Below are 54,866 nucleotides of genomic sequence, written 5' to 3' on the forward strand. Positions count from 1 at the left end.
CTCGGTGGTAATCCCAAGGCGATGCTGGCGGCGCGCGACCGGGCCGAGCAGCGGGCGCTCTACGACAGGCATCTCGCGCCGGTCTTCGAGCGCAGGTTGATCCGCTGGCTGGTGCGCCAGCCGGCCTCGCTCTACGGGCTGGGCATCCCGCCGGCGCAGTACAAGGCGCTGTCCGCCGATGGCGAGGACGGCATTCTCGGTGCGCTGAAGCTCCGGCTGGAACGGCTGGCCTGTGATTTCGACCTCAAGGACAACTATTTCGCCCAGCAGGCTTTTGGCCGGCGCTATGGCGAGGGGCCGGATGCAGCCTTCCCGCCTTATCTCCAGTCGGAACATTTCGCGGCGGTGAAGGCGCGTGCCTCGGACGTGTCCTATCGCCAGAGCGCGGTCACGGGCTTCCTGGAGGGCGAGCCGGCCGAGAGCTGCGACGCCTATGTGCTGCTCGATGCGCAGGACTGGATGAACGACGCCGATCTGACAGCGTTGTGGTCGCAGATCACGCGCACGGCCCGGCCGGGCGCGCGGGTGATCTTCCGCACGGCGGCCGACGAGAGATTGCTGCCCGGCCGCGTGCCCGCGGCGATCCTCGACCAGTGGCATTACGAGGAGGAGACGAGCCGCGAGCTCTGCCGGCAGGACCGCTCGGCGATCTATGGCGGCTTCCACCTCTATGTCCTGAAGGGCCAGGGCCGGTGAGCGCGACGGAGACACCGGCCGGCCCGGCCGCCGGGCTGATGGATCGGATCTACCGGCACCAGCGCCATATCTACGATGCCAGCCGGAAATTCTATCTGCTCGGCCGCGACCAGCTCATCGACGGGTTGCAGCCCCCGGCCGGCGCGACCGTGCTGGAGATCGGCTGCGGCACCGGACGCAACCTGATCCGGATCGCCCGGCACTATCCGGATTGCGCCTGCTACGGGCTCGACGTTTCCAGCGCGATGCTGGCGACGGCGAAGATATCGGTCGCAAAGGCGGGTCTCGATGACCGGATCCGGCTTGCCCAGGCCGATGCCACCGCTTTGGATCCTCAAGTGCTGTTCGGCCTTGCCGGCTTCGATCGGATCGTCATCTCCTATGCGCTGTCGATGATCCCGCCCTGGCAGGGGGTCGTCGCCGAGGCGCTGCGCCGGCTCGATGCCGGCGGCTCGCTGCATATCGTCGATTTCGGCGATCAGGCCGGATTGCCGGGGCCGTTCAAGGCCGTGCTGCTGCGCTGGCTCGCGCTGTTCCATGTCACGCCGCGGGAGAACCTGCCGCAGGCCGTGCGGGCCATTGCCGAAGCGGCCGGGGCCGATTGCCGGCTTGACGCGCCCTATCGCGGTTATGCGGTGCATGCCGTCGTCACGCACTGCTGGGCGGCGTAGCGGCACGCCGCGTGAATGCCTATGCTGCCGGCGATGGATTCAGCCGACCCCTCCGACGAAAGCCGCTTCGAGGTTCTCCGCGACCGGCTGCGCCAGCTCTATCACGGCCGCTCGCCCGCCGCGTTGCGCTTCCAGGCGGTGACGACGGTCGTCGATCTCCTGATCATCGCCTTCTTCATCCTGACGCCATTGCTCAGGGAGAACGCGGCCTTCCTCTGGATCGACTATTCCGTCGCGGTGATCATGGTCGCCGAGATCGCGGCGCGCCTGCTGGCCTCGACCAACATGCTCAGGCTGCTGCGCCAGCCGACGATGCTGCTCGACCTCTTCATCCTCCTGACGCTGCTCATGCCGCAATGGCTGGAGAATTTCGGCTTCCTGCGCATCCTCAGGCTGTGGTCGCTGTCGCATAAGGGCATCGTCTGGGCCCAGTTCCGCGAAACCCGTTTCCGCGAATGGGAGAATGTGGTCCGCGCGCTCGGCAATATCGCGACCTTCCTCTTCGTGGTGACCGGCTTCGTCTACACCTTCTTCTTCCGGCAGGAGGGCGGGCTGGAGAGCTACGTCCAGGCGCTCTACTTCACGGTCGCGACGGTGACCACGACAGGGTTCGGTGACGTGGTCCTGCCGGGCATCGCCGGCAAGCTGACCTCGATCCTGGTGATGATCGTCGGGATCACGCTGTTCGTGCGCCTGGCGCAGGCGCTGTTCCGCCCGAACAAGGTGCTGTTTCCCTGCCCGGAATGCGCGCTCCAGCGCCACGAGCCCGACGCGGTGTATTGCAAGGCCTGCGGGCACAAGCTCAAGATTCCCGACGACGACCCCTGACGCGGCGATCGTTCAATGCCGGGTTTCGGTCTCGGTCTCGCGCTCTTCAGCCGTGTCCTCGACCCGGATCGCTGATTTCCGGGGCATGCCGATGATGCGGCCGATCGTGACCGGCAGCGGCATCATGCTGTGCGCGGCCTTCATCAGGGCGATGTTGGCGAGGATATCGGCCGGGAAGGGCGTGACCTTGCGGCTGATCATGTCGACATGCAGCGACAGGTTCTCGCTGGTCGCCGCAAGCCAGCCCTCGTTGGCATGCCGCATCTCGAGATAGTAATGCAGGCGCTTGTCGTCGAAGGCGATGAGCTGCGCGGTGATGCGGACGAGATCGCCCTCGGTCAACTCGCGCTTGTAGAGGATGTGGCACTCCGCCGCGAAGGTGGAGGCGTGGCGCGTCTCGACATAGTCGCGGGTGAGGCCCACCAGCGAGAAGACCTCGTCGACCGCGCGGTCGAACAGCACATGGTAATAGGCCATGTTGAGATGGCCGTTATAGTCGATCCATTGCGGCTCGACCCGCATCGCCGAGGAGACGAAGGGAGCGAAGAACAGCGCCGGGGCGCGCGTATCGTGTTTCATGATCGCCTCCCTGACAGGCGCCTCGTTCAAGGGCCGGCGGCATTATTGCCGCTGCCCATTTCATCGTCGCATGATCTAGTATGCATCGCTCGCAAGCGGCGTCAGCATCTTGGACCGGCCAGTATGGCAGGACCATGTCGAAGCGTAACCAATTGCGAAACCGATCTGTTCCAAGTCTAAGCGCCCAACCTGGATGTTGACAATGAGCCTGCCCAGCGCCGCCCCTCATGCCAGCCCTGCCTCCGCCGCAGTGCTGCCGCCCTCGCCGGAGGCGATCGCAGCGGTGACGCAGGCGCTGGCCGCGAGCTTCGGCAACCGGCTGGTCACCAGCCTGGCGGTGCGCCAGCAGCACGGCCATACGCTGACCTGGATCCCGAACCAGCCACCGGATGCGGTGGTGTTCCCGCAGAGCACGGACGAAGTCTCCGAGATCGTGAAGCTCTGTGCCGCCCATGGCGTGCCCGTCATCGCCTTCGGCACCGGCACTTCGCTGGAGGGCCATGTCAACGCCGTCTTTGGCGGCGTCTGCATCGACATGTCGCAGATGAAGCGGATCATCGCGGTTCATGCCGAGGATCTCGACGTCGTCGTCGAGGCCGGCGTCACCCGCAAGGAGCTCAACGAGCATCTGCGCGACCAGGGCCTGATGTTCCCGATCGATCCCGGCGCCGACGCCTCGATCGGCGGCATGGCGGCGACGCGCGCCTCCGGCACCAATGCGGTCCGCTACGGCACGATGAAAGACAATGTCCTGGCGCTGACCGCGGTGATGGCCGATGGCTCGGTCGTCAAGACCTCGACGCGGGCCCGCAAGACCTCGGCCGGCTACGACCTCACCCGCCTGCTGGTCGGCTCGGAAGGCACGCTCGGCATCATCACCGAGGTGACGCTGAAGCTGCACGGCATCCCGGAGGCGGTCTCTGCCGGCGTCTGTCCGTTCCCTTCGGTGAAGGCGGCCTGCGACGCGACGATCCTGACGATCCAGACCGGCCTGCCGGTGGCGCGCATCGAACTGCTCGACGACGTGATGATCCGCGGCGTCAATCTGCACGCCAAGCTTGGCCTGGCCGAGACGACGATGCTGTTCGTGGAGTTCCACGGGACCGAAGCGGGCGTGAAGGAGCAGTCCGAGCGCTTCGGCGAGATCGCGGCGGAATTCGGTGGCGGCCCGTTCGAATGGGCGACCAAGGCGGAAGACCGCTCCAAGCTCTGGCAGGCGCGCCATGACGCCTATTGGGCGGCGAAGGCCCTGCGCCCCGGCTTCGATTCGGTCGCGACCGATGTCTGCGTGCCGATCTCCCGCCTGGCCGAATGCGTCGAGGAGACCAAGCGCGACATCGAATCCACGGGCCTGATCGCGCCGATCGCCGGGCATGTCGGCGACGGCAATTTCCACACGCAGCCGCTGGTCGATCTCGCTGATGCCGCCGAGGTCGAGCGGGCGCAGGGCTTCATCGACCGGCTGGTGAAGCGGGCGCTCGCGATGGGCGGCACCTGCACCGGCGAGCATGGCGTCGGTCAGAAGAAGATGAAGTATCTCGAGCTGGAGCACGGGGTCGAGGCGCTCGCGGTGATGCGGGTGCTGAAGCGGTCGCTCGACCCGCGCAATATCCTCAATCCCGGAAAAATCGTCGCCCTGTGATGTCGTTACGGCTTGCGCCCTTGGTTTCCTTCGCCGAAATGTCGTGATCTCGCCGCGACTTGCGGGCAGGATGGGATATTCCGGCGCAGACCGTCCTTGCGACGAAACGGACCCGCCATTCCGGGGCAACTGCGGAATGGCGGCGTGGTTCGGTCGCAAGGTCGGGGCAGGCTGAAAAACGGCGCCGCTCCACGAGCGACAGGGGTAGACAGCGGAATTTGCGTGAGAGTCTCACAGTTCTGGCCGGCCTGCTGGTGCTGACGCTGCTGGTGGCCCTGATCGGCCCCGGTTTCGTCGACTGGCAGGCCTATCGGCCGCAGATCGAGGCGCGGCTGAGCGAGGCGCTCGGCGTCGAGACGCAGATCGGTGGCGGGATCGGCCTGCGGCTGCTGCCATCGCCACGCATTGCGCTCGAGGATGTGCGGATCGGGCCGGGCGACGGCTCGGCAAGTTCAGCGACGGCCGAACATGTGACCGTGGAATTGGCGCTGGCGGCGCTCGCCCGCGGCGATTTTCGTTTCTCCGAAGCGCGGCTCGACGGTGCGGCGGTTTCTCTCTTGCTGGACGAGGCGGGCTTCATTCGCCTGCCCAAGCGAAGCGGCAAGGGCATTCCGGCAGGGGCGAGCCTCGACCGTCTGACGATCAGCCGTTCGACCCTGATCTGGCGCGAGGCCAGGAAACCAGCCGTCACGCTCTCGCCGATCGCGGCCGAAATGTCGGCGGTGAGCCTTGCCGGCCCGTGGCGCTTCGAGGGCGAGGTCGCGGGGGCGTCGCTGCGTGTCACGACCGGAGAGATGGAGGCCGACGGGCGGCTGCGGACCAAGGCCTATCTCACCGGCGAGGACCTGCAGCTCGGCTTCGACGGCGCGCTGCTCTTCCCGAAAGGGGCGGAAGGCTTCGGGACGGAACTGGACGGCGCCTTCAATCTCTCGCCGGGCGGGGCAGTCGCGCTGACCGGGCGCGTCAAGGGCGGCAGTAGGCAGCTCGATCTCGCCGGGCTCACGCTCGATGTCGCGGGCGGGGCGGCGCGTCTGGAAGGCGAGGGGCAGTATCTGCCCGGAACGGGCAAGGGCTCGCTGGCCCTGCGCGCGCGGCGGCTTGATGCCGATGCGCTGATGACGGCGCTTGCCGAGCGGCAGGGCTTCGAACGCGCCTTGCAGGGCCTGCCCGGCGCTTTCGATGTCAGCCTCGATCTCGACCAGTTGATCTGGCGCGGCGAGGATTTCTCGACGCTTGCCTTGCGCGGGCGCCTGCATGACGGCGGCCTGAGCGATGCATCCGCTTCGGTGCGCGTGGCCGGCGCGTTGCTGGGCGCGAGCGGCAGCCTGAGTTCGGAAGGGGCCTCGGGTCGGTTCAACCTCAAGGCCGACGATGCGCGGCGCGTCGGGCTGGTGCTGGCGCGGGCGGGCCTCGATCCTGCACTGGCCGATTTCATGGCGCGCCTCGGTCGGATCGATGCCGATGCCGTCGGCGCCTGGACGGGCCAGGGCGGCCGGTTCCAGCGCCTGCTGGTCGCGGGCTCGTCGGGTTTGCGGCTCGAGGCTTCCGGCGAGATCGCACCGAACCGGATCGCGGCGAAGGCCTCCGTGAATGGGCTTTCGCTCGATACCCTGCCGCCCGGCACCAGTCTCTCCGGCCTGTTGCGGCAGCGCGATGTGGCGCTGGAGCTCGTGCTCACCAATCTGCGCTTCCGCAACGCGCCGCCGGGCTCGGCCAATCTCGATCTCCGTCGCGAGGGGGATATCTGGCGGCTGAGCCGGCTTTCGGTCGAAGGCTTCGGCGGTGTGGCGGTCACCGGCGCCGGCGCGCTGCTGGCAGAGGGCGGCGAGATTTCCGGTCGGGTACGGGCGCCGCGCTTCGAGACATTGACGGCGCTGGCCGGGCCGCTGCTGCCGGAAACCGCGGTGCAGGCGCTCCAGCGCGTCGGCGAGGGATTGGCGCGGCTCGATACCGGTTTCCGCCTGACGCGCGCGGCTTCGGGCGAGACCAGCCTGTCCGCCGAAGGCACGGCCGCAGCCGGCAAGCTCAAGCTCGACGGACGGATCGACCGGGCAGGCAACTGGAGCCGGGCGGCTTTGGGCTTCGAGCTCAACGACCGGCGGCAGGCCTTTGCGGCTCTCGGCCTGCCGCTGCCGCAGCAGGGCGGTGCGGGGCAGTTCAACCTCGAACTGGACCGGGGCAAGGCAACCGGCTCGCTGGCGGGGCAGGGGCTGTCGGTTGTCGTCGAGGATAGCGGACAGGGGCCTCAACTGAGCATGCAGGCGGATGGGCCGGGACAGATCCTTGCCGAGGGGCCAGCGCGATTGCTGCCGGACGGCGTCATCGATGCGCATGCGCGGCTCACCATTGCCGAGGAGGCGATCCGGCTCGACGAGATCACCGCCCATCTCGGCGGGATGGCGGTAAGCGGCTCGCTGCTGCTGCCGCGTGAGGGGCGCTCGTCAGGTCGTATCGCGGTCCCGACCGTCGATCTGCGTCCGCTGATGAATGCGGCGCTCGGGCAAGTCGCCGTTGCTCCCGGTGCGATCTGGTCGACCGGGCGCTTCGGACGCATTGCTGGGTTCCCCGATTTCGACATCGCAGTCGAGACCGGCGCGCTGCTCGCCTTCGAGGACGGCACCATCCGCAATGCCGCTTTCACCCTGCGGACGGACCAGGACGGCCTCAGGATCGACGATATGCGCGGCAGCTATGGCGGCGGGCAGGTCGCCGGGCGACTCGGCCTGCGGCGCGATGGCGGGCTCGCCCAAATCAATGGCCGGCTCAGCGCGATGGCGATCGATCTCGGCGAATTGACCAGGGGCGCCGTCGGCGGCAAGACCTCGGGGCAGATCGAGTTCGGCGGTTCGGGCGAGACGCCGGCGCGGCTGGTCGCGGGCCTGAGCGGTGCCGGCAGCCTGGCGCTCAACGGCACGCGCCTCGCCCGCTTCGACCCCAACGCCTATGCGAGGATCATCGCAGGGACCGGCGAGGATGCGTCCGAGAGCGACGCGTCGCGCTTGCGGGACCGTCTCAGCGAGGCGCTCGACAAGGATGCCTGGGCGCTCGGCGACATTACATTGCCGTTCACCTTGGCCGGCGGGTTGATCCGGCTCCAGCCCTTCGCCTTCGAGCGCAGCGGGTTGCGTGCCGAGGCGAGCGGCGTTCTCGACCTGCGCGCGCTGACCGCCGATCTCAGGCTCGGCCTGAAGCCGCTGGGTGCCCTGCCCAAGGGCTGGCCGGGCGATGCGCCGCAGATCGGCATCGCCTGGCGAGGACCGCTGTCGAACCTCCGACGCGAGAGCGATGTCAGCGCCTTGTCGAACACCGTTGCGGCGCGGGCGCTGGCCCGCGAGATCGAGCGGGTCGAGGCTTTCGAGGCCGATGCGCGCGAGCGTTCGCTGCATGCGCGCCGGCTCCGGGCCGAGCGCGAGATGCGTGAGAACGAGCGCAAGCTGGGCGAGTTCTTGAAGGCGCAGGAGGAGGCTCGCCTCGCCGAGGAGAAACGCCAGGAAGAGGCGCGGCGCATCGAGGAGGAACGGCGTCTGGCCGAAGAGAAGCGCGCCGAGGAGATCAGGCGCGCCGAGCAGGCCCGCGCCGAGCTGGAAGTGCGCCGCCGGGCGGAAGCCGAAGAGCGCGCCCGGGCCGCAGCCGAGCGGGCAGCTGCGCAATCGGCGGCGCCGCAAGCTCAGCCACAACCGCAGCCCGGCCCGCTCGTGCTACCGGGCGCGCCGCGCAGCAGCTCGCCGGAAGGAGCGGTCCAGCCGCCGACCGGTGGCGTCGCGCCATTGCCGCCGCCGATGCAGATTCAGCCTGTGCCGCAGCCGCGCAGCGCGCCGGCGCGTTGAGAGCTCGATTCAACGGCTTCGCGATTTGATTCCGGATCTTTCGATAAGCGCCTGACCAAGCACGGTATTCTGATTGGCGATGCCGGCTTGTCGATGGCCGGCAATCGACCGCGCCGTCTCAGGCGCTGCCCGCCAACCGCCGATAATGCGCCAGAGCATGCAGCCGCAGAGCGGAGGAGAGGTTCAGCTCGCCTCGCCCGGAATCGACCTCGGCGACAAGCGCCGCGATCGGGCGATCTTCGCTCGCCGCGATCTCCTTCAGCGCCTCCCAGAAGGGGGATTCCAGCGAGATGCTGGTGCGATGGCCGGCGATGCTGAGCGAGCGCTTGCGCTCCGGCTTCATGCCGGCTCCGGCTCGTCGTCGCCGCGGTCGAGCCTGTGCCCGTCGATGTGGCGGGCGGCCTTGTCGCGTTCGGCCTCGGTCAGCTTGCGCTCGGCCTTGGTACGGCCGAAGGAGATGCGGTTCTGCTCGGCCGTCTTCTCAGCCTCCGCACGTGCCTTCTGCTTGCGGGCGCGACGGAGATTGACGATCTCGGCCATGAGGGATGCTCCTCAGGCCGGGCCGAGCATCAGCTCGGGCTTGACCGTGCTGTCGAAGAGCTCGGCATCGACGCCGGCCTTCAGCGCTTCCTCGCGCAGCGTCGTGCCGTTGTGATGGGCGGCCTTGGCGATGCTGGCGGCCTTGTCGTAGCCGATCGCCGGCGCCAGCGCCGTCACCAGCATCAGCGAGCGCGAGAGCAGCTCCTTGAGCTGCGCCTCGTTGGCCTCGATGCCCTCGACGCAGTTGACGCGGAAGCTCTCGGCCGCGTCGGCGAGCAGCCGGACCGATTGCAGGAAGGCGGCTGCGATCACCGGCTTGAAGACGTTGAGCTCGAAATGGCCCTGGGAGGCGGCGAAGCCGATCGTCGCCTGGTTGCCGTGGACCTGGGTCGCGACCATGGTCAGCGCTTCGGCCTGGGTCGGATTGACCTTGCCCGGCATGATCGAGGAGCCGGGCTCGTTCTCCGGCAGGCTGATCTCGCCGAGGCCCGAGCGCGGGCCGGACCCCATCAGGCGGATGTCGTTGGCGATCTTGAACAGGTCGGAAGCAAGCGCCGCCAGCGCACCATGGGCAGCGGCGAGCGCACCATGGCTCGCCAGCGCCTCGAACTTGTTGTCGGCGCTGCGGAAGGGCAGGCCGGTCAGCGTCGCGGTTTCCTTGGCGAAGAAGGCGGCGAAGTCCGGATGGGTGTTGAGTCCGGTGCCGACGGCCGTGCCGCCCTGCGCCAGCGCGTAGAGCCCGCCGAGCGCCGCCTCGATCCGGCCGATGCCGAGATGAAGCTGCATCGCATAGCCGGAGAATTCCTGGCCGAGCGTGACGGGGGTCGCGTCCTGAAGATGGGTGCGGCCGATCTTGACCAGATGCTTGAAGGCTTCGACCTTGGCGTTCAGCGCCTTTTCAAGGCTGCGCAAGGCGGGCAGCAGGCGGCGCGTGATCTCCAGCACCGCCGCGATATGCATCGCGGTCGGGAAGGAATCGTTCGAGGACTGGCCGCGATTGACATGGTCGTTGGGGTGGACCGGGCTCTTGGCGCCGAGGCCCGCACCAAGCAACTCGTTGGCGCGGTTCGCCAGGACCTCGTTGGCATTCATGTTGGACTGGGTGCCCGACCCGGTCTGCCAGATCACCAGCGGGAAATGCCCGTCGAACTTGCCGGCGAGCGCCTCGTCCGCGGCATGGGCGATCGCGCCGGCGACGCGCTGGTCGAGCAGGCCGAGCTTGGCGTTGACATGTGCGGCAGCCTTCTTGACCAGCACCAGCGCATGGACCAGCGGCAGCGGCATGCGCTCGCTCTCGCCGCCGATACGGAAATTCTCGAGGGAGCGCTGCGTCTGCGCGCCCCAGTATCGATCCGCGGGCACCGCGATCGGGCCGAAGGAATCGGTTTCGGTGCGCGTTTCGGTCATGGCGTCCGTCGTCGAGGTTTCTTGCGTCAGGGCTTCTTGCGGAAGGAATCGAGGCTGACCACTTCGGCGCCGCCGCGTTCATCGTCACCTTCCACGGCAGGCTCGGCCTTCGCCGGCGCTGCGGCTGCCTCAGCCGCGGGCGCCTTGCCCTTGGTGGCCGGAAGGGCGGCCGGCACGATCCGGGCCGGCGCGGGCGGCGCTTCGGCCGGCTCGGCTTCCTGCATGGCGGCGGCATCCTCGGGCTCGCCCTGGGCCTCGAACTTCAGGCCGAACTGGACCGAAGGGTCGAAGAAGGTCGAGATCGCGTCGAAGGGAACGAGCAGCCGTTCCGGCACGCCGGAGAAGGACAGGCCGACCTCGAAGGAATGGTCGCCGACGCTCAAATCCCAGAACTGATGCTGCAGGACGATCGTCATCTCGTCGGGATGCTTCTCGCGCAGGCGCTGCGACAGGCGCACGCCCGGCGCCTGTGTGCGGAACGTCACATAGAAATGGTGCTCGCCCGGCAGCCCGTCGCGCGCGGCCTCCGTCAGGATCTTGCGGACCACGCCCTTCAGCGCATCCTGCACCATGAGATCGTAACGAAGAACATCCTTGGACATCGAGGCGCGATTTCCGCTTGTTGCGTTCCGGCGGGAACAGCCGGCAGGCCGTCAGAAAAAGAAGTGGAGGCTTCTGTTGCCAGGCGCCTCCGAGCCCCGCCTTACGCGGCTAAACGCAAGGGCTTTGGTTTGGGAACCAGCACCGCTTACGCGGCGACGGCGACCCGAGCATTGTTGTCGTTGGCAACTATGCTTTGGCCCGATAACGGCGGAACCATGCCGAGCAAAAGGATAACCTTTACACCCTCGTCGATCCTGTTTCGCCCCCGCCGCAGCCCTGCAACCGCTCGGTTGCAAGTTCCTGCTGCTCGCGCCGCAGGGCTGGGGTGGAGGCGCCGGGTACTGCCCCCGGGTCCGAAAGGCTTATTTCGAGATCCGTTTATCGCCATAGCCGTTCTTGCGAGCGGCACCTGCGAATATAGGGAAGCCCGTGGCGTTGGGAAAGGGTTCTCATGCGTTTTCGACAAAGAGTGAGGCTTCACCGCCTCAATCGAGAATGCGACCATTTCTGATGTCGATGTCGAGGCTCATCTCGTCGTCCTCGGCGGTGCGGCCGGCAACCTCCCAGCGATCACCGGAACGGACGATCTCCTCGACATGGACAAGCCCGGCGCTCCAGGCGATGTCGCGGGCTTGCCGCTCCGAGATTGTCGCGCCGGCATAGGTCTCCTCGGCATGGGCGGACAGCGCGATCAGGGCGTTGAGAGCGAGCGCCGCCAGCAGACGGCGCGGCGGGTTCAGGGTCGGCATGTCGACTATCCCTACGAATCAAGCGCGCGATGAGCGGCGCCGATTGGGGCGGGTTTGCGGACGGAAGAGCCTCACGGGCCGTCGCGTTTGCGTGAGGAGACAGGTTCCCGCCATACGCTGACAGGATGTGCGGCAAAGGCTGGGGATGCCTGCCTGCCGGACAGGGCCAAGCGATGCGTCAGCCGCTATAGTCGCGCGCCTTCCAGAGAGTCGCCATGCGCCAGTATCACGACCTGCTCCAACGCGTCCTGACCGAGGGCGTCCGCAAGGACGACCGCACCGGCACCGGCACGCTGGCCGTCTTCGGCCACCAGATGCGCTTCGACCTGTCGGAGGGGTTTCCGCTGGTCACGACCAAGAAGCTGCACCTGAAATCGATCATCCACGAGCTGATCTGGTTCCTGCGCGGCGACACCAATGTGCGCTACCTGCAGGAGAACGGCGTCACGATCTGGGACGAATGGGCCGATGCGAACGGCGATCTCGGCCCGGTCTATGGCCGGCAGTGGCGGAGCTGGGCGGCGCCCGACGGGCAAGTGATCGACCAGATCGCCTGGCTGGTGAGCGAGATCCGCCGCAATCCCGATTCGCGCCGGCTGATCGTCTCGGCCTGGAACCCGGCCGACATCCCGAAGATGGCGCTGGCGCCGTGCCATTGCCTGTTCCAGTTCTTCGTCGCCAACGGCAAGCTCTCCTGCCAGCTCTACCAGCGCTCGGCCGACGTCTTCCTCGGGGTGCCCTTCAATATCGCGAGCTATGCGCTGCTGACCCATATGGTGGCGCAGGTGACGGGCCTGGGCGTCGGTGATTTCGTGCATTCCTTCGGCGACACCCATCTCTATGTGAACCATCTCGACCAGACCCGGTTGCAGCTTTCGCGCGAGCCCCGCGCGTTGCCGAAGCTCACGCTCAACCCGGCGGTGACGCGGCTGGAGGATTTCCAGTTCGCGGACGTCACGATCACCGATTACGACCCGCATCCCGGCATCAAGGCTCCGATCGCAGTATGACCCTCACCATCCGCTCCGCCCGTCCCGGCGAGGCCGGGCTCGTGCTCGGCTTCATCCGCGAGCTCGCCGAATACGAGAAGCTGCTGCACGAGGTCGTCGCGACCGAGGCCGAGATCGAGACTGCGCTGTTCGGGCCGGACCCCAAGGCGTTCTGCGACATCGCCGAATGGGATGGCCAGGCGGTTGGCTTCGCCGTCTGGTTCTACACCTATTCGACCTTCAGCGGCCGGCACGGGATCTGGCTGGAAGACCTCTTCGTGCGGCCGGACCAGCGCGGGCGCGGCATCGGCAAGGCACTGATCGCCGGGCTTGCGCGGCGCTGTGTCGCGGAGAAACTGCCGCGGCTGGCCTGGTGGGTGCTGAACTGGAACGAACCCTCGCGCGTTTTCTATCGGGCGCTCGGCGCCACGGCGCAAGACGAGTGGACCGTGAAGCGGCTGGAGGGCGAGGCGCTCGCGCGATTGGGCGCGGAGGTTTGAACCATGGAGAAACGTCCGATCGTTCTGATCGCGGCCGTCGCCGACAACAATGTGATCGGTGACGACAACCGGTTGATCTGGCGGTTGAAGACCGACCTCAAGCACTTTCGCAGCCTGACGCTGGGACGGCCGGTGCTGATGGGGCGCAAGACCTTCCTGTCGATCGGCAAGCCCTTGCCGGGGCGCGAAATCGTCGTGCTGAGCCGGGATGCCGGCTTTTCTGCGGAGGGGGTGAGCGTCGCGCGTTCGCTCGATGAAGGGCTGGAGATCGGGCAGCGGCTCGCTGCGGCCAGCGGCGCGGATTCCGTCGTGATCGCCGGTGGCGCCGAGGTCTATCGCCAGGCCCTGCCGCTGGCCGATCGGCTGGAGCTGACTCTCGTGCATGCGAAGCCATCAGGCGACGCACTCTTCCCCGACTGGGAGCACGACGCCTTCGAGGCCGGTGCCAACGACCACCACCCGGCCGACGCCGAGAACGAGCACCCCTATACCTTTGTCACCTGGCGCCGACGCGGCTGATCGCCGCTTTCCATTCACGATGAATGGCTTGCGCCGTTGACGAATCCATGGCCCATGACCAAGTCAGCCCAGCGCCTTCGGCCGAAGGCGCTGACAAGCGGCCGTCATTTGCTTATGGCTTGGCCTCGACAGAACGAAAGGGAACGGCTCGAGAATGCCTTGGAGCAATCAGAGCGGCGGTGGCAGCGGCGGGGGAGGTCCCTGGGGTCAGCGCGGAGGTAGTGGCGGCGGCGGTCCCTGGGGCGGCGGTTCAGGCAGCGGCGGGGGCAACGGCAACCCGCCAGATCTCGAGGAAATCCTGCGGCGCAGCCAGGATCGGCTGAAGAACTTGGTCCCCGGCGGCAATATCGGCGGGCGCGGCCTGCTTCTCGGCATCCTGGCGCTGATCCTGATCTGGCTCGGCTCCGGCATCTATTTCGTGCGGCCCAACGAGGTCGGCCTCAACGTCGTGTTCGGCCGCTTCGCCGGCAAGACCGGCGAAGGCCCGAACTGGAACTGGCCCTATCCGATCGGCAGCGTGATCAAGCCGCAGGTGACGAACGTCATCACCACCGAGGTCGGCTTCCGGACGGTCGAATCGATCCGGACCTCGCGTCAGACCGACGTCACCGAAGAAAGCCTGATGCTCACCGGCGACGAGAACATCGTCGACATCGATTTCATCGTGCAGTGGCAGATCGACCCGGCCGCGCCCGAGAACTACGTCTTCAACATCCAGGATCCGTCCGGCACGGTGAAGGCCGTGGCCGAGAGCGCGATGCGCGAGATCATCGGCCGGCGCAACATCCAGCCGGTGCTGACGACCGATCGCGGCGCGATCGAGACCGAGGTGCGCCAGCTGATGCAGGACACGCTCAACGGCTATAATGCCGGCGTGCGGATCAGCCTCGTCCAGCTCCAGAAGGTCGACCCGCCGCAGCAGGTCATCGACGCCTTCCGCGACGTCCAGGCGGCGCGCGCCGACCAGGAACGCCTGCGCAACGAGGCGCAGACCTATGCCAACCGCGTCGTGCCCGAGGCACGCGGCCGTGCCGCGCAGCTGACGCAGGCGGCTGAAGCCTTCAAGGAGCAGACCGTCGCCGAGGCGCGCGGTCAGGCGAGCCGCTTCAACGCGGTCTACGAGCAATACAAGAACGCTCCGGCCGTGACGCGCGAGCGTCTCTTCCTGGAGACGATGGAACGCGTGATGGGCGGGACCGACAAGATCATCCTCGACTCGGCGGGCAACGGGCAGGGCGTCGTGCCCTATCTGCCGCTCGACCAGCTCCAGCAACGGCGCCCGGTTTCGGGCCAGCAGCAGGGAGGGGCTCTGCGATGAACTCCCCCGTGTTGCGCGGCGTGCTCTTCTTCGCCGTCGTCGTCGTCGCCATCGTGCTCTACGCGTCGACCTTCGTGGTCTCGCAGACGCAGTCGGCCCTCGTCCTGCGCCTCGGCGCGATCCGCAGCGTCGTCACGGCGCCGGGGCTGTATTTCAAGCTGCCGGCTCCGTTCGAGCAGGTCACCCTGCTTGATAACCGCATCCTCGATCTCGACCTCCCGGCCCAGGAAATCATCGCCTCGGACCAGAAGCGTCTCGTCGTCGATGCCTTCACCCGCTACCGGATCTCCGACCCGCTGCGCTTCTACCAGGCGGTCAACAACATCCCGCGGGCGAACTCGCAGCTCGCCTCGATCGTGAACGGCAACGTTCGCTCGGTGCTGGCGGAGGCCACCTTCACGGCGATGGTCCGCACGGACCGGACGCGACTGATGAACCGCATCCGCGACGACGTGAACCGCGAGGCGGCGCGCTTCGGCATGACCGTGGTGGATGTCCGGCTGCGGCGCGTCGACCTGCCGGCGGCCAACTCGGCGGCGGTGTTCCAGCGCATGCAGACGGAGCGTCAGCGCGAGGCGGCGGAAGCACGCGCGCTTGGCGGCCAGCAGTCGCAGGAGATCAAGGCCCGGGCCGACAGGGACTCGACCGTGATCGTGGCGGAGGCACAGCAGCACTCCGACGAGATCCGCGGCGCGGGCGAGGCGGAGCGCAACAAGGTCTTCGCCGAAGCCTTCGGCAAGGACCCGGAGTTCTTCGCCTTCTACCGCTCGATGCAGGCCTATGAAGCCAGCATCAAGCCGGGGGATACGCGGATGGTGCTGACGCCGGATTCGCCGTTCTTCCGTTTCTTCAACGGCCCGAACGCGCAGCGTCAGGACGGCCAGGCTACCGCTCCGGCGGCGCCTGCCCAGCCTGCGCCTGCCCGGCCCTGATCATGGCGAGCGACGCGGATGCTTGATTTCGTCGCGGCGCTCGGCCTGGTCTTCGCTATCGAGGGCATTCTCTTCGCCGCGATCCCGCATCTGGCGAAGGATGCCCTGCGCAGCGCGGCGGAAACCCCGCCGGACCGGATGCGGCTCATCGGCATCGGCTCGGCGGTGCTGGGCGTGATCCTAGTCTGGGTCGCGCGCGGTATCTGGTAGAATGGGGGGCAGGCACAGGATCGTGTTCAATGACATGATCGTGCGTCGCCCTTCCGCCGCATTTCGGAGTTCAATCAACGGGCGCGCCCGTCTGTCTCGCATGGTCCGGGCGCGCCTGCCTGCATCGATCGGCCCGTATCTTTCCGACATGAGGACCCCTATGGCATCGAACACCCTTTCCGCAGCCCGGCCTGTCCGCATCGCTCTCGCTGCCGGCGTCGCCGGCCTCGCGTTGCTGGCCTCGCCGGTGCTGGCGCCGGGGCATGCGCAGGCCAACACGCCGCTCCTGCAGGGGCAGACCTCGCTTGCCGATCTCGTCGACAAGGTGATGCCGGCGGTGGTCAACATCGCTGCCGTCACCACCAACGACCAGAAAGGCCGCAACCTGCCGCAACTGCCGCAGCTCGGCCCCGATACGCCCTTCGGCGACCTGTTCGAGGAATTCTTCAACCGCCGCAACCAGCAGGGCGAGCGTCAGGCACCGCAGCAGCGCCGTTCGCAATCGGCCGGCTCGGGCTTCGTCATCGATCCGTCGGGCATCGTGGTCACCAACAACCACGTCATCGGCGACGCCAACGAGATCACGGTGATCTTCAACGACGGCCTCAGGCTCAAGGCCGAGGTCATCGGCAAGGACACCAAGGTCGACCTCGCGGTGCTGCGCGTGAAGCACGACAAGCCGCTGCCGGCAGTGAAGTTCGGCGATTCCGACAAGATGCGGATCGGCGATCCCGTGATGGCGATCGGCAATCCGTTCGGCCTGGGCGGCTCGGTCTCCTCCGGCATCGTATCGGCCCGCAACCGCGACATCAGCCAGGGTCCGTACGACACCTATATCCAGACCGACGCGGCCATCAACAAGGGCAACTCGGGCGGCCCGCTGTTCAACATGGCCGGCGAGGTCATCGGCATCAACACCGCGATCCTGTCGCCGACGGGCGGCTCGGTCGGCATCGGCTTCGCCGTGCCTTCGACGCTGGCGACCAATGTCGTCGACCAGCTCAAGGAGTTCGGTGAGACCCGCCGCGGCTGGCTCGGCGTGCGTATCCAGACGGTCGATGACGCCACTGCCGAGGCGCTGGGCCTCGGCACGGCGCGCGGAGCGCTCGTCGCCGGCGTCGACGAGAAGGGCCCGGCCAAGCCGGCCGGCCTCGAAACTGGCGACGTGATCGTCAAGTTCGACGGCAAGGACGTGAAGGATTCGCGCGATCTGCCGCGCATCGTCGCGGCGACGCCGGTCGGCAAGGACGTGCCGATCGCGATCATCCGCAAAGGCAAGGAAGAGACCAAGACCGTCAAGCTCGGTCGTCTCGAGGATGGCGAGAAGGTCCAGTCGGCCTCGGCTAACAAGCCGGCGGCGGAGCCGGCCAAGCCGTCCGTGACGACCGCACTCGGCCTCGAATTCTCGCCGCAGACCGACGAGCTCAGGAAGCGTTACACGATCAAGGACGGCGTCAAGGGCGTGGTCATCACCAAGGTCGACGCCAACTCGAATGCTGCCGACAAGCGCATCCTCGTCGGCGAATTGATCGTCGAGGTCGGCCAGGAGCCGGTTAATGCGCCGCAGGACGTGACCAAGCGGCTCGATGCGCTGAAGAAGGAGGGCAAGAAATCTGCCCTCCTGCTGGTCTCTAACGGCCAGGGCGAAGTCCGTTTCGTCGCGGTGTCGATGAACTGAGCCGACGCTGCTTGCAGAATGTGAAGGGGCGGTCCATCCGGGCCGCCCTTTTTCATGCCCTGTCCGCAGACCGGCGGCGAGGCGTGTGCGCTGGCGCAGACTGGCCGAACGCGGGTAGAGCTTGGCGACGGCGCCTGGAGAGACCGAGATGAAGATCAGCGACATCCCCTTCGTCACCACCGACTGGTCGGCGGTCCCCGTGGAGCATCATGCCGGCGACAGCGGCGAGGCGACCTGGCGCGTCCAGTATTTCGGTCCCGAGGACAACCGCATCCGGGTGCGGATGGTCGAGTATTCGCCGGGCTATGTCGCTGACCACTGGTGCTCGAAGGGCCACATCATCCTGTGCCTCGAAGGCGAGATGGAAACCACGCTGGCCGACGGACGCGTGCTGCCGCTCCGCGCCGGCATGAGCTATCAGGTCGCCGACAATGCCGAGGCGCATCGCTCCGCGACCAAGACCGGCGCGAAGCTCTTCATCGTCGACTGATCAGCCCCGGACGATCTCGGCGCCCGTATAGCCCTGGGCATAGAGCAGCGCAGTGAGATCGGCATGGTCGAGCCGGGCATCGGCTGCGGCGGCCACCGCCGGCTTGGCACGGAAGGCGGCGCCCAGTCCCGCTTCGCCGAGCATGGCGAGGTCGTTGGCGCCGTCGCCGACGGCCATTGTCTGCTCGGGTGCGAGCTTGAAGCGAGCGCGCAATTCGATGAGGGCATCGAGCTTGGCCTGCTTGCCGAGGATCGGGTCGGCGACCGTGCCGTTGAGGATGCCGTCATCGGCGAGCAGCGTGTTGGAGCGGTGCTCGTCGAAGCCGACGGCCTGGCCGATCGGCCCGGTGAAGACGGTGAAACCGCCCGAGACCAGCGCGGTGTAGCCGCCATTCGCCCGCATCGTCTGGACGAGAGCCCGCCCGCCCGGCGTCAACGTGATGCGGTCGCGGATGATCTCGCCGACGACGGAAAGCGGCACGCCCTTGAGCAGGGCGACACGTTCGCGCAAAGCCGGCTCGAAATCGATCTCGCCGCGCATGGCGCGTTCGGTGATCGCTGAGACATGCTCCTTGAGGCCCACGAAAGCAGCGAGCTCGTCGATGCATTCCTGGCCGATCATGGTCGAATCCATGTCGGCGAGGAACAGCGCCTTGCGGCGCGTCGCTGCCGGCTGGACGATGACGTCGATCGCGGCGCCCTCCAGCGCCGTGCGGATATCGGCTTCGAGCTTGCGCGCGTCGGCGGCTTCCGCGAAGAGGTCGGCAGCGACCGCGCCATCGAGCACGACCGTGCGGCTGATGCCGGGGACGGAACGGGTGAGGCGGGTGAGAAGGGCTTCGCCGACCAGCGCCTGGCCGTGGGCGGATACGAGTGTGGCGACGAGCATGTGAGGAACCGGGTGAAGGCGGAAGGGCAGTTCGACGCGGTGCTCATCGCAGGTCCGACCGCGAGCGGCAAGTCGGCGCTGGCGATCGAGATCGCGCGCCGCACCGGCGGCACCGTCGTCAACGCCGATTCCATGCAGGTCTATGCCGATCTGCGCGTTCTCTCGGCCCGGCCGAGCGCGGCGGAGGAGGCGATGGTGCCGCATCGCCTCTACGGCCATGTCGATGGCGCGGTGAACTATTCGGCAATGCGTTATGCCGCCGATGTCGCGACGCTGCTTGAAGAGCTGCGCGCGAGCGGCTCGTTGCCGATCCTGGTCGGCGGTACCGGGCTCTACTTCAAGGCCGTGACAGAAGGCTTCTCGGCGATGCCGCCCGTGCCTGAGGATGTCCGGGCTGCCTTCCGTGCCGATGCCGAAGGGCGCGAGACGGCCGCGCTCCATGCCGAGCTTGCGGCCTGCGACCTCGCCATGGCGGAGCGGTTGCGCCCGAGCGACCGGATGCGAATCATGCGGGCGCTGGAGGTTTTCCGGGCGACGGGGCGTTCGCTGGCGAGCTTCCAGGGCGAGCGCGAACCGGGGCCGCTGGGCGGCGTGCCGACGCTCCGGCTCTTTGTGCATCCCGACCGCGAGGCAGTGAAGGAGCGGATCGACCGGCGTTTTGAGGCGATGATGGGCGAGGGTGCACTCGACGAGGTCGCGCGCTTGAAGCAGCGTGGGCTCGACCCGCTGCTGCCGATCATGCGTGCCCATGGCGTGCCCGGCCTGATCGCCCATCTTGACGGCGCGATCACCCTGGACGAGGCGATCCGGCGCGGCCAGGCCGACACGCGTGCTTATGCCAAAAGGCAGGTGACGTGGTTCCGCCACCAGATGGAAGGCTGGGAAGCGGTTGCGCCAGCGGCTGCGCTGGAGGCGGCCGTCCGGCGCCTCGGCTGCTGAAGTTCAGGCCGCTTCGGCGACAGGGAGCGGGTCGGCGAGGCCGAGGCGGTTGCGGCCCTCGTTCTTGGCGCGATAGAGCGCCTGGTCGGCACGGGCCGTCAGCGATGCCAGCGCTTCGCCGGGGTGGCGGGCCGCGATGCCAAGGCTCGCCGTCACCTTGAGCGCCAGGGTTTCGGAGACCGGCATCGCGCGGCTGAGCAGGGCGTCCTGGATCTGACGGGCACTCGCTGCGGCGGAAGCCAGGTCGCAGTCCTGCAGGAGGATGCCGAACTCCTCGCCACCGAAACGGCCGACCAGATTGTGCTCGCTGCGGTACTGGCCGAGCAGGAGGTCGGCGCAGGCGCGGATCACGGCATCGCCGGCCGGGTGGCCATAGGTATCGTTGACCTGCTTGAAATGATCGAGATCGACGATGATCATCGCCAGAGCGGTGCCATCCGCCTCGCTCGCCGCGATGGCGGCATTCGCCTTGTCGGTGAAGGAGCGGCGGTTGAGCAGGGCGGTCAGCGGATCGGTCTCGGCGAGGCGGCGCAGCTCTTCCTCACGCTCCTCGCGCAGGCAGATCTCCTCGGAAAGGGCGCGGCGGGTGGCCCGTTCGCGGCCGATCTCGAGCGCCAGCGTGGCGGCGCGCATCTGCAAGGTCTGGTTGGCGACGGTGAGGTCGGTGATATCGGTCAGCGTCAGCAGCAACCCGTCGCCCAGGGGAGCGATCGCGACCCTGAGCCAGGTCGTCGTGCCGTCATGCGTGAAGGAGGTTTCCAGGGTGTCGGCGCGCTGCAGGTCGATGGCGCAGAGACAGCGGCGCCAGACCGAAAGGTCGGACAGGAAGGTCAGGCTCTCGCGGCCGTCGGTATCGAGCAGGTCGGTTTCGGGGCGTCCGCTCAATTCGGCGGCACGCCGGTTGGCCGTGACGACGACGGCTTGCTCGATCTGGCCGGCCGCGTCGCGGATGGCGCGCAGGGCGACGATGCCGCTGGGCGAGCTCTCCAGCACGGCATTGAGCAGATCCTCGCGAAACTGCAACGGCCGGCTGAAGGCGACGACGAAGCGGCGCCCGTCATGCGTGATCGTCGGCAGGACGAGGCGCTCCCACAGGGCGACGCGCACCGTCTCGGTCGAGCGATGCACGGTGTAGAGCGGCCGGTCCTCGGCCAGGGCCTGGTCGAAGCTGTCGGCCGAGAAGCGGGCGACCTGCTCGCGCATCCCCGAGAGGCGCTGCCCGAGACGGCTGGCGCCGGAATAGCGGATGATCTCGCGCCCGAAATGCAGCCAGCGATAGTCGCCGTCGTCGGTCGGCTCGAGGATCATCAGGTCCTCACCGAAATCCGGGAGCAATGCGGGTGCGAGTTCTTCATAGACCACGGCCGAGCCGTCGCGGCGATGAAGCGCGAAGCGGCGCAGGATCTGCGCGATCTCCGGCGCGTGTCCGCGCGCCGCGATATTCTCGGTGTGGACTTCGTAATACATATCCGTCCCGGTTCGAGCGCGCAGACGCTAAGGGGGAACGCATTGAAAAATCGTTCTGCCACGGCAGCGGATTTTCCGGTGTGGCGCAGACCGGTCGGTAACCATGTTGTTGATGCTTGACCGGCCGCGCGTGCTCCGCTAGCGTTCGGCAACTTTCGTCAAGGATCACGAGCGCGATGCGCAAGCTTATTCTCGTAGAGGTGCGCTGGTAGGGGCCGGTTTTCGAACCGGGCGTCCCCAACGCCAGCGCACGCCCAGGCCCCTCCGAGGGCCTTTTTTATTGCCCGCATTCCAGACAGACCAGAAGACCAGCCGCAGGAGAGCGTAATGAGCGAGATGATGACCGGCGCCGAGATGGTCGTCCGCGCGCTTCAGGATCAAGGTGTCGAGCACCTGTTCGGTTATCCGGGCGGCGCCGTACTTCCGATCTACGACGCCATCTTCCAGCAGGACAAGGTCAAGCACGTGCTCGTCCGCCACGAGCAGGGTGCGGTCCACGCCGCCGAGGGCTATGCCCGCTCCGGCCCGGGCAAGGTCGGTTGCGTGCTCGTCACCTCCGGCCCCGGCGCGACCAACGCCGTCACCGGCCTGACCGACGCGCTGCTCGACTCGATCCCGCTCGTCGTCATCACCGGCCAGGTCCCGACGCATCTGATCGGCTCCGACGCCTTCCAGGAATGCGACACGGTCGGCATCACCCGCTCCTGCACCAAGCACAACTACCTGGTGAAGAGCATCCACGACCTGCCGCGCATCCTGCACGAGGCGTTCTACGTCGCCGCCAACGGCCGCCCGGGCCCGGTCGTGATCGACATCCCCAAGGACATCCAGTTCGCGTCCGGCACCTATAGCCGCCCGCGCGACAACCAGCACAAGACCTACCGCCCGGTGGTCAAGGGTGACCTGAACAAGATCAAGGCCGCGGTCGAGCTGATCGCCGGCGCCAAGCGGCCGGTCTTCTATACCGGTGGCGGCGTGATCAATGCCGGCCCCCACGCCTCGGCGCTGCTGCGGGAGCTCGCGCGGCTGACCGGTTTCCCGGTCACCTCGACGCTGATGGGGCTGGGCGCTTATCCCGCCGCCGACAAGCAGTGGCTCGGCATGCTCGGCATGCACGGCACCTACGAAGCGAACCTCGCGATGCATGACTGCGACGTCATGATCAATATCGGCGCGCGCTTCGACGACCGTATCACCGGGCGCATCGACGGCTTCTCGCCGCGCTCGAAGAAGATCCATATCGACATCGACCCATCCTCGATCAACAAGACGGTCAAGGTCGATATCGGCATCGTCGGCGATTGCGCCCATGTGCTCGAGGATATGGTCCGGATCTGGCGCGAGACCGGCGCGCAGGCCGACAAGACCGCGCTCGCCGCCTGGTGGACGCAGATCGAGGGCTGGCGCGGCCGCAAGAGCCTCGCCTACAAGCGCTCGGACACGATCATCAAGCCGCAATATGCGCTGGAGCGCCTCTACGAGCTGACCAAGGATCGCGACACCTACATCACGACCGAGGTCGGTCAGCACCAGATGTGGGCGGCGCAGTACCTGCACTTCCAGGAGCCGAACCGCTGGATGACTTCGGGCGGCCTCGGCACGATGGGCTACGGCCTGCCGGCAGCCATCGGCGTGCAGATGAAGCACCCCAAGGCGCTGGTCATCGACGTCGCCGGCGAGGCCTCGATCCTGATGAACATGCAGGAGATGTCGACGGCGGTGCAGTACCGGCTGCCGGTTAAGATCTTCATCCTCAACAACGAGTACATGGGCATGGTGCGCCAGTGGCAGGAATTGCTGCATGGCGGGCGCTATTCGGAGAGCTATTCGCAGTCGCTGCCCGACTTCGTGAAGCTGGCCGAGGCCTATGGCGGCCACGGCATCCGCTGCTCCGACCCGGCCAAGCTCGACGACGCGATCATGGAGATGATCGAGACGCCCGGCCCGGTGATCTTCGACTGCCTCGTCGCCAAGGAAGAGAACTGCTTCCCGATGATCCCGTCGGGCAAGGCCCATAACGAGATGATCCTGCCCGATTTCGAGGGTGATACCGGCGAGATCATCGATGCCAAGGGCAAACAGCTCGTCTGACGAAGCATCGTCCTGCTCGGGCTTGCCCCGAGCATCCCGGGCGGAGTGAGGGCCAATCTGCGCCCTTCCGTCGGGAATTTCTCGGGTCGAAGCCTCAGCTTCGCCCGAGAATGACGGCAGCGCTCCGAGAAGGAAAACACCATGGCCAGCATCGGTCTGATCGGCGGGATGAGCTGGGAGTCGACCGCGGTCTATTACCGGCTCCTCAACGAGGGCGTGCGCGCTCGTTCGGGCGGGCTGCATTCGGCCGACGTGCTCCTGCATTCGGTCGATTTCGCCCCCATCGCAGAGATGCAGGCGAAGGGCGACTGGGCGGCAGCTGGCGCGGCGCTGGCTGCGAGCGCGCGCCGCCTGGAACAGGGCGGGGCCTCCTGCCTCGTCCTCTGCACCAACACGATGCACAAGGTCGCGGACCAGATCATCGCCGCGACCAAGCTGCCCTTCCTGCACCTCGCCGATGTCACGGCGCGGGCTGTGCTGGCTTCGCCCGCGCGCCGACCGCTCTTGCTGGCGACCCGCTTCACCATGGAGCAGGGCTTCTATCGCGACCGGCTGAAGGCCTTCGGCGTCGAGGCGCTGGTGCCGCAGCCCCAGGAGCGGGATGAGGTTCATCGGATCATCTACGAGGAGCTTTGCCGAGGGCGGATCGATCCGGCCTCGCGCGAGCGCTACCGCGCTATCGTCGCGCGCGCGGCCAGGGAGGAGGGCGCCGACGGCGTGATTCTCGGCTGCACCGAGATCGGCCTCCTGCTCTCGCAGGGTGATGTCTCCGTGCCGGTGTTCGACACCACGGCTTTGCACGTTGCGGCGGCGCTCGATTTCGTCGACGAATGGGAGGTTGCCGCGGCATGAAGCTCCTGATCGGCAACAAGTGCTATTCGTCCTGGTCGCTCAGGGCCTGGCTTCTGATGCGCGCAACCGGGATCGCCTTCACCGAGCAGCTCGTGCTGCTCGACGAGCCCGGCTTCAAGGACGCGATCTTCGCGGCCGCGCCCGGCAGCGGCGGCACCGTGCCGACTCTGATCGATGGCGAGATCGCGGTCTGGGAGACGTTGGCGATCTGCGAATATCTGCATGACACGCAGCCGCAGGCCGGCATCTGGCCGCGCGACAAGGCAGCTCGTGCCCATGCGCGCGCGATCTCCAGCGAGATGCATGCGGGCTTCACGGCTTTGCGCGGCGCCTGCCCGATGAATCTTGGCAAGCGTTTCGCCGCGCACGGCCGCGGCCCCGGCGTCGCCCGCGATGTCGAAAGGCTGACCGGTCTGTGGCGGCAGGCGCGCGAGCGCTTCGGCGCCGGCGGTCCGTTCCTCTATGGCACCTTCTCGGCGGCTGATGCGATGTATGCGCCGGTCGTCACAAGGCTCGATACCTATGGCATCGCCGTCGATCCGGTCTCGCGGGATTACATGAAGGCCGTGCTCGCGCTGCCTGCCTATCGCGAATGGCTTGCCGCTGCGCTGGCCGAGCCCTGGATCGTAGCGCAGGACGAGGTCGACGAACCCGCCCTCGTCAATCTCCGCTGAGCCCGATCTTTCTTCGATTTCATTCGCTCCAACTGCCTCACAGGTCCGTCATGTCGAAGCCCGCCACCCACTACCCGAATGCTCCCAAGGCACAGCCGACCGCGCGCCACACCCTGGCGGTCATCGTCGACAACGAACCGGGTGTTCTTGCCCGCATCGCCGGGCTGTTCTCGGGCCGTGGCTACAATATCGAGAGCCTCACCGTCTCCGAGACCGAGCATGAGAAACATCTCTCGCGCATCACGGTGGTGACCTCGGGCACGGCCAATGTCATCGACCAGATCAAGGCGCATCTCGACCGGCTGGTGCCGGTGCATCGCGTCGTCGACCTGACCGAGCAGGGCGAAGCGATCGAGCGCGAGCTGGCGCTGATCAAGGTCGTCGGCAAGGGCGATCACCGCGTCGAGGCGATGCGCCTCGCTTCGGCCTTCGGCGCGCGCGTGCTCGATGCCTCGCTGACCTCCTTCGTCTTCGAGCTGACCGGCGCGACCGAGGAGATCGAACGCTTCATCAAGACGATGACCGCGGTGGGGTTGACCGAGGTCTCGCGCACCGGCATCGCCGCGATGAGCCGCGGCCCGGACTCGATGTGACCACCGGCTCTTGCCGGTGACGCGCCGCTACGAAATCGCAGTGGCCGGCTGCGGGCCGGCAGGGCTTGCGGCTGCGCTCCTGCTGGAGCGCGCCGGGCATCGGGTGACGCTTGTGGAGCGCTTCGCGACGCCGCAGCCGCTCGGCTCCGGTCTGATCCTGCAGCCGACAGGGCTCGCCGTCCTGCGCGAGCTCGGCCTTGCCGAGGCGCTGATCGCACGCGGCAGCAGGCTCGACCGGCTCTATGGATTGGGCGCGGTTACAGGCTCTGTCGTGCTCGACGTGCGCTATGCGGCACTCGGAGCCGATGCTTTCGGCCTCGGCATCCATCGCGGCAGCCTGTTCGAGGCCTTGTTCGATGCGGTGACGGCACGCGGCATCGCGGTCGAGACTGGCTGCGAGATTGTCGACGTCGAGAATGGCAGCGGCGGGCGGGCCTCGCTCATTCTGGAGAATGGCCGAAAGCTGGGGCCGTTCGATCTTGCCATCGATGCGCTGGGTGCGCGCTCGCCGTTGCTCGGCCGGGCCTTGCGGCCGGTGCGGCAGCGGCCGCTGGCCTATGGCGCGGTCTGGGCCAATGCGCCGCTGGCCGCTGGCTTCGACCCGCATGCGCTGGAGCAGCGCTATCGCCGCGCCAGCGTGATGGTCGGTGTGCTGCCGATCGGCCGGCGGCCCGACGACGAGACGTTACTCGCCTCCTTCTTCTGGAGCCTGAAGCCTGCCGATCACGCGCAATGGCAGGCGCGCGGTCTCGATGCCTGGAAGGCCGATGTGCTCCGGCACTGGCCCCAGACGGCACCGATACTGGAGAGCATCACGTCATCCGAGCAATTGCTGCTGGCGTCCTACCGGCATCATACCTTGCCGGTCGCGGCCGGGCATGGCCTCGCCTTCATCGGCGATTCCGCCCATTCGACCAGCCCGCAGCTTGGACAGGGCGCCAATATGGGTTTGCTCGATGCCTATGCGCTTGCGAACGCCGTGAACGAGGCTGCGGATATCGCCGGGGCGCTCGAGCGTTATGCGCGGCTGCGGCGTTTCCATGTCCGGCTCTATCAGGCTGCGAGCCGCCTGTTCACGCCGTTCTACCAGTCGGACAGCGTCCTGCTGCCGCTGCTCCGCGACCGGCTCGTGCCGCCGCTGGCGCGCCTGCCGGGCATCGACAGGCAACTGGCCCTGCTCGTCGCGGGGCTGTATGGCGATCCCCTGCGGACCCTGAAGCTGGGGCCGGCCTTCCCGGACAATCCTACTCTCGCGAGCGTAAGGGCATGACGACACCGAGCCTCGAACAGATCGCGCTTCTCCTCGGCATCGCCGGCTTCGGCTGCTTCGCCTGGCCGATCATGATGCGCCTCTCCGGCAAGGGGCAAGCCGAGCCGCTCGGCAGCGGCAAGAGCCTGCGCTCGCCGCTCTGGTGGACCGGCTTCCTGCTGACCATCGCGGCGATCTTCCTGCAGCGGATCGCCAGCCAGGAGGGCGGCTGAGCCTCAGCCGCTGAAACCGCCTTCGTCGAGGAACACGCGCTCCTGCGCCGTGGTCTCGCGGCCGAGCACCGGGTTGCGATGCGGAAAACGGCCGAAATCGCGGATGATGTCGCGATGGATCTCGGCATATTTCACCCCGTCGGCATCATCCGCGGCGGCGCAGAGTTCGATGCAGCGCTCCTGATCGGCGAGCCCTTCGGAATGCATGAAGGGCATGTAGAAGAACCGCTTCTCCGGCGGCTGGTAGGCCTCGTCGAACCCGCGGGCGATCGCGCGCTCGGCGACTTCAACCGCTTGCGCATCGGTCGCGAAGGCGCGCGGGCTGCCGCGGAACATGTTGCGCGGGAACTGGTCGAGCAGGATCAGTAGGGCATAGACGCCTTCAGCCGTTTCCTCCCAATCGGCGAGCTTGCCTGCGGCGGCGGCTTCATGGGCGGGCAGGAAGCGCCTGGTGATCTCGGCGTCGAAGCCGTCGTCCTTGAGGAACCATTTCTCGGGGCCGGCCTCGCGCCAGAAGCTGACGACGGTATTGGCGCTGGGCAGGGTCATGAGTGGCTCCGTTCCTCGAACTCAGATGATCGAGAGATAATTCCTCTTCGGCCATGCGCCAGTCGTGAATAACGCTTGCGGGCTGCCCGTCCCTGCGATAGATGCCTGAACCGTAACGTACGGTACTGGATCTTTCCCACCCCATGACGCGAACTGCCGCAGAGACGCAAGGCGAGGCGCTGACAGCGCGCCAGCAAGCCGTGCTCGATGCCGTGCTGAGCCTGATGGTCGAGAAGGGCAGCGGCCTCACCATGACGGCTGTGGCGCGCCGGGCGAGCTGCTCCAAGGAAACCCTCTACAAGTGGTTCGGCGACCGCGACGGCCTCCTGACCGCCACCGTGCAATGGCAGGCCTCGAAGGTCCGGGCGGGCAATTACGAGCGCCAGACATTCGATGCCGGCGCGCTGCGCGAGAGCCTGAAGGGTTTCGCCGCGAACTGGCTTGAGGTGATCACCTCGCCGACCTCGATCGCGCTCAATCGCATCGGCATCAGCCAGGCGGCTTCGCGCGACGGCAATCTCGGTTCGATCGTGCTGGCCAATGGCCGCTTCGCCATCGGCGAGCGCCTGAAGCCGGTGCTCGATGCGGGGCGCGAGGCGGGGCTGCTCGCCTTCGACGATACAGAGACGGCTTTCCGCACCTTCTTCGGCCTTGCCGGCCGCGACGTCCAGATCCGCCTCCTGCTCGGCGATACGCTGACGCTGAGCCGGGCCGAGATCGCCGCTGATGCCGAGCGGGCGACCGAGCAGTTTCTCACCCTCTACGGCGCGGGGCGGCATGCCTCGGGCCGGGACAAGTCCAACGCGTGACAAAGGAGACACCCATGCGCGTTTATTACGATCGTGACGCCGACATCAACCTGATCAAGGGCAAGAAGGTCTGCATCGTGGGCTACGGCTCGCAGGGCCATGCGCACGCGCTCAACCTGCGCGATTCCGGCGTCAAGGAGATCATCATCGCGCTCAAGGCCGGCTCGGCCACGCGCAAGAAGGCCGAAGAGGCCGGCTTCAAGGTCATGACCCCGTCGGAGGCCGCCAAGGTCTCGGACATCATGATGATGCTGACCCCGGACGAGCTGCAGGGCGACATCTATCGCGACGAGCTGCATGCCAACATGAAGGAAGGCGCCGCCCTCCTGTTCGCGCATGGCCTCAACGTCCATTTCAACCTGATCGAGCCCCGCAAGGACCTCGACGTGCTGATGGTCGCCCCGAAGGGCCCCGGCCACACCGTCCGTTCCGAGTATCAGCGCGGCGGCGGCGTGCCGACCCTGATCGCGATCCATCAGGACGCGACCGGCAACGCCCATGATCTCGGCCTGTCCTATGCCTCGGCGAATGGCGGCGGTCGCGCCGGCATCATCGAGACCACCTTCAAGGAAGAGTGCGAGACCGACCTCTTCGGCGAGCAGGTCGTGCTCTGCGGCGGCCTGGTCGAGCTGATCAAGGCCGGCTACGAGACGCTGACCGAGGCCGGCTACGCCCCCGAGATGGCCTATTTCGAGTGCCTCCACGAGGTGAAGCTGATCGTCGACCTCATCTATGAGGGCGGCATCGCCAACATGAACTACTCGATCTCGAACACCGCCGAGTACGGCGAGTACGTCACCGGTCCGCGGATCATCACGGCCGAGACCAAGGCCGAGATGAAGCGCGTCCTGACCGACATCCAGTCGGGCAAGTTCACCCGCGACTGGATGCTCGAGAACAAGGTCAACCAGACCTCGTTCAAGGCGACCCGCGCCCGCTACGCCGCCCATCCGATCGAGGAAGTCGGCGCCAAGCTCCGCGACATGATGCCCTGGATCAAGGCCAAGGCCCTGGTCGACAAGACCAAGAACTGAGCTGGTGGCCGCCCGCGCCGGCGATCGTCGGTGCGGGCTTCCAATATTGATTCAAGAGGCTCCGAATCTGATTCCGGACCGCCTTGCAGTCGACTGATATCAAACGACTTTCTGTTTGCGGGCGGTGGCCGGGAGGCCGCCGCCCGCTTTCTTTGAAGCGCTGGCAGGAACCGTACCGGTGCTGGAGCGTTTTCCTTGCGGTGCATGGCCCATCGGGCCTGCGAGACCTCAAGGAGACGGTCATGACGGTCGATACCCGACCCAGAGTGCCGGTCGAGGATCTGGACAAGGCCCGCGGCGGCGATCCGATTCCGCCGATGCGCGCCGACGATCACAGCGATGCGGACCCGGCTGTGGAGACACCGATCGAGGCGCGGCAGGGCTTTCTCGGCCGCCCGGTCCTGATGGTGCTGGTTGGTGGGCTCGTGCTCGTGACGATCGCGTGGTTCGCCGTGGAGAAGCTGGTCTACTGAGTTTTGCGAAACCGTTCGTGTTTGCCCGATGCAGGGGAGGCAGTGATGGAACTCTTACGCATTCTTGAAACGCCCGTGGCGATCCGCATCGTGATGGCGCTGTCGCTGGCGATGATGCTCGCGGTGATCCTTGGCCTGGCCTGACCCACCGCTTCGAGAGACCCGAAATGATGAAGCCTCCGGCGCCTGGCGCCGGAGGCTTTTTGCATCTGGGGGCCGATCAGAAGGTGATCTTGTCCTTGATCTCGGCCTCGACATTGGCGGGCAGAGTGCCGCGCTTCACCAGATCGGCGAAATCCTTGAACTTCGCCTTGCCGCGCTCCTCGATGATCTTCTTGGAACGGGCCTCGCCGATGCCCTTGAGCGTGTCGAGCTCGGCAGTGGTCGCAGTGTTGATGTTGATCTTCTTGGCCTGGGCGGCGGCGGGCTGGGCAGCCGCCGGGGCAGCGGGCTTCATCGCAGGCGCGGCCGGCGCGGTGACAGGCGCGGCGGGCTTGGCGGGGGTCGCTGGCGTCGCGGTCTGGGCGAAGGCCTGGCCGCCCATGGCGGCAAGCGCGACGAGGGGGATCAGGAAGCGGGACATCGTCATGACTGGGACCTCGCGGGTCGGCCCGGATCATCGCATCCGCCGGGGGCCGGGTCCCTCCGCCGGACGACGCTGGCGGCACGAGGCCGTTCAGCGTGTCGCGCCGGGCTCGCCACGGTGGCGTGCCGCGATGCGACGACGTGAAGAAGCGCCTTCCGGTTTGAACGCTCTCCGAATGGCGCGTTCACCGGGCGGTCAGGTTTCCGGTTCCCTCAGCGCGCGAGGAATTCGCTGAAGCGGCCGACAGCGTAGAGCAGGCCGAAACCCCAGGCGAAGGAAGCCAGCCAGTTGGCGAGCTGGAACTGCCAGGACGGCATCGCGACGATGCCGGCGACGATGGCGATCACGGCGCGCAACGGCCCGAAGAAATGACCGATCAGGATGCTGGCGATGCCCCATTTCTCGAAGAAGGCATGGCCACGATCGAGCAGTTGCGGGTTCTTCCTGAACGGCCAGTAGTCATGGACGCGCGGTCCGAGCAGGAGCCCGGCCCAGTAGGACACCCAGAAACCGCTGCCCGCGCCGAGCGAGGCTGCCAGCGCCAACGGCACGAGATTGAGACCGGAGGCGCCTGCGACGGCACCAAAGGTGGTAAAGAACACCGTGGCCGGCACCAGCCAGGAGAGAATCGCGACGCATTCGGCGAAGGCGACGGCGAAGACGATCGGGACGGCCCATTGCTGATGGGCCTGCATGAAGTCGACGAGCGCCTTCATGGCTTGCTCAAGTTCGGCCATGGCGCTCGGCTCGGCTCCTGCGGGGTCGGGTCGGTCACGCCATATGGCTGGGTCACTGGTACGATGCAAGCGACGGGCCGCCGCAGGGGCATCGTTGCCTTCCCCGGACGATCGCCTATTAATTCCGGCAACGCGGAAAAGCTGGCGGCCCGGCACAAGACGGCGCCTGACGGGGAAACGGATTTCATGGAGTTGCAGGATCGCCCGCACCAGGGTGCGGGAGCAGGGCCGGGTCCGTCGGGCGATCCGGCGGTCAAGCTCGGCGGCGTCGACATCACCTTCCATCTCGCCGATGGCGGTCGCTACCAGGCAGTGAAGGGCATCGATCTCAAGGTTCATCCCGGCGAGTTCGTCTCGATCGTTGGGCCGACCGGCTGCGGCAAGTCCACGCTGCTGAATGCGGCGGCGGGGCTGCTCTCGCCCTCGGCCGGCTCGGTCGGGATCTTCGGCAAGCCATTGTCCGGGCTGAACCGGCGCGCCGGCTATCTCTTCCAGCAGGATGCGCTGATGCCGTGGAAGACAGCGCTCGACAACGTCAAGGTCGCGCTGGAGCCGATGGGCGTGTCGAATCAGGAGGCTGACCAGCGCGCCCGCGAATGGCTCGGCCGCGTGGGTTTGAGGACCTTCGTCGACCGCTATCCGCATATGCTCTCGGGCGGGCAGCGCAAGCGCGTCAGCCTCGCGCAGATGCTGATCCGCAATCCCGAGATCCTGCTGATGGACGAGCCCTTCGGGCCGCTCGACGCGCAGACCCGGCAGATCATGGGCAATCTCCTGCTCGACCTGTGGTCGCGCGACCGCAAGGCGCTGATGTTCGTGACCCATGATCTCGAGGAGGCGATCGCGCTCTCCGACCGGGTCGTGGTGATGTCGGCGGGGCCTGCGGCGGGGATCGTCGCCGACTACAAGGTCGACCTGCCGCGCCCGCGCGACATTGCCGATATCCGGCTGGAGAAGGCTTTCCACGAAATCCATCGCGACATCTGGTCCTCGCTGCGAGTCGAGGTGCAGAAGGCCTATGCGATGGGCGAGGGCCGGGAACTCGTCGGGGGAGACGCATCATGAAGCGGGTGAAGCTTCTCTTCCTCCAGATTCTGGTGATGGTTGCCTTCCTGGCGATCTGGCATGTCGCGACGACGACGAGCCTGTTCGGCGACGTGAAGACGATCCAGTTCTTCTTCTCGACGCCGGTCGCGGTGCTGACGCGCACCTTCAAGCAGCTCACCAGCGCAGACATCTACTGGCATCTCGGCATCACGCTGACCGAGACGGTGCTGGCTTTCGTCATCGGCTCGCTCGCCGGCATCCTGTTCGGCTTCGCCTTCGCCCGGCGCGAGCTGCTCTCGGCGGTGTTCGACCCCTATATCAAAGCGGCGAACGCCCTGCCGCGCGTCGTGCTGGCGCCGATCTTCGCGCTCTGGTTCGGCTTAGGCATCTGGTCGAAGGTGGCGCTCGGCTTCACGCTCGTCTTCTTCATCGTGTTCTTCAACGTCTATCAGGGCGTGCGCGAGGTCTCGCCGACGATCCTGGCCAATGCCCGTATGCTCGGCATGAACGAGCGCCAGCTCTTCAAGCATGTCTACTGGCCGTCCGCGCTGACCTGGATGTTCTCGTCGCTGCACACCTCCGTCGGTTTCGCGCTGGTTGGTGCAGTGGTCGGCGAATATCTCGGTTCGTCGGCGGGGCTCGGCTACAAGATTCACGAGGCCGAGAGCGTGTTCGACGTCACCGGCGTGTTCTCGGGCATGCTGATCCTGACGATCTTCGTCATCGCGATCGATGCGCTGGTGACGCTGGTCGAGAAGCGGCTTCTGGTCTGGCGCCCCGGCCAGAGTGCGACCACGACGACATGAAGGAGGGGGCGATGCGGATCCCGGCGCTGCTCCTGTCCTCCGCGGTGGTGGCCGGCCTGTGCTGCGCGGCGCTTCCGGCGCAGGCGCGGACGGAGGCGATGCTCCAAGTCAATTCCGACGGGCGCGCCAACGCCAAGCGCAACCGCCTCGTGCTGACCAGCAAGGCGAGCGGCGGCCGCGACGTGATGGTTGTAATCTCCTGCCGCGTCGACGACATGTCGACTTATGGCGTCGCGCTCGATTTCGGAGCGGGCGCCGTCTGGGCGGTCGAGGGCGAGGACGTTACAATCTCGCGCGACGGGGGCGAGGACATCGTCCAGCACATGGACAGCCGCGACGACTACCTGACGCTGGGCGGGAGCAAGGCGATCGGGCTCTTCCGGCAGTTGCTCGCCGGCAAGTCGATGGCGTTCGCGGTCAAACGCAAGTTCACCGCCTCCTTCGACCTCGCGCAGATTGAGCGCCATGTCTCGCGCTTCCGCCAATTGTGCAATCCCCGTTAGATTTCGCTCGCTTGCCGTGAACAAATGATCTCGCCTATCGTTACGGCGAGTGCGCCATCGAGAAGCGCCTTCTTCATTCGACCGGAGGTTTCGCCATGAAGTTTACCCGCCGCGGCGCATTGGCCGTGCTCGCTCTTTCCACCGCTCTCGGCGCTGCGCCGCATGCCGCGCTCGCCCAGAACGCGGAGAAGCCGAAGCTCACGCTCGGCGTCGGCGGCAAGCAGCTCCTCTATTATCTTCCGCTGACGGTCGCGGAGAGGAAGGGCTATTTCAAGGACCAGGGCCTCGATGTCGAGATCAACGATTTCGGCGGCGGTGCGAAATCGCTGCAGGCGCTGGTCGGCGGTTCGGTCGATGTCGTGACGGGTGCCTATGAGCACACCATCCGCATGCAGGCGAAGGGCCAGGATATCCGCGCCGTGATCGAGCTCGGGCGCTTCCCGGCGATCACCATCGCCGTGCGCAAGGACCTCGCCGACAAGGTCAAGTCGGCTGCCGATTTCAAGGGCCTCAAGATCGGCGTGACGGCGCCGGGCTCCTCGACGGCGCTGACCGCGCAATACGCCATGGTCAAGGCGGGCCTGAAGGCGACGGATGCCGCGATCATCGGCGTCGGTGCCGGCGCCAGCGCGGTCGCGGCGATCAAGCAGAAGCAGGTCGACCTGATCTCGCATCTCGATCCCGTCACCTCGAAGCTCGAGGCCGATGGCGACATCGTCTCGCTGATCGACACCCGCACCGAGGCCGGCACCAAGGCGCTGTTCGGCGGCTCGAACCCGGCGGCGGTGCTCTATCTCAAGAACGATTTCGCCGAGAAGAACCCGGTCACGACCCAGAAGCTGGTCAATGCGCTGATGAAGTCGCTGAAATGGCTGGAGACGGCGAAGCCCGAGGATGTCGCGGCGCTGGTGCCGGAGGAGTACCTGCTCGGCGACAAGGCGCTCTATATCCGCGCGGTCAAGAACTCGCAGGAAAGCTATTCGCGCACCGGTATCGCGACGCCTGACGCGATGAAGAGCATGTACGACTCGCTCAAGCTGCTCGACCCCGAACTGACCAACTCGAATGTCGACCTGACGAAGACCTTCATCGACAGCTTCGCCAAGAAGGCGGCCTCCGGCTCGTGATCGTGGATGCGGGCGCGGCGCCTGTCTTTTGACGTCGCGCCCGCTCCGCCTTCCGTGCATGCTGCGCCGATTCGCGCTGGGGGAAACACGTGAACGGCGAAACGGCCTTTCTGGATGGCGGCGGCGAGATGGCCGCTGCCATTCAAGTGCATGACTGGAGTTCCACGCCGCTCGGGCCGATCGCCCACTGGCCTGCGGCGCTCAAGATTGCCGTCGGCATGATGGTCAATTCGCGCTTTCCCAAATGCATTGTCTGGGGCGCCGATCTGATCACGATCCATAACGATGCCTTCCTTCCGATTCTCGGCGACAAGCCCTGCGCGCTCGGGCGTTCCTTCCGGGATATCTGGCTAGAGGTCTGGGACGAGATCGGGCCGCTGGTCGACAAGGCCTTCGCGGGCGAGGCCACCTTCATCGAGGATTTTCCGCTCACGATCGATCGCTATGGCCACGCCGAGGAGGTCTGGTTCACCTTCTGCTACAGCCCGATCCGCGACGAGACAGGCCGCGTTCTCGGCATCATCGACACGGTGATGGAGACGACGGGCAAGATGGAGGCAGAGCGCAACGGGCGCCTGCTCAATGCCGAACTCGCCCATCGCATGAAGAACACGCTGGCGATGATTGCTGCGATCGCCAGCCAGACATTCCGCTCGGCCGAGACGCTGGAAGAGGCGCAGTCGATCCTCAGCGATCGCATCGCGACCTTGGGCGAGGCGCACAGCATCCTGACCCGGTCGAGCTGGAGCAGCGCGCCGATCCGCGCCGTGATCGACGGGGCTTTGGCGCCGCATCGCTCCGATATCGGCACGATCCGCGTCGAGGGGCCGCCGCTGCAATTGACGGCCGACCAGGCGATGACGCTCGCGCTTGCCGCCAACGAACTTGCGACCAATGCGGTCAAATACGGCGCGCTCTCGGTCGAGACCGGCGAGGTCTCGGTCCGCTGGTCCGTCGGGCGGCCGCAGACCGAGGATGCTTTCCGCTTCGAATGGATCGAGCGCGGCGGGCCTGTCGTAACCAAGCCGCGGCGCCAAGGCTTCGGCTCGCGACTGGTGGAGCGCGTCATGGCGCAGAAATTCCAGGGCGAGGTCGAGCTGGACTATCGGCCGGAAGGCCTGCGCTACGTCCTGACCACGACGATGGCCAATATCGCGCCGCGGGAGTAACCGCTCTGCGTGAGCGATGGAACGCTTCACCGCTTTCGATTTGCGCCTCGCGCCGGAGCCGTTAGGTTCGCGCTCCCACCGCGAACGGGGTATCGCTTCGGACCATGAATATTCTCTCGATCCAGTCCCATGTCGCCTATGGCCATGTGGGCAACGCCTCCGCAACCTTTCCAATGCAGCGGCTCGGCGTCGATGTCTGGCCGATCCACACGGTGCAGTTCTCGAACCATACCGGCTACGGCAACTGGAAGGGCCGCGTCTTCGACGGCGGCATGATCGACGAGGTGATGGAGGGTATCGCCGAGCGCGGCGTGCTCGCCAATTGCGACGGCGTGATCTCCGGCTATATGGGCTCGGCCGATATCGGCCATGCGATCCTCTCGGCGGTGGAGCGGGTGCGGGCGGCCAATCCCAAGGCCCTCTACTGCTGCGACCCGGTGATCGGCGATGTCGGGCGCGGTGTCTTCGTGCGGCCCGGCATTCCCGAGTTCATGCGCGAGCAGGCGGTGCCGGCCGCCGATATCGTGACGCCCAACCAGTTCGAGCTGGAATTGCTGACCGATGTCGAGATCAAGACGCTGGCCGATGCGCATCGCGCCGTGGAAGCGCTGCGCGATGCCGGCCCGAAGGTCGTCATGGTGACCTCGCTCGAGACCGAGGAGACACCCGCCGACTCGATCGACCTGATGGCGGCCGATGCGAAGGGCAGCTGGCGGGTGCGCACGCCCAAGCTCGATGTCAGCGTCAATGGCGCGGGCGATGCGATCGCGGCGCTGTTCTTCACGCATTACCTGCGCGAGGAATCGGCGGCGGCTGCGCTGTCGAAGGCGGCGTCCTCGATCTATGGGCTGCTGAGGCGCACCAAGGAGGCGGGCTCGCGCGAGATCCTGACGGTCGCGGCGCAGGACGAGTTCGTGACCCCCTCGCAGGTCTTCGCGCCGGAAGCGATCTGAGCGCATTGCGATGAAGCTGCGCGTCGGCACCTTCAATGTCGAGAACCTGCTGACGCGGCACCGCTTCGAGCCGGGCGGGCGCACCGAGACGGCGGCTGCGATGTCGCTGTTCCACTTCCCGCGCGCCGACGAGCGCGACGCGGTGGAGCGCTCGCTCGCGGTCGCGCTGGAGGACGACAAGCGCCAGATGACGGCGCTCGCCATTGCCGAGGCGCAGGCCGATCTCTGGATGCTGCAGGAGGTCGATTCGCTGGCGAGCCTGCAGGCCTTCTTCGCCAACTATGTCCACCGCATCGCCGACCATCGCTACGGCCATTTCACGCTGATCGACGGCAATGACCGTCGCAGCATCGATATCGGCTTCGCGGCCCGGCGCGACCTGTTCGGCCAGGGGCAGGTCACGGTGCGCTCGCACAAGGACCTGACCTTCGCGCAGGCCGGCGTGCATGACCGCGAGCTCGCCCTGTTCGGCATCGGGCCGCAGGCCAAGGTTTTCGCGCGGGATTGCCTGGAGGTGGAGCTGACGGTCGCGGGACGACGGCTCAGTCTGTTCGGCTGCCATCTCAAGTCGATGAACAATGGCCGCGAGGACGGACGGATCGCCACGCTGCCGGTGCGCCGCGCCGAGGCACGGGCCGTGCGCTGGCTGGTCCAGCAGCGCTTCGGCGGCGGCTGGCGCGAAGCCAACTGGATCGTGCTGGGCGATCTCAACGGTTATCGCCATGGTCTCGGCCCACGCGCCGAACTGGTCGATGAGGGCGATAGCGGCATCGAGCCTTTGCTCGACGATTTCGCCGTCGATCCGATGCAGACCCTTCCGCCGCATGAGCGCTGGACGCATTTCCGGCGCTACTGGTCGGAAAGTCAGGACAGGCTGGTCGGCAGCCATATGCCGCTCGACCGCATCCTGCTCTCGCCTGCGCTGGCGGCCGCCAATCCCAAGCCTGCCATGCAGATGATCCGGCGCGGACTGCCTTACCGCGTGCCGCTCGATCCGCGCGAGCCGGACCGCTCGATGGCGAAGCTGGCGACCTGTGCGAACCGCTATCCACGCGTTGGCTGGGACCGGCCCAAGGCCTCCGACCATTGCCCGCTCACCATCGATCTCGACATCCCGGAAGGGTGACCTGATGAAACGCCGCTTCGTCACGCTCGACGTCTTCACCACGCGCCGCCATGCCGGCAATCCGCTCGCCGTGGTGCTCCAGTCCGAAGGGCTCGACACCGAGGCGATGCAGGCCATCGCCCGGGAGTTCAACCTGTCCGAGACGGTCTTCGTCGCGCCGCCGGAGAAGCCGGAGCATCGCGCCGCCGTCCGCATCTTCACGCCGGGAGGCGAACTGCCCTTTGCCGGCCATCCGACGGTCGGGACGGCGGTCTGGTTCGCGCTGACCGACGAGGCTGAGGGTAAGCCCGCCGACATGCTGGTGCTGGAGGAGAAGGTCGGGCCGGTCTCCTGCGCCGTCGCGATCAAGGGCAGTCATGCCGGCCATGCCACCTTTACCCTGCCGCGCCTGCCGGAGCTGCTCCCGCAATCCGTCACGGAGGCACAACTGGCGGAGGCGCTCGGGCTCGATCCGGCCGATCTCGGCTTTGATGCGCATCGACCGAGCGTCTTTTCGGCTGGCGTCGCCTATACGACCGTGCCCGTCGCCGGCCGCGAGGCGATCGCCAAGGCGAGGGTTTCCGGTGCGTTCGAGCGGGTGATGGCGGCGACGCCGAACGGCAACGTCTTCGTCTACAGCCGCGAGACTGCCGAGGTCGGGCATCACTACCATGCCCGCATGTTCTGGCCAGGCGCCGGGGTCGTCGAGGATCCGGCGACGGGCAGTGCGGCTGCAGCCTTTGCCGGCGCGATCATGGCCTATGACAAGCCCGAGGATGGCGACCATCGCCTCGTCATCGAGCAGGGCTACGAGATGGGCCGGCCGTCGCAGATCACGCTGGAGCTGAGCGTGCGCGGCGGCATGCTCGCCTCCGCGCGGATCGGTGGCTCGGCAATCGTAGTGAGCGAGGGCGTGCTGCTGTGAGCGATGGTGTCGAGAACGGCACGATCGTCTCGCTGTCGCGGGTCGATGCCCTGGTCGAGCCCTATGACTGGGCCTTCGCGCGCGAGAATCCAGAGCTGATCGCGACACATTGGGCTGAGATCAGCGCCGGCAAGCCGGCGATGTTCAACGGCCGCATCATGCTCCAGCATCGCGCCGCGATCCGCGACGGCGTGTTCGAGGCCGGCTATTTCGAGACCGATTATGCGGCCTTCATGACGTGGCGCGACGCGGGCCATCCCGGCCCCGTCATCCGCAACGGCTTCGCCATGGCGGCGCTCCGGGCCAATGACGGCGCCTTTCTCTGTGGCAGGATGGGCGACCACACGGCCAATGCCGGCAAGGTCTATTTCGCCGCCGGCACGCCGGATCGCGACGACGCCCGCCCGGACGGCACGCTCGACCTTGCCGGCAGCGTCACGCGCGAGCTCGGCGAGGAGACGGGCCTGCGCGTCGAGGAGCTGCAGGTCGGCGAGGGCTGGACGGCATTGATCGAGCAGGGCCGCATCGCCTTCATGCGCGAGGTCAAGATCGATCTGCCGGCGGACGAGGCACGGGCGCTGATGCTGGAGCGGATGAAGCACCTCGAGGAGGAGGAGCTGTCCGACATCGTCATCGTGCGCGATCTCACCGATACCGAAAACCACGACATGCCGCCCTTCATGCGCCGCTATCTCGCACATATCTTCGACGGCAAGTGATCCTGCCTACCTCACGAAAGTGATCCGATGACTTCTGTTGAAACTGCTTATCCCGAGGCTCTTGCGCTGCCGGCGGAGAACCCCTTCGCCACGCGCTGGGAGACGCCGTTCCGCCTGCCGCCCTTCGCTGCGATCAAGCCGGAGCATATCCGCCCGGCTTTCGAGGCGGCGCTGGCCAAGCACAAGGTCGAGATCGCGGCGATCGTCGCGGACAAAGCCGAGCCGGACTTCGCCAATACGATCGAGGCGCTGGAACGGGCAGGGCGGGCGCTCTCCCGCGTCGGCGGCGTTTTCTACAACCTGACCGGTGCCGATACGAACGAGGCCTTGCAGGCGATCGAGCGCGAGATGTCGCCGATCACCTCGCGGCACTGGTCGGCGATCATGATGGACGAGGGGCTGTTCGCCCGCGTCGATGCGGTCAATGCCGGGCGCGATGCGCTCGGCCTGAACCCGGAGCAGGCGCGCCTGCTGGAGCGCAGCTACAAGGGCTTCATCCGCTCGGGCGCGAAGCTGGGAGCAGGCGAGAAGAAGCACCTTGCCGCGATCAACGAGCGGCTGGCGGGGCTCGGCACGCAGTTCAGCCAGAACGTGCTGAAGGACGAATCCTCCTATGCGCTCTTCATCGCGGACGAGGCTGGGCTCGCCGGCCTGCCTGACTTCGTGAAGGCGGCGATGGCACGCGCCGCCGCCGATCGCGGCAAGCCGGGCCAGCATGCGGTGACGCTGTCGCGCTCGATCATCGAGCCGTTCCTGACCTTCTCGACCCGCCGCGACCTGCGCGAGGAGGCCTTCATCGCCTGGAGCAAGCGCGGCGAGAATGGCGGTGAGAGCGACAACCGCGCCATCGTTGCCGAGATGGTGAAGCTCAGGGCCGAGAAGGCGAAGCTGCTGGGTTATCCGACCTTCGCGCATTTCAAGCTCGACGATGCCATGGCGAAGACGCCGGAGCACGTGCGCGGGCTGCTGGAGCTGGTCTGGAAGCCGGCCAAGGCGCGCGCGGCGCGTGAGGCGGCCGATCTCGCGGCGCTGGCGCAGAGCGAGGGCGAGAACGGCCCGATCCGCCCCTGGGACTGGCGCCACTACGCCGAGAAGGTCCGGCAGAAGACCTATGCGCTCGATGAGGCCGTGCTGAAGCAGTATCTCCAGCTCGACCGCGTGAGGCAGGCGGCCTTCGACGTCGCCGGCAAGCTGTTCGGGCTCTCCTTCGCGGAGCGGCCGGAACTCAAGGGCTATCACCCGGACGTGCGCATCTTCGAGGTCAAGGAGACCGCGAGCGGGCGCCATATCGGCCTGTTCGTCGGCGACTACTTCGCCCGCGCGTCGAAGCGCTCCGGCGCCTGGATGAGCGCCTTCCGGGGCCAGCGCAAGCTCGACGGCGAGACCCGGCCGATCATCGTCAATGTCTGCAATTTCGCGAAGCCTGCCGAGGGCAAGCCGGCGCTGCTCTCGCTCGACGATGCGCGCACGCTCTTCCACGAGTTCGGCCACGCGCTGCACGGCCTGCTCTCGGACGTGACCTATGGCTCGCTCGCGGGCACGTCGGTTGCGCGCGATTTCGTCGAATTGCCCTCGCAGCTCTACGAGCACTGGTTCATGACGCGCGAGGTGATGCGCGAATATTGCCACCATGCCGAGACGGGCGAGCCGATCCCGGAGGCGCTGATCGAGAAGATCGAAAAGGCGCAGACCTTCAACCAGGGCTTCGCCACGGTTGAGTACACATCATCGGCGCTGGTCGATCTCGCCTTCCATTCGCTGGAGGCACCGGCCGAGGTCGACCCGCTCGCCTTCGAGGCGGCGGAGCTCGCTCGCATCGGCATGCCCGCCGAGATCACGATGCGCCACCGCACGCCGCATTTCACTCATGTCTTCTCGGGCGACGGCTATTCGGCAGGCTATTACAGCTATCTCTGGTCGGAGGTGATGGATGCCGACGCCTTCAACGCCTTCACCGAGACCGGCGACGTCTTCTCGCCCGCGGTCGCGGAGAAGCTGAAGCGCTACATCTACTCGGCCGGCGATACCCGCGATGCGGCCGAGGCCTATACGCTGTTCCGCGGGCGGCTGCCGACGCCGGATGCGCTCCTGGAGAAGCGGGGACTGGCGGCTTAAGCCGCCGCATTCCGTCATGGCCGGGCTCGTCCCGACCATCCACGTCTTCTCTTGAGCAATGTTCAAGACGTAGGTGCTCGCCCAGAAGGGCGAGCATGATGCTACTGGCTTTTTGGCTCAGCCGGGATAACCGAACTTCGCCTTGGTCGCCCTGACCTGGCCGATCGCGCCGGCATCGTTGCCGCCTGAGCAGGTCGTGCGGGCGCGTGCGATCTCGCTGCTGACCCGGTCATGCACGCCCTTGGTTGTGTGGCCGGTCGCGAAGTCGTTATCGATCACCGCCTGGAAGCGCTCGACCTCACCGGAGCAGCCGGTGCCCGAGGGCATGCGGAAGGTGTTCGGCGTCACGCCGGGCGCGGCCTGCGACGGCGGCGGCGCCGGGGGCGGGCCGCCCGATGGCGTCTGGCAGGCGGAGAGCAGGAGCGCGGCGAAAGCCGGGATAAGGACGGTAGAGACGCGCATCGGGGAGGCTCCGGCTGATCAAGCTGGGAGCATGCCCGATTCCGCGGGGCCGGCAAAGCTGCTGTCAGTCGGGCTCGGGCATGAAGAGCGCCACGACCGTGAAGAGGGCGGCGGCGCCTGCGGCCAGCCAGACCGCATCGAGCCCGATGCGGCCATGGGCGACAGCGCCGGCGATGGCGCCGCTGAGCAGACCGAGCCAGAGCACGAAATGGCGCAGGAAGGCGAGCTTCGGCCCGCCGAGCAGGGCGCCGGCGATGCGCTGCCCCATCTTCACCAGCGTTCCTGTCATGTAGGTCAGGCCGATCGTGACCTCGCCGTCGCGCTGGAAGACGCTGTTCTCCGCGCCCATTGCGATGGCGAGGACGCCGGCGCCGGCGATGCCCAGCCCGATCGAGTCGAGGCCGGCCGAGATCAGCAGGGCGAGCGTGACGAAGGCGAGAACTGCCGCCTTGCGCTGGCGCCCGGCGAAATGCCCCGCGAGCGAGCCGCCGACCACGCCGAGGACGAAGAGCCCTAGGATCGTCACGGCGAGCAGGATGCCGCCGGCGTGGCGCCCGGCGAGCTCGATGGCGAAGCGGGTGGTGTTGCCGCTCATGAAGGAGACGAAGAAGCCGCCGAGGCTGAGGAAGCCGAGCGCATCGACGAAGCCCGCCAGGCCGGACAGGCAGAAGGCAAGGCCGATGACAGGCCGGTCATAGCGCATCATGCGCGGCGCTCCGACATTCTGGCCAGCCCCCCAATGTCGCGCGACCGCCGGCCGAATCGCGCTGCGCCATCCTAATTCACAGGAGCGGTCTGTTCTTAATTCAAATCGGCATGCGACATATGCTTGCGCTGGACCCCGTGCTTCGGTTACATCCTGTCCTGTCGATGTGAGGAACGCCCGTGGTTTCGACCGCCCGCCATGACCTGACGAAGGACTGCGCCGCTGCGCAGGTCGTCGGCATGCGCGCTCGCGCTCCGTTCTCGCTTCTTGGCCTTCTTCTCCTTAGCTGCCCCTGAGGGCCGGCCGGGCATGTTGCCTGGGCGCTCAGGGGAGTGACGAGAACCGCCGACAGAAAACCCAGCGCCCGCCTTTTCCAAAATTCCGCGGCGCGCCGACACCCGGAAGCAGAACCATGACCAACCCGACCCAGTCCGGCTCCGTCCAGAAGCCCTCGGACAAGGACCGCGTCCTGATCTTCGACACCACCTTGCGCGACGGCGAGCAGTGCCCCGGCGCCACCATGACCTTCGAGGAGAAGCTGGAGATCGCCGAGATGCTGGACGCCATGGGCGTCGACATCATCGAGGCCGGCTTCCCGATCGCGTCCGACGGCGATTTCGAGGCGGTGTCCGAGATCGCCCGCCGCCTGAAGCGCGCGACCGTCGCCGGACTCGCCCGTGCCATCAGCGCCGACATCGCCCGGGCCGGCGAGGCGGTGCGCCATGCGGTGAAGCCGCGCATCCACACCTTCGTCTCCACCTCGCCGATCCATCTGGAACACCAGATGCGCAAGACGCAGGAGCAGGTGCTGGAGATCATCACCGGGACGGTGACCCAGGCGCGCAATCTGGTCGAGGATGTCGAATGGTCGGCGATGGATGCCACCCGCACGCCGATCGACTATCTCTGCCGCACGGTCGAGGCTGCGATCAGAGCCGGCGCGACTACGATCAACCTGCCCGACACGGTCGGCTATGCCACGCCGGACGAGTATCGCGCCATGTTCAAGGCCGTCCGCGAGCGCGTGCCGAACGCCGACAAGGCGATCTTCTCGGCGCACTGCCATAATGATCTGGGCCTGGCCGTCGCGAATTCGCTGGCGGGGATCGAGGGTGGTGTCCGGCAGGTCGAATGCACGGTCAACGGCATCGGCGAGCGCGCCGGCAATGCCGCGCTGGAAGAGATCGTGATGGCGCTGCGCGTGCGCGCCGACGTCTTGCCCTACGACACCGGCATCGACGCGACGCAGTTGATGCGCGTCTCCAAGGCCGTCTCGACCGCCTGCTCCTTCCCGGTCCAGTACAACAAGGCGATCGTCGGCCGGAACGCTTTCGCCCATGAGAGCGGCATCCACCAGGACGGCATGCTGAAGAACAACACCACCTACGAGATCATGACGCCGGAATCGGTCGGCGTGACCAAGACCTCGCTGGTGATGGGCAAGCATTCGGGCCGCGCCGCCTTCCGTTCGAAGCTGAAGGAGATGGGCTACGATCTGGGCGACAACCAGCTCGAGGACGCCTTCACCCGGTTCAAGGCGCTGGCCGACCGCAAGAAGCATGTCTACGACGAGGATATCGAGGCGCTGGTCGACGAGAACATCGCCACCGCCCATGACCGCATCAAGCTGGAATCGCTGACCGTGATCGCCGGCACGCGCGGCCCGCAGCGCGCGACCATGAAGCTCGATGTCGAGGGCAAGCATGTCACCGAGGAGGTCGAGGGCAACGGCCCGATCGACGCGATCTTCAACGCGATCAAGGCGATCGTGCCGCATGAGGTGACGATGGAGCTCTACGACGTCCATGCGGTGACCGAGGGCACCGATGCGCAGGCGGAGGTTTCCGTCAGGCTGTCGCGCGACGGCTCGTCGGTGACCGGCCGCGGCGCCGATCCCGATACGCTGGTCGCTTCGGCGAAGGCCTATCTCGCCGCGCTCAACAAGCTGATCGCGCGGGGCGGCCGCCTGCACGCGCAGGCTGCGGAGTAAGCGAGGGGCGCCTCCGGGAAAGGGTGTCATCCCGTGGCGTTGCAGCGTGAAACGCTGCTGCGCAGACACGGGATGACAGCGCTGCTGCAAGCTGATCCCCTGCGATTCCGGTGGATGACGCCGCTGCGATCTGGCGCCGGCCCGCGTTTTGCTCTCATCTGCACGTCCGGTGCGGTCGCTCCCCCGGCGACCCTGGGGAGCGCGATGCCGATGGGCTATTTTCCGAACTGGACACTGAAAACCTCCGGCGCCGTGATGCCGGACGAGCGGCTGCCGACCGGCCAGACGGTCGTCGCCGGCCTGCAGCATGTCGTCGCCATGTTCGGCTCGACGGTGCTGGCGCCGGTGCTGATGGGCTTCGACCCGAATGTCGCGATCTTCTTCTCAGGGCTGGCGACGCTGCTCTTCTTCGTCATCACGCGCGGGCAGCTGCCGAGCTATCTCGGCTCCTCCTTCGCCTTCATCGGGGTCGTCATCGCCGCGACCGGCTATGCCGGCTCCGGCCCCAATCCGAATATCGGCGTCGCGCTCGGCGGCATCATAGCCTGCGGCGCGGTCTATGCCGTGATCGGCCTGATCGTGCAGGGCGTCGGCACCGCCTGGATCGAGAAGCTGCTGCCGCCGGTCGTGACCGGTGCGGTGGTGGCCGCGATCGGCCTCAACCTGACCTCGGTCGCGATCAGCATGATCTCGGCCAGCCCCTACACGAAATGGATCGCGCTGTTCACGGTCGTCGCGGTCGCATTGGTTGCAGTCTATGCGCGCGGGTTGCCGCAGCGCCTGCCGATCCTGATCGGTGGGCTTGCCGCCTACATCCTCTATGCGCTGACGGCATCGAGCTTCGGTGCGCCGACGATCGATTTCGGCAAGATCGGCGCGGCCGCCTGGTTCGGCCTGCCGCAATTCGTGGCGCCTGTCTTCGAGATGAAGGCGATCACGCTGATCGTGCCGGTCGCGATCATCCTGGTCGCGGAGAATCTCGGCCATATCAAGGGCATCTCGGTGATGACGGGCCGCAATTTCGATCGCCTGATCGGGCGCGGCTTCTTCGCCGACGGTCTCGGCACCATGATCGCCGGCTCGGGCGGCGGCACGGGCGTCACCACCTATGCCGAGAACATGGGCGTGATGGCGGTGACCCGGGTCTATTCGACGCTGGTCTTCGTCGCGGCCGGCATCATCGCGTTGCTGCTTGGCTTCTCGCCGAAGTTCGGCGCGGTGATCGGCACCATCCCCGTCGCGGTGCTCGGCGGCCTCGCCGTCGTGGTCTTCGGCCTGATCGCGGCGACCGCCGGCCGGATCTGGGTCGAGAACAAGGTCGACTTTTCGGAGCCGAAGAACCTGATCACGGTGGCGACCGCGCTGATCCTCGGCGCCGGCGACCTGAAGCTGCCGATCTTCGGCTATGAGCTCGGTGGAATCGGCACCGCGACCTTCGGCGCGATCGTGCTCTATCACCTGCTGAACCGCCGCACGGCCTGACAATCCACAGCGCGGCCGGGCTATTCCGGCCGCGTATGAAAAATCTGTCACGGATGGGTGGACAGGGGGCGGGGCCTTTGCTACACGCCCCCTGCCTGACGCGGCTAACGCCGCTGACCGGCGGCGCTTCGTGGCGTATGGGTGATTAGCTCAGTTGGTAGAGCAGCTGACTCTTAATCAGCGGGTCGTAGGTTCGAGCCCTACATCACCCACCACGACCATTCCAAACATCGTTGAACGGACACCTCGCTGAAGCGAGCGGCTGGCATGTGCTGCCGCCGCCCGTTCCGCATCGTGCCGGGCTCAGCGGGCCGCGGCGAGGGCCGCGATCATGCCCGTGATGCTGTTGATCAGAATGAACTGATTATCGACCCTGACCCAGCGCTGGCCGCGGCCCGGCGCACGCAGGTGGTAGCGGTGATAATCCCGCACATAGCTCTGCCGGTACTGCCGGGGCAGGGCATGCCCGCGCGCCCAACGATCCTTGCGGACGATGACCTTCTTCGTCACATGCTTCTCGACATGGACCGGGCCGTGACGAGCGGGGCCGTGATGCTGTGCCCGGTAAGACTGAGCGAAGCTGGGGGCGGTTGCTCCGAGTAGAAAAGCGCCCGCGATTGCAGAGGCGATAATTTTTTTCATAACGATATCTCCTGTTCTCGATGGAGTTATCGTGAAGCATCGTCATTAAACGGGAGATGAATAGTTGGATTAATTCTCTGTAATGTTCCTGTAAGCTGTAATGAGTTTTTCAATTTCGATCGTTGCTTGACCGCGCTTGGCGTTGCTCTGACGGAGTGGCGTTTTCCGGGGTTGGGGGAGCCTTTCGGCGGCTCGGGCGTTCCTGTCCGAAAGGACAGTTTTCGCATGATGCAATTCGATCAAGGCCTCACGGCCGCGCCTGGCAATACGCCCGCCATCCCCGATCCGCCACCCGAGGCGCCGCCCCTGACGCCGGGCGAGGTGCCGCCGGCTCCGCCGGTCGAATCGCCACCGGACGAGGAGCCACAGGGCATCCCGACTGAGCCACCGCCGGAACTGCCGCCGAATGCGCCGCCGGAGGCTCCCCCGGCGACGCCGATCGATCTGCCGCCGGGGCGCGATCCGCGCCAGCCGCAGGAATAGTCCGCTTAGACCTTCGGGGCGTTGCCCGAACCGATATCCCAGTAGAGCCCGGCCATGGCGACGAGGCCCTCGCGGGCGATGGCGGCCGGCAGGTGCTCGTCCGGGGCGTGCTGCGAGCAGCCAGGATAGGAGTGCGGCACCCAGATCGTGCGCAGCTTCAGGATCTCGGCGAAGATGTCGTTCGGGAGCGAGCCGCCGAGATTGGGCAGCAGGGCCGGCTTCTTGCCGGTGCTCTCGGCAATCGAATCGATGGTGAAGCGGACCCAGGCATCGTCGGGGTCGAGCCGCGTCGCGCCGAAGCGCTCGGTACCGGGCATGACGATCTCGACCATGTCGAAGCCATGGCGATCGAGATGGCGGCGGAGCGCCGGGGCGACGTCGCGCGGATCGATGCCGACGACGAAGCGCAAGGCGACGCGGGCCCAAGCACTCGGCGGCACGGCGTTGACCGGGGTTTCCGGGACGCCGGATTTCATCGCCAGCACGTCGAAGGAGCACCAGCCGAAGACCTGTTCGGCGGGGGAGAGGCCGGGCTCGCCCCAGTTCGGATCGATGGTCGGGCCGCCCGGGCCGCCATCGATCTGGCAATCGGCGAGCGCGCGGCGCACGCCATCGGGCAGTTCCTTCGGCACCCATTCATGGATGCGGATCTGGCCGGTGGGCGAGGTGATCGAGGCGATGGCATGGGCGAGCTGGATCGCCGGATCGGAGAGGATGCCGCCCCAGTTGCCGGAATGGTGGCCGCCGTCGCGCGCCTTGATCTGCAGGTCGAAGGTGATGACGCCGCGGGCGCCGAGGAAGACGGTGGGGCGCTCGGCATTGAGGCGCGGCCCGTCCGAGGCGATCAGGATATCGGCCTTGAGCAGTTCGGCCTCATCCTCGCAGAGCTCGCGTAGGCCCGGCGAGCCGGATTCCTCGCCCATCTCGATCAGGTACTTGGCGTTGAAGCCGAGCTTGCCGCGCGTCTCCAGCACGGCGCGCAGGCCGTTGATGTTGATGAGGTGCTGGCCCTTGTTGTCGACGACGCCGCGGCCGTACCAGCGGCCGTCACGCTCGACCAGCTTCCACGGCGAGAGGCCCTCGCTCCACTGCGCGTCGAGGCCGCGGATGACGTCGCCATGGCCGTAGCCGAGGATAGTCGGCAGGGCGGGGTCCTCGATGCGCTCGGCATAGAGGAAGGGGCCGCGTGCCTTGGCATGGGTCAGGATGCGGCAGGTGAAGCCGAGCGATTCGAGCAGGGGCTGCATCTCCTTGTCGAGATATTCGCCCAGCACGGGAGCACGGTCTGGATTCTGGCTTTCGGTGGGGGTCGCGATGAGCCGGCCGAGATCGGTCTTCATCCGGCCTGAATCGAAATAGTCCTGAGCTTTCGCGATCGCCTGCGCGCGGGTCATGGTCTTGTCGTCTCCCAATAAGTGGCCGGCACAGTGCCGGTGGACGGAGGCCAGCGCCAGTGCCAAGAGAGCCGGGCGCGTTATGCCCACGAGGCAGGGCGGGCGCCATACCGATCGACAGGGCTCTTCCCGCCGCATGACGATGATTCCGCATCCGCACCAGCTCGTCGCGCGTGACGCCATCCTGGCGGCGCGGGCGAAGGGCGCGGCCGGCTTCCTGCTGGGAGACCTCACCGGCCTCGGCAAGACGCTCTCGGCCTGGCTCGCGCTCTCTGCCATGCCGGAGGCGGAGGTGCTCGTGATCTGCCCGAAGGGCGCGATCCCGCAATGGCGGCGGACGATGGCGCTGTCGGGCCTGCCGGCGAAGCGCGTGACGCTGATGAATTTCGAGAAGACGAAATCGCTGCTCGCCCCCGTTGCCGACAGCAAGAAGCGCTCGACGCGGGCGAAGAACAACGAGATCGCCAAGCATGGCCGGCCCAAGCGTGCCTGGCCGCTCGTGGTGATCGACGAGGCGCACCGCATCCGCAATCCGAACTCGCAGCAGGGGCTGGTTTGCCGCCAGATGGCGGAGGCCGCCGATTTCACGATCTATATGAGCGCGACGGCCGGCCAGTCGCCGCATGAACTGTCCTATCTCGCGGGGTTGCTGGCCAAGGCGGCGGGCATGCCCACGGCCGATCTCGACGGCTTTCGCGTGCTGATGAAGCGATTGAAGATCGGCAGGGCCAAGGGGCGCTGGAAGAACTGGAGCTGGGAGCCGAACGAGGCCGATAGGAAGGTGATGGCTGATCTGCTCTATCGCGGCGCGAACGCCATCGGCTTGCGCCGCCGGCCGGAGGAGATCGCGGGCTGGCCTGAGGTGCAGCGGGAGCTGGCGCCGGTCGCGCTCGATACGGCGGCACGCAAGCTCTATGACGCGACCTGGCGCGAGTTCCGGAAGGAATTGGGGCTGGCCGGCGGCTCGACGCGCAAGCCGCAGGGCTGGGCCGCCGATCTGCGCTTCCGCCAGAAGGCGAGCCTGCTGCGCATCCCCGGTACGGCGGATTTCTGCGAGGACCTGCTGGGTAATGACGAGCAGGTGGCGATTTCCGTCGCCTTCCTCGAAACCAGTGCGATGCTCGCTGAGACGCTGCGCGGGCGCGGCTGGCGCACGGCCGAGATCAACGGCGAACGCTCGGGCGCGCAGAACGAGGAGACGCGGATCGCCTTCCAGACCGGGCTGCTCGATGCGGTGATCTTCACCGTCACCGAGTCGATCTCATTGCATCGCGGCGAGATGCCGGGCGGTGAGCGCGAGCGGGCGCTCGTCATCCACGATATGCGCCACAGCGCGATCCAGCTCCAGCAGATCGAGGGCCGCTGCCATCGCGACGGCCAGCACGCGACGATCTTCTATGCCTATGCCGAGGACACGGTGGAGGAGGCGATCGCCGGCACGGTAATCCAGCGCATGGCGGCGATGGAGGGGCTGGCGGGCGACGATACACGGATGCTGGAGGCGATCGCCGGGATCGTCGAGGGGCGGGCGGCCGCGTAAAGCTCAGTTGCGGGCGCGCTCACCGAGTTCCTTGGCGCCCTCGACCGACGAGCTGGTCAACCGCACGATGCTGTTCCAGGCGTCGCGCGTATAGGCGCCCTGATGGACGACCGCGTCATAGCCGACGACGAGCACGATGATGACCAGAAGCAGTCGGAACACGAACGGAAACCCTCCTCGATAGCGCACCATCAACGCCGCGATCGAAGGACGGTTCCAGTCTGGGCGGGCTTAGCCCGGCGGCAGCAATTCCTTCAGCCGGAACAGCGCGATCTTCTCGACCTCGGCCAGCGCCGTAGCGAATTCCTGCTCGGGCGTGTTCTTGAGGCGCGCGTCGAAGGCGGCGAGGATCTGGGCCTTGGTCGCGCCCTTCACCGCCATGATGAAGGGGATGCCGAAGCGGGCCTTGTAGGCCTCGTTCAGCGCGGTGAAGCGGACGCGCTCGTCGCTGCTGAGGCGGTCGAGCCCGGCGCCGGCCTGCTCCTGCGTCGATTCAGGTGTGAGTTCGCCGGCCGCCGCGAGCTTGCCGGCAAGGTCGGGATGGGCGGTGAGCAGGGACTTCTGCTGTTCGGCTGACCCCTTGCGCATGCTTGAGACCATCGCCGCATGCAGGCTTTCCGCCGTGTCGTGGCCCGCGCCGATGCCGGCGTCATGGGTGGCGCCGGCGATCCAGGGCGAGTGCTCCCAGACGCGGCCGAAGACCTCGGTGAACAGCGCCTTGGGCAGCTTCGAGGGTACATAACCGCCAGCCGGCGGCTGCGTCCTGACCCAATGACGGGCGATGTCGAGCCTTGTCGCGACCCAGACCCGGTCATGGCTCTGGACATAGTCGAGGAAGCGGGCGAGCGCGGCGGCGCGGCCGGGACGGCCGACGAGGCGGCAATGCAGGCCGATCGACATCATCTTCGGCGCGGTCTCGCCCTCGGCATAGAGCGTGTCGAACGAGTCCTTGAGATAGGTGAAGAACTGCTCGCCGGTGTTGAAGCCCTGCGGCGTGGCGAAGCGCATGTCATTGGCGTCGAGCGTGTAGGGCACGGCGAGCTGTGGACCCTTCGGCCCGTTCAGCCAATAGGGCAGTTCGTCGGCATAGACGTCGGCCGTGTAGAGGAAGCCGCCTTCCTCCATCGTCAGGGGAATGGTGTTCTCGGAGGTGCGGCCCTGATAGCAGCCGAGCGGGCGTGTCCCCGCGAGCTCGGTCTGGATGCGGATCGCTTCCAGGATATCGGCGCGCTCGCGCTCCTTCGGCGTATCGCGATAGTCGATCCATTTCAGGCCGTGGGTCGCGATCTCCCAGCCGGCTTCCTGCATCGAGCCGACGATCTCGGGATAGCGGGCGAGCGCGCTGGCGACGGCGAAGACGGTGACCGGCATGTTCCGCTGCGTGAACATCCGCCACAGCCGCCAATAGCCGGCGCGGGAGCCGTATTCGTAGATCGACTCCATGTTCATGTGGCGCTGGCCCGGCCAGGGCGCGGCGCCGACGATCTCGGAAAGGAAGGCCTCGGACGCCGCATCGCCATGGAGGATGCAGTTCTCGCCGCCTTCCTCGTAATTGATCACGAACTGGACGGCGATGCGGGCCTCGCCCGGCCAATGCGGATGCGGCGCGGCGCGGCCATAGCCCTTCATGTCGCGCGGATAGGGGGGCTGGCTCATGATCGTCTAGCTGCCGCGATAGGTGGAGTAGCTCCAGGGCGAGGCCAAGAGCGGGACGTGGTAGCGCCCCTCCGGCTCGGCAATGCCGAAGCGGACGGGGACGAGGTCGAGGAAGGCGGGCTGCGGCAAGGCGGTGCCGAGGCCGCGGAAATAGGCGCCGATCGCGAAGGTCAGTTCATAAGTGCCGGGCACCAGCGTTCCCGAGAGCAAAGCTGAATCGGTGCGGCCATCGGCATTGGTCACGGCCTCGGCCAGCCGCTCGCGCGTGCCGTCGGCCCTGAGCCGATCCAGCGACACCGCGATGCCGGCGCCCGGGCGACCGTTGACCGTGTCCAGCACATGCGTCGAAAGATGTCCCATGCGCCGGCTTCTCCTGAAGGCGTCGATATCCGGCGGGCGCCGATTCCGGCGTGGCCACGGACCTTCGCGACTGTAAAGCGACCGGCGCGAAAATCGATAGCAGCATGTTCGCCAGGATCGTTTTTCCGGAAGGTCGGCGCGGGGGCGATTTCAGAGACGGCGAAAGCAGGCTAGTTTCCGCCTTCGAAGCCGTATCTTCCGGATTCGGGACGATCATCAGCCCTCGCGGAGCGCAGCGCCATGCTTGCAGCTTATCTGATGGAATGGGGCGGCATGATGCTGCGCTGGCTCCATGTCATCACGGCGATCGCCTGGATCGGCGCTTCCTTCTTCTTCATCCATCTCGACGCTTCGCTGAAGGCGGCCGACGACATTCCGCCGGGCACCGGCGGGCGTGCCTGGCAGGTCCATGGCGGCGGCTTCTACGAGATGCGCAAATACATGGTCGCGCCGGCCGTGATGCCGGCCGAGCTGACCTGGCACAAGTGGCAGAGCTACTGGACCTGGATCTCGGGCTTCTTCCTGCTGGTCTGGGTCTATTACGCGCAGTCGGAGCTTTACCTGATCGATCCGGCGGTGATGCAGCTGTCGCCCCTGGCGGCGGGCGCGATCGGCATCGCGGCGCTAGCGGTCGGCTGGCTGGTCTACGACCTGCTCTGCAAGTCGCCGCTCGGCAAGCATGACGTGTGGCTGGGCCTCGTCGGCTTCGGCTATGTCGTCGCGGCGAGCTGGGCCTTCGCCAACGTGTTTTCCGGGCGCGGAGCGCTTATCCACACCGGCGCGCTGATGGCGACGATCATGACCGCCAATGTCTTCTTCAACATCATGCCCGGCCAGCGGACGGTGATCGCGGCGCTGGTCGCGGGCGAGAAGCCCGATCCGAAATACGGCAAGGCGGCCAAGCAGCGCTCGACGCATAACAACTACATCACCCTGCCGGTGCTGTTCCTGATGCTGTCGAACCATTATCCGGTGACCTACGCCAATTCGAGCGTGATCCCGCTGCTGGTGGCGCTGGTGATCGTCGCCGGAGCGCTGATCCGGCATTTCTTCAATATCCGGCATGCGGACCACGCGAAATCGCCCTGGTGGTGCTGGGCGGTGGCGATCCTGGCGCTTTGGCTCGCGTTCTGGGTGGCGATGTCGTCCTCGCCGGGCGGGCGCGAGCAGCTCGGCCTGAAGGCTGGCGAGGCGACGAAACCCGTCCTGCTGGCGGGCATGACACTGCCGCCGACCGAAGTCTCGAACATCGTGACCGGGCGCTGCGCCATGTGCCATGCGCCGGAGCCGTCCTGGCCGGGCATCCAGGTCGCGCCGAAGGGTGTGCTGCTGCATGAGCCCGAGCAGATCGCGATCCATGCCCGCGCCATTCGGACGCAAGCCGTGATGACCCATGCGATGCCGCCGAACAACCTCTCCGGGATGACCCCGGCCGAGCGGAAGGCACTGGCGGGCTGGCTCGCTGCCGCGCGCTGAGGCGTTGCGCCGTCATGCTCGCCCTTGTGGCGAGCATCCAAGCCTTGAACACATCCCTTGAACAACGAAGACGTGGATGGGCGGGACAAGCCCGACCATGACGGATGCGTGCTTCGGGGCGCCGTGACCCCGTCCTTCACACATCCCATTTCCGTTTTCTTCAGCCTGTCAGGCGCTCCGCTCACGGACGCGTGATCGCGTTCAGATTCGGTTCAGGTACGCGGCGTCATGGTCCGGCCACTGCCAGGGCTGGAGACAGGATCCCAGAACGGGACCGTTCGTGCCGAGGACCGTGGGGGTCCAGTTGAGACGCGTGGATGCAAGGGGCGCCGGTTACCTGCTGGCGGCCATCGGTTTCGTCGTGGCATGGGGCATCCTGTGCTGGCCCTGGCTTTCGGGGGCGGTGACGATTCCGTTCGACGCCAAGGCGCATTTCCAGGCGCAGGTGCAGTTCCTCGCCAACGCGATCCATACCGGCCAGTCGCCCTTCTGGAATCACAACGTCTTTGCCGGTTCGCCGCAGATCGCGGATCCGCAATCGCTGATCTTCTCGCCCGCGATCCTGCTCGCGCTGATCTCGCCGGAACCGAGCTTCCGCGAGGTCGATGCCTATGTGCTGGCGCATCTGCTGGCCGGCGGGCTCGCGCTCATCCTGTTCTTCCGCGATCGCGGTTGGCATGCGGCCGGCGGGCTGATGGCGGCGCTGGTCTTCGCCTTCGGTGCGTCGGCGGCCTGGCGCGTCCAGCATGTCGGGCAGATCGCGAGCTATGCCTTCTTCGCCATCGCCTTCTGGCTGACGGCGCGGATGCTGCAACGTTCATCCGTCCTGTCCGGTGTCTTCGCCGGCCTTGCCG

General features: G+C 66.8%; 57 protein-coding genes, 1 tRNA gene and 1 other RNA gene (2 of these 59 only partly in view). 40 read left to right on the plus strand and 19 right to left on the minus strand.

The genetic code is table 11. The features are described 5' to 3' along the window. The 3 genes in view from BLQ70_RS07475 to BLQ70_RS07485 are tightly spaced (at most 33 nt apart) and all read left to right on the plus strand, a layout consistent with a single transcriptional unit that may run on beyond the window. Positions 1-696, plus strand: partial view of a BtaA family protein gene (locus BLQ70_RS07475; protein WP_091856461.1) — the 3' portion only. 528 nt of this gene lie to the left of the window's left edge; the window shows 696 of its 1,224 coding nt (coding positions 529-1,224); its start codon lies beyond the left edge, outside the window; it ends in the stop codon at positions 694-696. Next, a complete protein-coding gene (locus BLQ70_RS07480; protein WP_425284563.1) occupies positions 693-1,367 on the plus strand; it encodes a class I SAM-dependent methyltransferase in 675 nt (224 codons plus the stop codon). The genes BLQ70_RS07475 and BLQ70_RS07480 overlap by 4 nt, the downstream gene beginning before the upstream one ends. Positions 1,368-1,400: 33 nt before the next feature. After that, positions 1,401-2,195 (plus strand): potassium channel family protein, encoded by a 795-nt coding sequence (locus tag BLQ70_RS07485; protein WP_061967251.1) that lies wholly within the window; start codon positions 1,401-1,403, stop codon positions 2,193-2,195. 12 nt (positions 2,196-2,207) lie between these two features. Here the strand turns inward: BLQ70_RS07485 and BLQ70_RS07490 are convergent, their stop codons facing one another. Beyond that, positions 2,208-2,774: a thioesterase family protein gene (locus BLQ70_RS07490; RefSeq protein WP_061967252.1), complete on the minus strand. Its 567-nt coding sequence runs from the start codon at positions 2,772-2,774 to the stop codon at positions 2,208-2,210. Between the two features lie 202 nt (positions 2,775-2,976). Here BLQ70_RS07490 and BLQ70_RS07495 point away from each other — a divergent pair, with 202 nt between their 5' ends. Further along, positions 2,977-4,416, plus strand: coding sequence for an FAD-binding oxidoreductase (locus tag BLQ70_RS07495; protein ID WP_091856462.1), 1,440 nt, complete (start codon positions 2,977-2,979; stop codon positions 4,414-4,416). 218 nt (positions 4,417-4,634) lie between these two features. Continuing rightward, positions 4,635-8,243, plus strand: a complete 3,609-nt coding sequence (locus BLQ70_RS07500; protein ID WP_170843337.1) for an AsmA family protein — start codon at positions 4,635-4,637, stop codon at positions 8,241-8,243. A gap of 118 nt (positions 8,244-8,361) precedes the next feature. Here the strand turns inward: BLQ70_RS07500 and BLQ70_RS07505 are convergent, their stop codons facing one another. The 6 genes from BLQ70_RS07505 to BLQ70_RS07530 all read right to left on the minus strand — a co-directional run bounded on the left by BLQ70_RS07505 (position 8,362) and on the right by BLQ70_RS07530 (position 11,542). Beyond that, positions 8,362-8,586, minus strand: a complete 225-nt coding sequence (locus tag BLQ70_RS07505; RefSeq protein WP_091856464.1) for a ribbon-helix-helix domain-containing protein — start codon at positions 8,584-8,586, stop codon at positions 8,362-8,364. After that, positions 8,583-8,783 (minus strand): DUF4169 family protein, encoded by a 201-nt coding sequence (locus BLQ70_RS07510; RefSeq protein ID WP_091856465.1) that lies wholly within the window; start codon positions 8,781-8,783, stop codon positions 8,583-8,585. The genes BLQ70_RS07505 and BLQ70_RS07510 overlap by 4 nt, the downstream gene beginning before the upstream one ends. 12 nt (positions 8,784-8,795) lie before the next feature. Then, entirely contained in the window at positions 8,796-10,190 is a 1,395-nt protein-coding gene (fumC, locus tag BLQ70_RS07515) for a class II fumarate hydratase (RefSeq protein WP_091856466.1), read from the minus strand. A 26-nt stretch (positions 10,191-10,216) separates the two neighbouring features. Further along, positions 10,217-10,792, minus strand: coding sequence for an SspB family protein (locus BLQ70_RS07520; RefSeq protein WP_061966809.1), 576 nt, complete (start codon positions 10,790-10,792; stop codon positions 10,217-10,219). A 62-nt stretch (positions 10,793-10,854) separates the two neighbouring features. After that, positions 10,855-11,240: a transfer-messenger RNA gene (ssrA, locus tag BLQ70_RS07525) on the minus strand. A gap of 38 nt (positions 11,241-11,278) precedes the next feature. Continuing rightward, positions 11,279-11,542 (minus strand): PepSY domain-containing protein, encoded by a 264-nt coding sequence (locus tag BLQ70_RS07530; protein ID WP_091856467.1) that lies wholly within the window; start codon positions 11,540-11,542, stop codon positions 11,279-11,281. A 215-nt stretch (positions 11,543-11,757) separates the two neighbouring features. On the opposite strand from BLQ70_RS07530, the gene BLQ70_RS07535 reads away from it, so the two are divergent. The 8 genes from BLQ70_RS07535 (at position 11,758) to BLQ70_RS07570 (ending at position 18,178) form a co-directional block, all read left to right on the plus strand. Beyond that, complete coding sequence (locus BLQ70_RS07535) at positions 11,758-12,552, plus strand: thymidylate synthase (RefSeq protein WP_091856468.1); 795 nt, start codon at positions 11,758-11,760, stop codon at positions 12,550-12,552. Further along, entirely contained in the window at positions 12,549-13,031 is a 483-nt protein-coding gene (locus tag BLQ70_RS07540) for a GNAT family N-acetyltransferase (protein ID WP_091856469.1), read from the plus strand. Before BLQ70_RS07535 ends, BLQ70_RS07540 begins: the two co-directional genes overlap by 4 nt. A 3-nt stretch (positions 13,032-13,034) precedes the next feature. After that, positions 13,035-13,550 carry a dihydrofolate reductase gene (locus BLQ70_RS07545; protein ID WP_091856470.1) on the plus strand — a complete coding sequence of 172 codons (516 nt, stop codon included), beginning with the start codon at positions 13,035-13,037 and terminating at the stop codon, positions 13,548-13,550. A gap of 154 nt (positions 13,551-13,704) precedes the next feature. After that, a complete protein-coding gene (hflK, locus tag BLQ70_RS07550) occupies positions 13,705-14,868 on the plus strand; it encodes an FtsH protease activity modulator HflK (protein ID WP_091856471.1) in 1,164 nt (387 codons plus the stop codon). Then, positions 14,865-15,800 carry a protease modulator HflC gene (hflC, locus tag BLQ70_RS07555; protein ID WP_091856472.1) on the plus strand — a complete coding sequence of 312 codons (936 nt, stop codon included), beginning with the start codon at positions 14,865-14,867 and terminating at the stop codon, positions 15,798-15,800. The genes hflK and hflC overlap by 4 nt, the downstream gene beginning before the upstream one ends. A gap of 18 nt (positions 15,801-15,818) precedes the next feature. Then, positions 15,819-16,010, plus strand: coding sequence for a DUF2065 domain-containing protein (locus tag BLQ70_RS07560; protein WP_061966816.1), 192 nt, complete (start codon positions 15,819-15,821; stop codon positions 16,008-16,010). Between the two features lie 160 nt (positions 16,011-16,170). Further along, positions 16,171-17,688, plus strand: a complete 1,518-nt coding sequence (locus tag BLQ70_RS07565) for a DegQ family serine endoprotease (protein ID WP_091856473.1) — start codon at positions 16,171-16,173, stop codon at positions 17,686-17,688. A gap of 148 nt (positions 17,689-17,836) precedes the next feature. Further along, the gene (locus tag BLQ70_RS07570) at positions 17,837-18,178 is read left to right on the plus strand and encodes a DHCW motif cupin fold protein (RefSeq protein WP_091856474.1); all 342 of its coding nucleotides are present in this window, start codon (positions 17,837-17,839) and stop codon (positions 18,176-18,178) included. Here the strand turns inward: BLQ70_RS07570 and serB are convergent, their stop codons facing one another. Beyond that, positions 18,179-19,066, minus strand: coding sequence for a phosphoserine phosphatase SerB (gene serB, locus BLQ70_RS07575; protein ID WP_091856475.1), 888 nt, complete (start codon positions 19,064-19,066; stop codon positions 18,179-18,181). Positions 19,067-19,078: 12 nt separating this feature from the next. Between serB and miaA the strand changes: the two genes are divergently transcribed. After that, the gene (gene miaA / locus BLQ70_RS07580; protein ID WP_244511936.1) at positions 19,079-20,005 is read left to right on the plus strand and encodes a tRNA (adenosine(37)-N6)-dimethylallyltransferase MiaA; all 927 of its coding nucleotides are present in this window, start codon (positions 19,079-19,081) and stop codon (positions 20,003-20,005) included. Between the two features lie 3 nt (positions 20,006-20,008). Here miaA and BLQ70_RS07585 read toward each other — a convergent pair whose 3' ends face one another. Next, on the minus strand, positions 20,009-21,472 hold the full coding sequence (locus tag BLQ70_RS07585; RefSeq protein WP_091856477.1) for a GGDEF domain-containing protein: 1,464 nt from the start codon (positions 21,470-21,472) through the stop codon (positions 20,009-20,011). Positions 21,473-21,799: 327 nt separating this feature from the next. Here BLQ70_RS07585 and BLQ70_RS07590 point away from each other — a divergent pair, with 327 nt between their 5' ends. From BLQ70_RS07590 to BLQ70_RS07615, 6 genes are all read left to right on the plus strand, one after another. Next, on the plus strand, positions 21,800-23,563 hold the full coding sequence (locus BLQ70_RS07590; RefSeq protein ID WP_091856478.1) for an acetolactate synthase 3 large subunit: 1,764 nt from the start codon (positions 21,800-21,802) through the stop codon (positions 23,561-23,563). Between the two features lie 141 nt (positions 23,564-23,704). Next, positions 23,705-24,415 (plus strand): aspartate/glutamate racemase family protein, encoded by a 711-nt coding sequence (locus BLQ70_RS07595; protein ID WP_091856479.1) that lies wholly within the window; start codon positions 23,705-23,707, stop codon positions 24,413-24,415. Beyond that, positions 24,412-25,089, plus strand: coding sequence for a glutathione S-transferase family protein (locus BLQ70_RS07600; protein ID WP_091856480.1), 678 nt, complete (start codon positions 24,412-24,414; stop codon positions 25,087-25,089). Before BLQ70_RS07595 ends, BLQ70_RS07600 begins: the two co-directional genes overlap by 4 nt. Before the next feature lie 50 nt (positions 25,090-25,139). Beyond that, positions 25,140-25,682: an acetolactate synthase small subunit gene (gene ilvN / locus BLQ70_RS07605; protein ID WP_061966824.1), complete on the plus strand. Its 543-nt coding sequence runs from the start codon at positions 25,140-25,142 to the stop codon at positions 25,680-25,682. 16 nt (positions 25,683-25,698) lie between these two features. After that, complete coding sequence (locus tag BLQ70_RS07610) at positions 25,699-26,952, plus strand: FAD-dependent oxidoreductase (protein WP_091856672.1); 1,254 nt, start codon at positions 25,699-25,701, stop codon at positions 26,950-26,952. Continuing rightward, positions 26,949-27,164: a hypothetical protein gene (locus BLQ70_RS07615; protein WP_091856481.1), complete on the plus strand. Its 216-nt coding sequence runs from the start codon at positions 26,949-26,951 to the stop codon at positions 27,162-27,164. Before BLQ70_RS07610 ends, BLQ70_RS07615 begins: the two co-directional genes overlap by 4 nt. A gap of 3 nt (positions 27,165-27,167) precedes the next feature. Here the strand turns inward: BLQ70_RS07615 and BLQ70_RS07620 are convergent, their stop codons facing one another. After that, a complete protein-coding gene (locus BLQ70_RS07620) occupies positions 27,168-27,713 on the minus strand; it encodes a DUF924 family protein (RefSeq protein WP_091856482.1) in 546 nt (181 codons plus the stop codon). Positions 27,714-27,856: 143 nt separating this feature from the next. Here BLQ70_RS07620 and BLQ70_RS07625 point away from each other — a divergent pair, with 143 nt between their 5' ends. From BLQ70_RS07625 to BLQ70_RS07635, 3 genes are all read left to right on the plus strand, one after another. Beyond that, positions 27,857-28,522, plus strand: coding sequence for a TetR/AcrR family transcriptional regulator C-terminal domain-containing protein (locus BLQ70_RS07625; protein ID WP_091856483.1), 666 nt, complete (start codon positions 27,857-27,859; stop codon positions 28,520-28,522). Between the two features lie 14 nt (positions 28,523-28,536). Further along, positions 28,537-29,556, plus strand: a complete 1,020-nt coding sequence (ilvC, locus tag BLQ70_RS07630) for a ketol-acid reductoisomerase (RefSeq protein ID WP_061966828.1) — start codon at positions 28,537-28,539, stop codon at positions 29,554-29,556. Positions 29,557-29,798: 242 nt separating this feature from the next. Then, positions 29,799-30,029, plus strand: a complete 231-nt coding sequence (locus BLQ70_RS07635) for a hypothetical protein (protein WP_061966829.1) — start codon at positions 29,799-29,801, stop codon at positions 30,027-30,029. A 220-nt stretch (positions 30,030-30,249) separates the two neighbouring features. On the opposite strand, the gene BLQ70_RS07640 is transcribed toward BLQ70_RS07635, so the two are convergent. Both BLQ70_RS07640 and BLQ70_RS07645 read right to left on the minus strand, forming a co-directional pair. After that, positions 30,250-30,618 carry a ComEA family DNA-binding protein gene (locus tag BLQ70_RS07640; protein ID WP_091856484.1) on the minus strand — a complete coding sequence of 123 codons (369 nt, stop codon included), beginning with the start codon at positions 30,616-30,618 and terminating at the stop codon, positions 30,250-30,252. 209 nt (positions 30,619-30,827) lie between these two features. Further along, entirely contained in the window at positions 30,828-31,352 is a 525-nt protein-coding gene (locus tag BLQ70_RS07645; RefSeq protein WP_210184253.1) for a DedA family protein, read from the minus strand. Between the two features lie 186 nt (positions 31,353-31,538). On the opposite strand from BLQ70_RS07645, the gene BLQ70_RS07650 reads away from it, so the two are divergent. The 10 genes from BLQ70_RS07650 to BLQ70_RS07695 all read left to right on the plus strand — a co-directional run bounded on the left by BLQ70_RS07650 (position 31,539) and on the right by BLQ70_RS07695 (position 41,821). Continuing rightward, positions 31,539-32,417, plus strand: a complete 879-nt coding sequence (locus BLQ70_RS07650) for an ABC transporter ATP-binding protein (protein WP_082617393.1) — start codon at positions 31,539-31,541, stop codon at positions 32,415-32,417. Next, complete coding sequence (locus BLQ70_RS07655) at positions 32,414-33,205, plus strand: ABC transporter permease (protein ID WP_091856486.1); 792 nt, start codon at positions 32,414-32,416, stop codon at positions 33,203-33,205. The genes BLQ70_RS07650 and BLQ70_RS07655 overlap by 4 nt, the downstream gene beginning before the upstream one ends. A gap of 11 nt (positions 33,206-33,216) precedes the next feature. Then, a complete protein-coding gene (locus BLQ70_RS07660; RefSeq protein WP_139163500.1) occupies positions 33,217-33,708 on the plus strand; it encodes a hypothetical protein in 492 nt (163 codons plus the stop codon). Positions 33,709-33,803: 95 nt separating this feature from the next. Next, on the plus strand, positions 33,804-34,835 hold the full coding sequence (locus BLQ70_RS07665) for an ABC transporter substrate-binding protein (protein WP_091856488.1): 1,032 nt from the start codon (positions 33,804-33,806) through the stop codon (positions 34,833-34,835). 89 nt (positions 34,836-34,924) lie between these two features. Next, on the plus strand, positions 34,925-36,004 hold the full coding sequence (locus tag BLQ70_RS07670; RefSeq protein ID WP_244511937.1) for a sensor histidine kinase: 1,080 nt from the start codon (positions 34,925-34,927) through the stop codon (positions 36,002-36,004). 104 nt (positions 36,005-36,108) lie between these two features. Further along, positions 36,109-36,957 (plus strand): pyridoxal kinase PdxY, encoded by an 849-nt coding sequence (gene pdxY / locus BLQ70_RS07675; protein ID WP_091856489.1) that lies wholly within the window; start codon positions 36,109-36,111, stop codon positions 36,955-36,957. Positions 36,958-36,967: 10 nt separating this feature from the next. Continuing rightward, positions 36,968-38,083 carry an endonuclease/exonuclease/phosphatase family protein gene (locus BLQ70_RS07680; protein WP_091856490.1) on the plus strand — a complete coding sequence of 372 codons (1,116 nt, stop codon included), beginning with the start codon at positions 36,968-36,970 and terminating at the stop codon, positions 38,081-38,083. 4 nt (positions 38,084-38,087) lie between these two features. Beyond that, on the plus strand, positions 38,088-38,987 hold the full coding sequence (locus BLQ70_RS07685; protein ID WP_342028479.1) for a PhzF family phenazine biosynthesis protein: 900 nt from the start codon (positions 38,088-38,090) through the stop codon (positions 38,985-38,987). Continuing rightward, a complete protein-coding gene (locus BLQ70_RS07690; protein ID WP_091856491.1) occupies positions 38,984-39,706 on the plus strand; it encodes a hypothetical protein in 723 nt (240 codons plus the stop codon). The genes BLQ70_RS07685 and BLQ70_RS07690 overlap by 4 nt, the downstream gene beginning before the upstream one ends. A 27-nt stretch (positions 39,707-39,733) precedes the next feature. Further along, positions 39,734-41,821 carry a M3 family metallopeptidase gene (locus BLQ70_RS07695; protein ID WP_091856492.1) on the plus strand — a complete coding sequence of 696 codons (2,088 nt, stop codon included), beginning with the start codon at positions 39,734-39,736 and terminating at the stop codon, positions 41,819-41,821. Positions 41,822-41,938: 117 nt separating this feature from the next. Here BLQ70_RS07695 and BLQ70_RS07700 read toward each other — a convergent pair whose 3' ends face one another. Together BLQ70_RS07700 and BLQ70_RS07705 are read right to left on the minus strand one after the other, a co-directional pair. Continuing rightward, complete coding sequence (locus tag BLQ70_RS07700) at positions 41,939-42,283, minus strand: hypothetical protein (RefSeq protein ID WP_091856493.1); 345 nt, start codon at positions 42,281-42,283, stop codon at positions 41,939-41,941. Between the two features lie 64 nt (positions 42,284-42,347). After that, complete coding sequence (locus BLQ70_RS07705) at positions 42,348-42,989, minus strand: YoaK family protein (protein WP_061966840.1); 642 nt, start codon at positions 42,987-42,989, stop codon at positions 42,348-42,350. Between the two features lie 412 nt (positions 42,990-43,401). On the opposite strand from BLQ70_RS07705, the gene BLQ70_RS07710 reads away from it, so the two are divergent. The 3 genes from BLQ70_RS07710 (at position 43,402) to BLQ70_RS07720 (ending at position 46,676) form a co-directional block, all read left to right on the plus strand. Continuing rightward, positions 43,402-44,979 (plus strand): 2-isopropylmalate synthase, encoded by a 1,578-nt coding sequence (locus tag BLQ70_RS07710; protein WP_061966841.1) that lies wholly within the window; start codon positions 43,402-43,404, stop codon positions 44,977-44,979. Positions 44,980-45,183: 204 nt separating this feature from the next. Then, positions 45,184-46,461 carry a solute carrier family 23 protein gene (locus BLQ70_RS07715; RefSeq protein ID WP_210184254.1) on the plus strand — a complete coding sequence of 426 codons (1,278 nt, stop codon included), beginning with the start codon at positions 45,184-45,186 and terminating at the stop codon, positions 46,459-46,461. Positions 46,462-46,600: 139 nt separating this feature from the next. Continuing rightward, positions 46,601-46,676, plus strand: a tRNA-Lys gene (locus BLQ70_RS07720). Positions 46,677-46,764: 88 nt separating this feature from the next. Here the strand turns inward: BLQ70_RS07720 and BLQ70_RS07725 are convergent. After that, positions 46,765-47,103, minus strand: coding sequence for an RcnB family protein (locus BLQ70_RS07725; protein ID WP_091856495.1), 339 nt, complete (start codon positions 47,101-47,103; stop codon positions 46,765-46,767). Between the two features lie 225 nt (positions 47,104-47,328). On the opposite strand from BLQ70_RS07725, the gene BLQ70_RS07730 reads away from it, so the two are divergent. Beyond that, a complete protein-coding gene (locus tag BLQ70_RS07730; RefSeq protein WP_061966844.1) occupies positions 47,329-47,586 on the plus strand; it encodes a hypothetical protein in 258 nt (85 codons plus the stop codon). Between the two features lie 5 nt (positions 47,587-47,591). Here the strand turns inward: BLQ70_RS07730 and BLQ70_RS07735 are convergent, their stop codons facing one another. Then, the gene (locus BLQ70_RS07735; protein WP_091856496.1) at positions 47,592-48,980 is read right to left on the minus strand and encodes a M20 family metallopeptidase; all 1,389 of its coding nucleotides are present in this window, start codon (positions 48,978-48,980) and stop codon (positions 47,592-47,594) included. A gap of 136 nt (positions 48,981-49,116) precedes the next feature. On the opposite strand from BLQ70_RS07735, the gene BLQ70_RS07740 reads away from it, so the two are divergent. Continuing rightward, positions 49,117-50,520: an SNF2-related protein gene (locus tag BLQ70_RS07740; protein WP_091856497.1), complete on the plus strand. Its 1,404-nt coding sequence runs from the start codon at positions 49,117-49,119 to the stop codon at positions 50,518-50,520. A 3-nt stretch (positions 50,521-50,523) separates the two neighbouring features. Here the strand turns inward: BLQ70_RS07740 and BLQ70_RS25575 are convergent, their stop codons facing one another. From BLQ70_RS25575 to uraH, 3 genes are all read right to left on the minus strand, one after another. Then, positions 50,524-50,682 carry a hypothetical protein gene (locus tag BLQ70_RS25575; protein ID WP_162766440.1) on the minus strand — a complete coding sequence of 53 codons (159 nt, stop codon included), beginning with the start codon at positions 50,680-50,682 and terminating at the stop codon, positions 50,524-50,526. Between the two features lie 69 nt (positions 50,683-50,751). Continuing rightward, entirely contained in the window at positions 50,752-52,176 is a 1,425-nt protein-coding gene (gene puuE, locus BLQ70_RS07750) for an allantoinase PuuE (protein ID WP_091856499.1), read from the minus strand. A gap of 6 nt (positions 52,177-52,182) precedes the next feature. Then, positions 52,183-52,536: a hydroxyisourate hydrolase gene (gene uraH, locus BLQ70_RS07755; protein WP_061966848.1), complete on the minus strand. Its 354-nt coding sequence runs from the start codon at positions 52,534-52,536 to the stop codon at positions 52,183-52,185. Positions 52,537-52,776: 240 nt separating this feature from the next. Between uraH and BLQ70_RS07760 the strand changes: the two genes are divergently transcribed. Beyond that, positions 52,777-54,012, plus strand: coding sequence for a urate hydroxylase PuuD (locus BLQ70_RS07760; protein ID WP_091856500.1), 1,236 nt, complete (start codon positions 52,777-52,779; stop codon positions 54,010-54,012). A 304-nt stretch (positions 54,013-54,316) separates the two neighbouring features. Next, positions 54,317-54,866: the 5' portion of a YfhO family protein gene (locus BLQ70_RS07765; RefSeq protein ID WP_139163501.1), read on the plus strand. It continues 1,946 nt past the right edge of the window; the window shows 550 of its 2,496 coding nt (coding positions 1-550); the start codon lies at positions 54,317-54,319; its stop codon lies off the right edge, out of view.

Origin of the sequence: Allobosea robiniae, from assembly GCF_900102525.1 — a bacterium.
GTDB classification, from domain to species: Bacteria; Pseudomonadota; Alphaproteobacteria; order Rhizobiales; family Beijerinckiaceae; genus Allobosea; species Allobosea robiniae.

What these genes read in the sequence shown, in the direction of transcription:
- BLQ70_RS07540 (WP_091856469.1), top strand. Translation starts at nt 12,549, where the DNA reads ATGACCCTCACCATCCGCTCCGCCCGTCCCGGCGAGGCCGGGCTCGTG.
- BLQ70_RS07655 (WP_091856486.1), top strand. Translation starts at nt 32,414, where the DNA reads ATGAAGCGGGTGAAGCTTCTCTTCCTCCAGATTCTGGTGATGGTTGCC.
- BLQ70_RS07660 (WP_139163500.1), top strand. Translation starts at nt 33,217, where the DNA reads ATGCGGATCCCGGCGCTGCTCCTGTCCTCCGCGGTGGTGGCCGGCCTG.
- serB (WP_091856475.1), bottom strand. Translation starts at nt 19,066, where the DNA reads ATGCTCGTCGCCACACTCGTATCCGCCCACGGCCAGGCGCTGGTCGGC.
- BLQ70_RS07485 (WP_061967251.1), top strand. Translation starts at nt 1,401, where the DNA reads ATGGATTCAGCCGACCCCTCCGACGAAAGCCGCTTCGAGGTTCTCCGC.
- BLQ70_RS07595 (WP_091856479.1), top strand. Translation starts at nt 23,705, where the DNA reads ATGGCCAGCATCGGTCTGATCGGCGGGATGAGCTGGGAGTCGACCGCG.
- ilvN (WP_061966824.1), top strand. Translation starts at nt 25,140, where the DNA reads ATGTCGAAGCCCGCCACCCACTACCCGAATGCTCCCAAGGCACAGCCG.
- puuE (WP_091856499.1), bottom strand. Translation starts at nt 52,176, where the DNA reads ATGAGCCAGCCCCCCTATCCGCGCGACATGAAGGGCTATGGCCGCGCC.
- uraH (WP_061966848.1), bottom strand. Translation starts at nt 52,536, where the DNA reads ATGGGACATCTTTCGACGCATGTGCTGGACACGGTCAACGGTCGCCCG.
- BLQ70_RS07545 (WP_091856470.1), top strand. Translation starts at nt 13,035, where the DNA reads ATGGAGAAACGTCCGATCGTTCTGATCGCGGCCGTCGCCGACAACAAT.
- BLQ70_RS07700 (WP_091856493.1), bottom strand. Translation starts at nt 42,283, where the DNA reads ATGCGCGTCTCTACCGTCCTTATCCCGGCTTTCGCCGCGCTCCTGCTC.
- BLQ70_RS07620 (WP_091856482.1), bottom strand. Translation starts at nt 27,713, where the DNA reads ATGACCCTGCCCAGCGCCAATACCGTCGTCAGCTTCTGGCGCGAGGCC.
- BLQ70_RS07495 (WP_091856462.1), top strand. Translation starts at nt 2,977, where the DNA reads ATGAGCCTGCCCAGCGCCGCCCCTCATGCCAGCCCTGCCTCCGCCGCA.
- BLQ70_RS07590 (WP_091856478.1), top strand. Translation starts at nt 21,800, where the DNA reads ATGAGCGAGATGATGACCGGCGCCGAGATGGTCGTCCGCGCGCTTCAG.
- BLQ70_RS07740 (WP_091856497.1), top strand. Translation starts at nt 49,117, where the DNA reads ATGACGATGATTCCGCATCCGCACCAGCTCGTCGCGCGTGACGCCATC.
- BLQ70_RS07680 (WP_091856490.1), top strand. Translation starts at nt 36,968, where the DNA reads ATGAAGCTGCGCGTCGGCACCTTCAATGTCGAGAACCTGCTGACGCGG.
- fumC (WP_091856466.1), bottom strand. Translation starts at nt 10,190, where the DNA reads ATGACCGAAACGCGCACCGAAACCGATTCCTTCGGCCCGATCGCGGTG.
- BLQ70_RS07695 (WP_091856492.1), top strand. Translation starts at nt 39,734, where the DNA reads ATGACTTCTGTTGAAACTGCTTATCCCGAGGCTCTTGCGCTGCCGGCG.
- BLQ70_RS07490 (WP_061967252.1), bottom strand. Translation starts at nt 2,774, where the DNA reads ATGAAACACGATACGCGCGCCCCGGCGCTGTTCTTCGCTCCCTTCGTC.
- BLQ70_RS07635 (WP_061966829.1), top strand. Translation starts at nt 29,799, where the DNA reads ATGACGGTCGATACCCGACCCAGAGTGCCGGTCGAGGATCTGGACAAG.
- BLQ70_RS07665 (WP_091856488.1), top strand. Translation starts at nt 33,804, where the DNA reads ATGAAGTTTACCCGCCGCGGCGCATTGGCCGTGCTCGCTCTTTCCACC.
- BLQ70_RS07625 (WP_091856483.1), top strand. Translation starts at nt 27,857, where the DNA reads ATGACGCGAACTGCCGCAGAGACGCAAGGCGAGGCGCTGACAGCGCGC.
- BLQ70_RS07520 (WP_061966809.1), bottom strand. Translation starts at nt 10,792, where the DNA reads ATGTCCAAGGATGTTCTTCGTTACGATCTCATGGTGCAGGATGCGCTG.
- BLQ70_RS07585 (WP_091856477.1), bottom strand. Translation starts at nt 21,472, where the DNA reads ATGTATTACGAAGTCCACACCGAGAATATCGCGGCGCGCGGACACGCG.
- BLQ70_RS07600 (WP_091856480.1), top strand. Translation starts at nt 24,412, where the DNA reads ATGAAGCTCCTGATCGGCAACAAGTGCTATTCGTCCTGGTCGCTCAGG.
- BLQ70_RS07730 (WP_061966844.1), top strand. Translation starts at nt 47,329, where the DNA reads ATGATGCAATTCGATCAAGGCCTCACGGCCGCGCCTGGCAATACGCCC.
- ilvC (WP_061966828.1), top strand. Translation starts at nt 28,537, where the DNA reads ATGCGCGTTTATTACGATCGTGACGCCGACATCAACCTGATCAAGGGC.
- BLQ70_RS07535 (WP_091856468.1), top strand. Translation starts at nt 11,758, where the DNA reads ATGCGCCAGTATCACGACCTGCTCCAACGCGTCCTGACCGAGGGCGTC.
- BLQ70_RS07560 (WP_061966816.1), top strand. Translation starts at nt 15,819, where the DNA reads ATGCTTGATTTCGTCGCGGCGCTCGGCCTGGTCTTCGCTATCGAGGGC.
- BLQ70_RS07710 (WP_061966841.1), top strand. Translation starts at nt 43,402, where the DNA reads ATGACCAACCCGACCCAGTCCGGCTCCGTCCAGAAGCCCTCGGACAAG.
- BLQ70_RS07685 (WP_342028479.1), top strand. Translation starts at nt 38,088, where the DNA reads ATGAAACGCCGCTTCGTCACGCTCGACGTCTTCACCACGCGCCGCCAT.
- BLQ70_RS07735 (WP_091856496.1), bottom strand. Translation starts at nt 48,980, where the DNA reads ATGACCCGCGCGCAGGCGATCGCGAAAGCTCAGGACTATTTCGATTCA.
- BLQ70_RS07510 (WP_091856465.1), bottom strand. Translation starts at nt 8,783, where the DNA reads ATGGCCGAGATCGTCAATCTCCGTCGCGCCCGCAAGCAGAAGGCACGT.
- BLQ70_RS07530 (WP_091856467.1), bottom strand. Translation starts at nt 11,542, where the DNA reads ATGCCGACCCTGAACCCGCCGCGCCGTCTGCTGGCGGCGCTCGCTCTC.
- BLQ70_RS07705 (WP_061966840.1), bottom strand. Translation starts at nt 42,989, where the DNA reads ATGATGCGCTATGACCGGCCTGTCATCGGCCTTGCCTTCTGCCTGTCC.
- BLQ70_RS07505 (WP_091856464.1), bottom strand. Translation starts at nt 8,586, where the DNA reads ATGAAGCCGGAGCGCAAGCGCTCGCTCAGCATCGCCGGCCATCGCACC.
- BLQ70_RS07715 (WP_210184254.1), top strand. Translation starts at nt 45,184, where the DNA reads ATGCCGATGGGCTATTTTCCGAACTGGACACTGAAAACCTCCGGCGCC.
- BLQ70_RS07645 (WP_210184253.1), bottom strand. Translation starts at nt 31,352, where the DNA reads ATGGCCGAACTTGAGCAAGCCATGAAGGCGCTCGTCGACTTCATGCAG.
- BLQ70_RS07565 (WP_091856473.1), top strand. Translation starts at nt 16,171, where the DNA reads ATGGCATCGAACACCCTTTCCGCAGCCCGGCCTGTCCGCATCGCTCTC.
- pdxY (WP_091856489.1), top strand. Translation starts at nt 36,109, where the DNA reads ATGAATATTCTCTCGATCCAGTCCCATGTCGCCTATGGCCATGTGGGC.
- BLQ70_RS07640 (WP_091856484.1), bottom strand. Translation starts at nt 30,618, where the DNA reads ATGACGATGTCCCGCTTCCTGATCCCCCTCGTCGCGCTTGCCGCCATG.
- hflK (WP_091856471.1), top strand. Translation starts at nt 13,705, where the DNA reads ATGCCTTGGAGCAATCAGAGCGGCGGTGGCAGCGGCGGGGGAGGTCCC.
- BLQ70_RS07615 (WP_091856481.1), top strand. Translation starts at nt 26,949, where the DNA reads ATGACGACACCGAGCCTCGAACAGATCGCGCTTCTCCTCGGCATCGCC.
- BLQ70_RS07650 (WP_082617393.1), top strand. Translation starts at nt 31,539, where the DNA reads ATGGAGTTGCAGGATCGCCCGCACCAGGGTGCGGGAGCAGGGCCGGGT.
- hflC (WP_091856472.1), top strand. Translation starts at nt 14,865, where the DNA reads ATGAACTCCCCCGTGTTGCGCGGCGTGCTCTTCTTCGCCGTCGTCGTC.
- BLQ70_RS07570 (WP_091856474.1), top strand. Translation starts at nt 17,837, where the DNA reads ATGAAGATCAGCGACATCCCCTTCGTCACCACCGACTGGTCGGCGGTC.
- BLQ70_RS07725 (WP_091856495.1), bottom strand. Translation starts at nt 47,103, where the DNA reads ATGAAAAAAATTATCGCCTCTGCAATCGCGGGCGCTTTTCTACTCGGA.
- BLQ70_RS07760 (WP_091856500.1), top strand. Translation starts at nt 52,777, where the DNA reads ATGCTTGCAGCTTATCTGATGGAATGGGGCGGCATGATGCTGCGCTGG.